A 42,477-nucleotide genomic window follows, 5' to 3' on the forward strand; every position below is an offset into this window, starting at 1 on the left:
TAGCCGATGGCGAACGGTACACGCCACCCGAGCAAAAACGCCAACGTAATGAAATAAGTCACACCTGCAAAAATAAGCGTAATCGGTACACCTGTCCACCAGGAGCGGATCAGTAAGCCAATTGGTGCGGCTACTGTCCAAGTAATCAGTGACGATAGTAATTGTCGGCCCGCAGATTCATACGTTCGCTGTCCGTAGCTCTTGAAAAGCAGAATCGCGATGATCCATCCCACCAGGAAAGGGGCTAATGTTTCGATAATTCCCATGACTGTGACAGGGTAGTTATGAATGATTTTTCCGTAATAAACAAAAAGCACAAAGGCGATCAGATCCCCGAGCAACAATAAATAGCCCGGTGTCGACAAACGCAGTCTCATGTATACCCTCTTTTCCGGGTCTTGTCAGAGTAAACCCTCTTGGTTCACCCCTATTGTACAACTGCTCTGAACGCCCTTCAATCAATCCAAGCCTTTATTCACCAAACAGCAACAATTGTAGCTTTTGCTTGGCTTCTGCCCATTCACGGTCAAGTATGCTGAAGTATACCGAGTCGCGAATGTATCCATCTGGCATCACCATATGGTTGCGCAGGACTCCTTCTCGAATGCCACCGATTCGGGCAATGGCACGTTGCGAATTCAAATTGCGCGAATCTGTCTTGAGCTGTACGCGTATACAACCCAGTTGTTCGAAGCAGTGGCGCAGAAGAAGCCATTTACATTCTGTATTGACGCCTGTTTTCCAGACGGATGGGGTCAGCCATGTAAACCCGATTTCCAATCCGCGATCCTTTTTCGCTATCCCTAAAAATCTCGTGCTCCCGATGATCTGCTCATCTGCTAGGCGAATGATGACGAATGGCAATTCTGTCTGGGCTTGTTCATTTTGTAAAGCCTGCAGGATAAAAGTCTGAGCATCTTCTCTCGTTCGAATGGTAACGGACATATGCGGCCAAATCTCTTCGTATGCGCCTGCTTCCCAGATTCCATCCACATGGGCCATTCTGAGCGGCTCCAATCGGACCAACTTACCTTCCAAGATAACAGGTTCAATGGTTAACATTTCTGTCTCTCCTCTACTGTTCTGCTACGACCATCAAGCAGAACAGTTTCCCGAAATTTTTCCAATGATACGGGCTCGCGAGGACACTGTCAAGAAAAATAGGGTGTTACGCTTCTTCACTGATAATGACTTGCTTCCCTCTGCGCTTTAAGAAGATAGGGATCAGTAACCACAGAAGCGCACAAACCAGAAAAGCAGCGGAAAGCGGCTTCGTGAAGAAGATCGAGAAGTCGCCATTGGAGGTGGTCAATGCTCTTCTCATGTTATTTTCAATCATCGGTCCCAACACAAGGCCGAGGACGAGCGGTGCCAGCGGAAAGTCGTTTTTCGTCAGGTAATAGCCAGCTACCCCACAAATCACGAGCAAGATCAAGTCAAACGTGCTGATTTGCACAGCGTACACGCCGAAAACGGAAATCGCGATAATGAGTGGAATCAGGAAATGAGACGGTGTTTCAATAATTTTGGCAAACACTTTCACCAATGGCATGTTCAAAATCAGCAGCATGACATTTCCGATAAACATACTCGCAATCAAGCCCCAGGCAATCTGCGGGTGATCAGTGAACAATAGTGGTCCCGGTTGTACGTTATACATCAATAATGCACCCATCAAAATCGCAGTGGTACCGGACCCTGGAATCCCCAACGTTAATAGTGGAATCATCGCACCGCCAGAAGCAGCATTGTTTGCAGACTCTGGTGCTGCTACACCTGCAATCGCTCCTTTTCCAAAGCGGCTAGGATCTTTGCTCAGCTTTTTCTCAAAAATATACGAGAAGAAGGATGCGAGAGTCGCACCAGCGCCTGGCAAAACACCAATGAAAAAACCGAGCAACGAGCCGCGTGTAATCGGACCGGCACTTTCTTTTAAGTCTTGCTTAGAAGGAAGTACCCGCCCCACTTTAATAATTTCCTTTGTGGATTCATCGTCCTCGATGATCGTCTTGAACACTTCTCCAAGGGCAAACAAACCAACTGCTATCGTGAGGAACTCCAAGCCTTGGTACAAATCGGGAATATCGTAGGTAAACCGCGCCACACCCGAAACGGTATCCATCCCAATTGTCGCAAGCAAGAGTCCCATGACTGTCATAATAAGCGCTTTGGTCATTGACTTCCCCCCTAGTCCGCTCACCGCACACAAGCCGAGAAGCATGAGGGAGAAATATTCAGCAGGTCCGAATTTCAAAGCGAGATCGGATAATGGCTCAGCCAAAAACACAAGAGCAATCAACGCCACGAGCCCCGCGACAAAAGATCCAATCGCTGCAATCGACAACGCTGCGCCAGCACGTCCCTGTTTAGCCATCTGATAGCCATCCAATGTCGTAACGACAGAGGAGGATTCACCCGGCGTATTTAACAAAATGGATGTTGTGGAACCACCGTACATCGCGCCATAGTAAACGCCTGCCAACAAAATCAGTGCGCTAGCCGCCGCACTTTCAGGAGGTAAGCCAGAGGTCGAGGAAGCCGTAACGGGCATCAATAACGCGACTCCACTCATTGGACCAATGCCGGGAAGAACCCCTACCGCAGTACCGATCAGGACGCCAATAAAGGCAAAGACAAGATTATGCCACTGTAAGGCAACGAGAAAACCATCCGCCAAAAATTGCAATGCACTCATGCTAATCTATCCCCTCCCTAGACGCCTAGCCAGGCAGGTAGTCCTGGAAGCGTACCTTTTAGCAAATGCACATAGATGACATACACTCCTACTGAAAACAGTAAGGAAACGATTCCCGATTTAAGAACGCTTTTACTTCCCATCATGGTGAAGGCGTACATAAGGAAAGCGAAGCTCGAGATAACATAACCGAGATTCTCTAACAACAAAACATACAAGACTGTCGCAGCCAAAATGAATAAAAACCGCTTGTATCGCAGTGGACTCTGTGACTCGGATGAGGAAGCACCCACGCCTTTCTTGTAGGTCTCCCATAACAGTCGCAAGCTCAACAAGATCAGGATAACGCCAAGCCCGAATGGAAACATATTCGGCCCGACCTGACTTCCGTAAGCACTAGACGAAATATTTTGACTTTCAGCGATAAAGAGTGCACCTACTAGCGCAAAAAACAGGCTGCCGATACGATCAAACATCAGGTTCATGTATACCTCCTAAGGTGTGGAAAAAGGAGGGGATGCCCCTCCTCTCCCTACTTCGACATACCAAGTGATGTCAACAGTTCTTTGACCTGCTTATCTTGTTCGTCCAGGAATGCGGAGAAAGCAGCAGCGTCCTTGTACTCGCTTTCCCAACCGTTTGCAGCCAATTCCTTTGTCCATGTCTCATGGGTGGAAAGTTCTTTCAGCTTTGCATCCCAGTAAGCTTTTGCGTCTGCTGGCATATCAGCCGGACCGAAGACACCGCGCCAAATCGTGAATGTCGCATCAATGCCTTGCTCTTTTAACGTCGGGATATCTTTCAAGGCCCCGCCGAGACGTTCATCAGAAGTAACGCCCAGTACGCGGATTTTACCTGCTTTCAGATATTCACCCACGCTGGAAGCATCCGTTGCAATAATATCCGCATTGCCTCCCAACAAAGCAGCCATTGCTTCTCCGCCGCCATCATAAGAGACGTATTTTACGCTTTTCGGATCAATTCCATATTTAGCTGCTGGCAATACACCGATCAGATGATCCATCGATCCGGGAGCAGAGCCCCCTGCCAGTGTAATTTTGCCAGGATCTGCCTTGATCGCGTCCAGCACGCTCTTGATGTCCTTGTGAGGTGAATCCGCTTTCACAACGAGGGTACCGAAATCTTTCGTCATTTGCGCCAATGGTGTGACATCTTTGTAACCAAATGGGCTGTTCCCCTCTTTTTTGTTATTGTTAATCAAGATAGGAGGAGAGCTCACGAATAATTTATAAGGATTGCCTTTGTCTTTGCTTACATACTCAGCCAAGAACACGGTTCCCCCACCACCCGGCTTGTTTTCTACCGTGATGGTTTCTGTCACCAGCTTGCTTTCTGCCAACACCTTTGCTACCGAGCGAGCTGTCTTATCCCAGCCCCCACCTGCACCGGATGGAGCTACATACACGATCGGCTTTTCTGGGTATTTGGATGCCTCTGCGGCAGGCTGCGGCGCTTGCGCTGGTTGCGTTCCTGGACTTGCTGTTCCCGTATTACCAGTACCTCCACCACAAGCAGCCAATGCTAGTGTAAGAAAAGTGGACACTGTGATTAGCACTTTTTTTCTTTTCATCAAGCAAATATCCCCCTTAACCCGCTTTTTTGTAAGCGCTGTCACGCTTGAACATAATGTACCATCGCGGAAGCTAGGGGAATAGTTTTCGTGCATAAGGTCTATTTTGAAAATTAATCACTTTTTGTTCATATTGTTCATGGAACATTATGGAAGATAGCGATATTTTCTTTCTGGTCTGCCCACTGTGCCATAAATCAAGTCAGCACGCGCCTTTTTTTCCAGGACCAAGTATTCTAAATACCGTCGTGCCGTTGTTCGACTGGTTCCAATCTCGCGACCAATTTCCTCCGCCGAGACCCCCTTATCTCCCGTCTGTCTGATCGCTTCGATCACTTTTTCCAAAGTTAAGTGGTCAATTCCTTTAGGTACGAGCACATCTCGATTTTTCGGGGCGACCAGCCTTCTAGTCAGCATTTGGTCAATGACTTCCTGGTCCACCTCGACAGCTTCTCTCGTCCGAATAACATGCTCCCGATAGCTTTCCAACCGTTCACGAAATCGCTCAAAAACCAGCGGCTTGACGATGTAATCGAATACTCCCCCACGTAGCGCTTCCTGTACCATTTCCATTTCCTTGGCTGCGGTGATCATGATCACGTCTACTTCGCGGTAATGCTGCCGAATAAACCAGACCAGCTCCGTTCCCAGCATGTCAGGCAGGTATACGTCCAACAAAACGAGCTGTGGGCGCATACATGACAGCAATTCTTTTGCATCCGCCCCATTCGTTGCTGTAGCAATTACTTCAAAACCTTCAATCTTGCTGACAAATCGCTTGTTGATATCGATAATCCGCATATCGTCCTCTACGATGAGAACCTCCAGCTTTCTCAAGACGCCACCTCCATTCTTTTGCGTAGGGATACTGTGAAAAGCGCACCTCCTAGTTCGCTTTTACCAACGAGAATATAGCCGTCTAATTCGTTAATGATTCCATGGGCCTTGGCCAGACCAATACCACGATCTTCGCCTTTTTTCGTTGAGAAGCCGTGCTCGAATATTTTTTCTCGCAACTCTTCCACAACTCCCGGACCCGAGTCCTCGATTTCGAACATGATTTCATCGCCCGTGTCAGACAAATAACACTCCACTCGTTTGTGCTCGACATTTGGCTCATTAACAGCTTCCATCGCATTTTGGATCAGTGTCCCCAATAAAACCACGATCTGCTGTCGGTTGATCGTCAGTGGGAGCTCCTTCAAGTGACTGTCGTGATGGATGACGAATTGAATTTTCAGCTCCTTGGCTCGATTGTGCATTCCTAACAGCAAAGCCCCAATTAACGGATCTGGAATTTGCTTCGCTAAAAACAATATCATCTCTTGCTGTGCAGACGTTTCACTCGTAATCAGCTCAACTGCTTCCTGAATCGAGCCAAGCTGCAACAAACCAGAAATGGTATACAACAAATTGTGAAATTCATGTGTTTGGGCACGAAGTACATCTGCATAACGCCTCGCTTGGGACAACTCAGAAGCTAGCTGATCAATTTCCGATTTGGGACGAAAGCTGCTAACTACTCCTACGACCTTCCCTCCGAACTTGATCGGAAGTCGATTCACAATAATTTCTTTTCCGCTCATGATGGACTCACGATCTAATTGATGCTCGCCTGATTCCAGAACTTCTGGCATACGACTGTCTGGTAGCACTTCAACTATTTCTTTGCGATGAAACTCTTCTTCCGGTAAGTTCAAAATACGAATAGCAGCCTTGTTCATCATCGTGATTCGATTATTGCGGTCAATCGCCACGATTCCTTCGCGGACGGACTCCAGTACAGCATTTCTCTCTACGTACAAGGATGCGATCTCTTCCGGCTCCAATCCCAAAATTAAGCGCTTTAAATAGCGACTGAGCGCAATGGCACCAGCAACACCACACAACAAGGCGAGAAGAGTCAGAGTCAATATGCGGTCTTGGTAGAGGTCAATGGCCTCCTCAATATCTTCCAGCAAGAACCCAACGGAAACGATTCCGATGATGTCCCCTTTATCATTTTTGATCGGCACCTTTCCTCGCAATGATGGTCCCATGCTGCCGACCGCCTTCGATATGTAAGATTGACCATGCGAGAGTCCCGGCTCGTTATCTCCTCCCACCATTTCCTTTCCAATCCGATCCTGAATCGGATGCGCATACCGAATTCCCTCATGGTTTCCCACGACCACAAACTCTGCTCCGGTTTGCACACGTACGTTTTCAGCGATGGGTTGAATGAGCGCAGGAGGGTAATCGCTTGAAAAAGCACTACGCAGCTCAGGATCGCTGGCAACAATTTTCGCCACGCTCAATGCTTTTTTGCCAACCTGCTCTTCAATCGAAGACGCAACAATGGAAGAAAACACCGCCCCAACTGACGAAACAATCAGAATAATGACAATAGTAATCAATAAGATCATTCTGGTTTGCAAAGACATCTGGATTTTTCTTGTCGTCACAGCTCGCTCCCCCCTTGCTTCATCTTACCATCCCAATTAGGTAAAAAGGTAGAATCATTCCCATTGTCAATGGCGAAGCTGGTCGTTGCAGGCTGTCTTTTTACGACGAAAAATCAGGTATTAGGCCTTCTTTCCCCCAATATAATGTTACAACTTGTATTCAAGACAAACTAGGGCGCTTGTCCGAATACGAGACATCTTGATAAGCAAAGGAGGGAAAGAAATGAAGACGCAAACGGTATCAGATGGAATTGTTACCCTGACAAAAGAAGGCGAAGAGGCAATCAAGAACAGTCCGCTTTATAATGAAGGTCTTCGGCCAACGAGGACAGCAGAGCACAGCTGGACATCCTACAACTTCGCCAGCTTGTGGATCGGTATGTCGATCTGTTTGCCGACGTATGCAATGGCGGCAGGGTTAATTTCCTTGGGTATGAACTGGTGGCAGGCCATTTTGACGATCATTCTCGGTAACTGTATTGTCCTTATTCCCATTCTTCTCAACTCTCATGCCGGGACGAAATTTGGCATTCCGTATCCAGTTTTTGCGCGCCTCTGGTTCGGCTCCAAAGGTGCGCACATCCCCGCTGTCGCACGCGGTTTGATTGGTGCTGGCTGGTTTGGCATCAACTGTTGGTTCGGAGGTGCTGCCATCGATACACTCCTCATGTCGATGACAGGCTGGGCAAATGTTCCCGGACATCTCTGGATATCCTTTTTTGGTTTTTGGCTGTTAAACGTATGGGTCGCTTATCGCGGTCCCGAAGCGATCAAAAAAATGGAGGCTTGGGCTGCTCCCATTCTGATCATCATGAGTTTGGCTCTCCTCGTCTGGGCGCTTACGAAAGCAGGCGGATGGGGACCGATGCTCTCGGCACCTTCGAAATTCACTACCAATGCAGAATTCTTGAAGGTGTTCTTCCCAGCATTGACGGGAGCGATTGCTTTTTGGGCAACGATGGCCCTTAACATTCCGGATTTCTGTCGGTATGCCAAAAGTCAAAAAGCACAAATCATCGGACAATCCTCTTCGTTACCGACCACGATGGGATTCTTCTCGTTCATCGGAGTTGCTGTCGCTTCTGCTACCGTCGTTATATACGGAGAAGCGTTGTGGGACCCTGCTGCCGTGTTGGCTAAATTCTCGCCTTTCGCCATTTTCCTCGGAACGATTGGAATTATTCTTGCCACTTTAACGACCAACGTAGCGGCCAATATCGTTGCTCCCGCCCGGGCAGTGGAGAATCTGGCCCCTCGCCGTCTCTCGTATGAAGCCGGTGCCATCATCGCCGGGGTCGTGTCGCTCTTGATGCAGCCTTGGTACATTTTGGAGAACTTCGGCAACTATATCTTTTTATGGCTCGGAACGTATGGAGCTTTGTTAGGCCCGATCGACGGTATAGCCATTGCCGACTATTGGCTCGTGCGCAAGCGGCGCATTCATGTAACAGAGTTGTACAAAACAAATGGGATCTACAACTACAAAACGGGCTTTAATGGTAGAGCCATCTGGGCGATGCTCATCGGGATTGCGATTCCTTTTATAAGTAAATACATTCCGGGCTTAACCATTATTTGGGACAATGCTTGGACTATCGGACTCCTTATTTCACTCGTGATTTACACGTGGATGATGAAAAATGATGCTTCGATCTTGAGTGCCAGCGATTACGAAAAAATCACAGCAAACAACAAACAAACGATAGCTTCCTAATAGCAAGTAACAAAAAAAGACTGGCTGCCCCATTGGGTTTGCCAGTCTTTCGTATGCCCACTTACTCTACCATTTTGAATTGGCTGATGGACCCTTGCAGCTCTTGAGAGAGCTCATTCAGATTCGCGCTGGAACGGGCGATTTCTTGCATGCTGGCAAGCTGTTCTCCTGCCCCCGCCGATACGCCTTGGGTATGTACGGCTGCTTCCTGTGCGAGACGATTCATTTCATCCATAGCAGATGCGACCTGCTGTATGCTTGCAGACATTTGCTGTGTAGCTGCGGATACGTCCTGAATTTGACCCGCAACCTCCTGAGAAGACGCTACGATACGCTGGAAGGTGACACCCGCTTCTTGAACGACTTCTGCACCCTTTTTAGCCTCTTGGGTTCCATCCATCATGACATGCACGACCTGCGTGGTTTCTTGCTGGATTTCCCCAATCAGTCTCGCAATCTCGCGCGCAGATTCCTCTGACTGTTCTGCGAGTTTTCGAACCTCATCGGCCACGACAGCAAATCCCCTGCCGTGTTCTCCTGCACGGGCCGCCTCAATCGCCGCGTTGAGCGCCAGTAGATTCGTTTGAGAAGCAATCCCAGTAATCACATCAACTATTTGGCCAATAGCTTCTGACCGCTCCCCGAGCAATTGCACGAGATCCGCTGCGTGAATCACCGAGTTGGAGATCGTATTCATCTGATCAACGGCTTGCTGAATATGAATGCTTCCTTGCTCCGCATCCTCTGCTGCCTGTGCCGATGATTCAGAAACGGCTCCAGACGTATCGGCAATCCGCTGGATGGCAATCGACATTTCTTCCATGACACGAACACTTTCTTGCGTGCGTTGCGTCTGTACTTCAGAGGCAGAGGCAATTTGCTGCACACTGCTGATCGATTGTTCTGTTGCATAGGCAGACTGTTCCGCACTCGCTGACAATTCCTCAGAGGAAGCAGCGACTTGCTCACCCGCTACTTTTACTTGTTCAATCAATGAACGGAAATTCGTTACCAATTCATTGAACGCAGTTCCAAGTGTACCTACCTCGTCTCGAGTCACATAGGTAACAGGGGCAACTGCCATGTTTCCGTTCGCTAATTGCTGCATACGGCTCGAAACGATACGGAGTGGGTCCGCGATCATCCGGGAGATAATGAACCCCAGTACACTGCCTAGTACGATCGACAGTATGCCAACCACAATCAGGAATGTAATGGCTTCCTGTGTTTCGGCTTGGTTTTCCTTCTGCATGGCGACTGCCTGCTCTGACTTGTAATTCGCCCATTCAAGTTGTTCCTGATTAATCCAATTCAGCGTCTTATCCGTTGCACGATAAAACGAATAGGCTTGATCCGCTTTCCCCTCGTGGATCATTTTAATAACCTCGCCCTGGTCTTTGCGATACTGCTCGATGAGTTCCTTTAGCATTGTCACTCTTTCTTGTTCTTGCGCATCGAGCTTAGAATTCTGAAGGTATTGGAACGTTTGATTTGCTGTTTCCATTCGTAAATCCAATTCAGTCTTGTATTCGGCAAAGACTGCAGGAGATGGATCGAGAATCATTTTATAGACCAATCCGTCAATCGCGCGGATTTCTTGTCTCCAGTCGTTAATCCACTTAACGGGAAGAAGCTGTTCTTCATACATGGCCTGAATGCGTTCACCTTGGACCTGCACATGAAAATATCCGGTGAATCCGACAGCACATAAAAAGACGGCCATCATCACAATCAAGCTAAACAGTTTGGCTCGGGTGCTGAGGTTACGTAATAGACTCATCGTTGCGGCAATCCTTCCTGTGTCAAATAGGCAAGCTAGAAAAAGCGCGAATATTGTCTAATCTTACCAAAGTTTGTCGAATAAGTCGATAGTCGTAGTCGCTTACTCACACATCGAGCACAGATAGAATCGCAATCTCTTCAATTTGAACGTCAGGCTCATAGCAGATATAATACGTTAGATCTGGGCTGATCCGATATCGAATCCCCCGGTATCCACAGGCAATCAAATACGCACGCACCTTATCCCCTGTCCATTCCAGCCACTCTTCATAGCCCATTTCGTTCTGTCTCTGTTCGAGTTCCTCTTCTGAATAAGCAGCACGTAATGCATCGATGCGCAGTTCATTTTCCCCATAGCGCTCGTCCAAACAAACGAGACCCTGCAAATGTAGCTGCTGGCTCAACACAACTGCCTTCTCCCCATTGGTCTCTGCATGACAAATCGCATACTGTGCGGCGATTTCCGGATTGCTCACCAAGTAAACACCAGCGCCAAACACTGCCTTTGCACTAGCACCGTTTGTAAAATGACGCCGTTCTGCCCTCTCATACTTTTGCGTTTTCACGACGCGAAGTCCCTCACCGTATTCGACTCCTCGATATACAATCTGCCTCATCCCTGAACGCTCCTTTTGACTCTGATGGAATCCTTCCAATGATGTGAAAAGGAGGAAGGCGCGTATCCGGCACCTCCCTCACTCTTGTATTAAGGTAATAGCTTTACCATGTCTTCGTAGGTCTCCGGTCTGCGATCCCGGTAAAATTGCCACGTATCCCGCACCTCATGAATTTTGTTACGGTCCATTTCAGCGAGAATGATCTCGTCCTGATCCCGACTCCCGATGGCAACAAATTGCCCACGCGGATCGACCAAGTACGATTGTCCGTAAAACTCTCCCATGTTCCACGGTGCTTCTGTCCCTACCCGATTGATCGCTGCCACATAATAACCGTTGGCAACGGCATGAGCAGGCTGCTCGAGCTTCCACAAGTATTCAGATAAGCCGGCGACCGTCGCAGAAGGATTGAATACAATCTCCGCCCCATTCAAGCCCAGCAGTCGTGCGCCTTCTGGAAAATGGCGGTCATAGCATATATAGACCCCGACCTTGGCAAAAGCGGTTTCAAAAACGGGATACCCAAGATTGCCGGGCTTAAAGTAATATTTCTCCCAGAATCCGCACCCGCTGCTGCCCACTCCGACATGCGGAATATGCTGCTTGCGATATTTGCCCAAATACGTGCCATCCGCATCAATCACAGCGGCCGTATTGTAATACGTACCGATCCCTACGCGCTCGTACACAGGTAAAATGAGTACGGTTCCTAATTCGCGGGCAATGGAAGAGAAAAGCTGCACGGTTGGTCCGTTTGGGACTTCTTCCGCTGATTCATACCATTTCGGTTGCTGCTCGGCACAAAAATACGGGCCATAGAAGATTTCTTGCAGACAGATGATTTGTGCCCCCTTGGCTGCCGCCTCCCGCACCATCCTCTCATGCTTCTCTATGGCTTTTTCTTTGTGCAAATGAACCGGTTCGTCTCCATGGACATCGTTTTTCGCCTGAATCAAGCCGATTCGAATGATATCTGCCATAATCGCCCTCCTCGCCTTTTTACGCTGTACCTTATTACGGTCTTGCAAAGGTCGATCGTTTTACAAAGCGTCCAGCACCGGCTTGACCGACGAATTGCTGATCGCGAATGACAAATGAGCCGCGCGAAAGCACCGAGATGATATCGCCGTTCACCACCATTCCTTCAAACGGATTGTAGTCGACATTCATATGGTGAGTTTCAACGGAGATCGTGCGCTTCACCGTTGGATCAAACAATACGATATCCGCGTCCGAGCCTACCACAATCGTTCCTTTTTGCGGGAACATCCCGAACAGTTTGGCTACTTTTGTAGAGGTCATATCAACGAACTGATTGAGGCTGATCTTGTCCTTTGCTACCCCTTCCGAGAAGAGGAGGCGCATCCGGTCCTCAATGATTGGCCCACCATTCGGGATTTTCGTGAAATCCCCTAGCCCCAGCTCTTTTTGACCGGAAAAATTAAAGGAACAGTGATCGGAGCCAACCGTTTGCAAAATGCCATTTTTCAATGCGCTCCACAGGACGTCCTGATTCCACTTTTCCCGAAGTGGAGGCGACCAGACATACTTCGCTCCTTCAAAGCCCGGCTTCTGTAGATACGTAATATCGAGCACCAAATATTGCGGGCATGTCTCCCCGTACACATTCCATCCTTTTTCGCGAGCCTCTGCGATCCGGCGCACTGCCTCTGCACACGATACATGCACGACATACAGCTGGGCATCTGCCAGTGCAGTCAATGCGATTGCGCGTCCCGTCGCTTCTCCTTCTGCTTCAGGTGGGCGGGTGTATGCATGGTACACGGGGTCTGTCTGCCCTTTTGCAATCGCCTGCTTGATCAAATAATCCAGAACGTCTCCATTCTCTGCATGGACCTGTACAAGGGCACCTAGTTCCTTCGCCCGAACCAACGTTTTAAATAGCGTCTCATCATCGGCCATCAGCACATTTTTGTAGGCCATGAATACTTTGAGCGAAGTAATCCCTTCATTTCGTACGACTGCTCCTAATTCCTCGAGCACTTGATCGTTCGCATCTGAAACCATCAGGTGGAAGCCGTAGTCGATGACCGCTTTGCCCCTTGCTTTTTCGTGCCAGGTCGAAATGGATGAATGCAATGGCTCCCCTTTATTCGTCAGGCAAAAATCAATGATGCTCGTCGTCCCGCCAAATGCTGCTGCCTTCGTGCCTGTATAAAAGTTATCGGAAGTAACCGTTCCGCCAAAAGGCATATCGAGATGGGTATGTGGGTCAATCCCGCCTGGGAAAACATAGTATCCGGTAGCATCGATGACTTCGGCATCTTTCCCATCCAGATTAGAGCCGATTGCGACTACCTTATCCCCTTCGATCAAGATGTCCGCTTGATACGTGTCTGACGCTGTCACGATTGTGCCATTTCGAATCCATTTTTTCATCCGATGATCATCTCCCCTTCAACCCGTCACTGAGTAGACATGCCTTCCCTTGTACACGCTATGCACCCCACGCCGAAAACATGACTGCTTTACAGCTCGCAGGTGCCACCCGTAGCCAAGGCAGCCTGCCGCTGATTCCAGCTGAGAGGGGCTTTGTCACTCAGGATCTCGACCATCTCAATCGTTCCTTCCACTGGACAAACGATGGAGCACAAATTACAGCCTACACAATCTTCTTCTCGTACAACCAATCGCTCTTTGCCTGTCGCTGCATCAGGAACAATGTCAATGCATTGATGCGAGGTGTCCTCACAAGCGATATGACACTTGTTGCAGTTAATACAGGTCTCTTCATGGATGCGCGCCACGACCTTGTAATTCAGATTTAGATGGCCCCAATCCGAGTACGTATGCACGGCTTTTCCGACAATATCCATTACGGACGCAATACCGCGCTGATCCAGGTAATTGTTAAGTCCATCAATCATGTCTTCCACAATTCGGAATCCATGATGCATGGCGGCTGTACATACTTGAACACCGGTTGCTCCCATCAGCAAAAATTCAACGGTATCGCGCCAATCAGAAATTCCCCCAATGCCAGAGATCGGGATACCAACCTTGGGATCTCGTGCACATTCTGCGACCATGTTCAGGGCGATTGGTTTGACAGCTGGTCCACAATAGCCGCCGTGCGCCCCTTTTCCATCTACGTGTGGGATCGGCAGCCATTTCTCCAGATCAACCCCCATCAAGCTGTTAATGGTGTTGATCATGCTGATGGCATCGGCTCCACCCTGGCTCGCGGCCCGTGCAGTAAAGCGAATGTCCGTAATGTTTGGGGTGAGCTTGACGATGACAGGGGTTTGGGCGACTTCTTTTACCCATTCGACCTGTTGGCGGATTAAATCTGGATGCTGACCGACCGCAGAGCCCATCCCGCGTTCCGCCATGCCATGCGGACAGCCAAAATTCAGTTCCAGACCGTCTACACCGATTGCCTCCACCTTTTTGACAATCTCATGCCATGCTTCCTGTTTATGTTCAACCATTAACGACGCAATCAATGTGTGCTTCGGAAAACGGCGCTTCGTTTCATCCATTTCCTTCAAATTGACCTCAAGCGGTTTGTCCGTAATCAGTTCAATGTTGTTGAAACCAAAGACGCGCTGACCCCCGAAATTCAGACCGGCAAAGCGCGAGGTGACGTTGATGATGGGCTCTCCGAGTGTCTTCCAGACTGCACCACCCCAGCCCGCTTCAAAGGCACGCTGTACTTGGTAGCCTGAATTGGTCGGCGGCGCAGAGGCCAACCAGAATGGATTCGGGGATTGGATTCCCGCCAGATTAATGCTGAGATCTGCCATGATAGGTCTCCTCCTTTATACTGGCTGTTTTTGATCACGGAGCGATTGGTGGATGGCATAGGCCGCTCGTTTCCCGTGATTGGCTGCATCGACTACCATCGCATCTGTCTTGCCTCCACCAAAAATGACATCACCCGCCGCGTAAACTTTGCCATGGGAGGTTCGATAGGTGCCTTCCTCGACCTCGACAATCCCATTACGGTGTTGAAGCCCAAATGATTGAATCAATGGCAGATGTCTGTTTTGTCCGATCGCTTTGACGACATAATCTACTTCAATGACAAAATGACTGCCTGGAATTTCTATTGGCCGCCTTCTACCTTTCTCATCCGGCTCACCTAGCTCCATACGCACCAGTTCCAAGCCCTTCACGCGGCCGCTTTCCTCCAATACACGCGTTGGAGCAACGAGCCAGCGGAATTCTACGCCATCCTGCTTGGCGAATTCGTACTCAAACTGATAACAGGACATCTCCTGAACTGTCCGTCGATACAAAATCTGGACATTGTCTGCACCCAGCCGTTTCGAACAGGTGGCAGCGTCAATCGCCGTATTCCCCGCACCGATGATCACGACTTTTTTGCCGAGCATTTCGTCTGATAGTGGCTTGGTCTTGGTCTCCTCCACGAGTGCAATGGCATCGAGGACACCTTCCAATTCTTCTCCCGGGATATGCAACTGAGGGACATTGCCCATACCAGCTGCCAACAGGATGGAATCATACTGGTCCAATAGCTCTTCTGGCGCTACATCCACGCCGATTCGCGTATTGGTACGTATCTCTACCCCCAATGCCTCTACTTGCTCTACTTCCCATAGCGAAATTTCCTGTGGAAGACGGAACGACACGATACCGTACGTGTTCAATCCTCCTGCCTTTTCTTTTGCTTCAAATACCGTAACCGCGTAGCCGAGACGCGCAAGCTCCCGCGCTGCTGATAATCCCGCTGGGCCCGCTCCGACGACGGCTACCCGTTTTCCATTTGCTTCGCCTTTTGAAAAAAGCGTTGCTTGATTTTGGATTGCCCAGTCTGTCGCGTGACGCTGGAGAAGGCCGATCATGATGGGCTTGGAAGATGAATGGAGTACACAGGCACCCTCACACAGCTCCTCGGTTGGACATACGCGCGCACAGCTCGCCCCGACTGGATTCGATTCCATGATAGTCCGGGCTGATCCGAACAAATTCCCGGTCGCAATTTTTTTGATGAAGGAAGGGATATCAATCGACGTGGGACAAGCCTTAATACAGGGTGCGTCGTAGCAATACAAGCAGCGATTCGCCTCATTGATGGCTTCCATCGGTTTTAGGGCAGGCACGACTTCCGCGAAATTTTTCGCGAGCTCATTCGGTATGCTCATCTGTCCACAACCTCCTCACCAGATCTAAACATGCTTGCTATTAATCAATGTGCGAAATCGCTTTTTTATGATTGTTACATTTCGTATTTGCCTAGCAACGAAACGAAATCAATCTGCTTGGATTGACATGAATGATTTCATGATCGAATAGGATAAAACAAACAAGGAAGAAAGGGCCGTCCCGTATGAAGGATTACGACCAGGAGATCAAGGTAGTGAAACAAAAAATCGCGGATGCATATGCGCTTCTCAGCCAATTGGAAACCGAGCGAAAAAACTACCTGACACAACTCGAAAGACGCAAAGCGTTTCTCTCTTCACGCGAAATACTCGACATCCTGGAGACAAAAGTTGGACGTGTCGGCAGTATGGCAACCGTCAAACGCTGGGCAGATCAAGGCTATTTAGGGGATTGTATAGACGAACGGGAGACCTTCCCCCTTTTGGTCAGTAAACAAGGAAACAAACGATTTCTTTTTCCTCGAGAATCCGTGCTCACTTATCTATATAGAAGAGGGTATCTTCGCCCGAGTTACGAGGTTTTGGACCGTGTCCAGCTCACAAGAGAGAACATATGCTGCTGGGGAATTATCACCTCCGTCGAGCGAAGCGATCAGCACTTCACCTACCAAGTCCAATTGGAAAAAACGGGAGAAGTATTGTTGTCGGTAGCAGAAGAAGAACTGCTTATCCCGTAAGGAGGCGCTATGGAACTGGCCGTAATCACGCTGGAAAATACAGTTGCCAATCAAGAAAGATCACGACAAATCCGCGACTTGCATAAAAAAAAGGGTCAGACCCTCGCCATCCGATTTAGCGAAGAGCTGACCCATATTATTTTAGAAGCACCATGCTTGTATATCCCCGACCAGGAATGGTTGGACGAAGCTGTTGTCATCGAAGGAATCGTAAAAAAATCAGCGGAGTACTACGAGCTGCACCCCCGAACCAAAGGGAAGACTGTCAACCTTCACCTTGATTCAGAATTGGTTGCTGAGCTGGAGCTCATTCGCTCTCTCGTCAGCAGCAAAACGCAGCAGGAAGTCCTTCGTGAGTTGTTCGTTCGAGGCATGCGCTCGTACTTGGCCGAGAAGGAAGCAGCCAGCTCGCCCATCAGCGCCAAAAAAGAACGATAATCCCTGCTCACTACCAGGTAAACGTGATTTTGTCGCCCGTGATTTGATAGCGAACCGTGTAAGTCTGATTCTTCTCTTTCATGCCGACTTCAAACACAATTGCTTTTTTCGTCAGATCAGGCTTGACTGTATTGACATCCAACATATCAAACGGCTCGTTTGCCTTTTTCTCTGTCCCTACAATTTCTATCTTTTCATGGGTAGTCACGTGATAAACACCCACACCCATCATTGTCTGATAGAAAATCCAGTTGTTATCCAGCCATGTTACTTCATCGATAAAATAACCTGGGAACAGTTGAGCCTGCGGTGTGTAGTCTGGCTGATAGAAGCGAACATTCGCGGTATTGTACAAATTGTCTGAATCAATCACCGCAATTTTTTTCTTGTCTGGTGATGGGATTCCAGCTTTTTTCGCCAATTCGATTTTTTCTTTTTCGGTTTCGATTCTCAGTTTTTCGATCAAGAACAGGGAATCTTCATTGGAAAAGACAATGTTTTTTACGTTTTTCAAATCAGCGAGCTTGTCTTTGCTCGCAAAATTACTGTAGATGGTTAGCGTTGCATCATCTGGCATACCATCGTAGGCGATGCCTCTGGATGGATACTCCCACGCATATGTACCGATTCCTCTGAGGTGGTACGAAAAATCCGGCTTACCCCATGCTCCAAAGATAGAAAAATCAGCATATTCAGCGGGTGCCCCTAATTTTTCACCATAGTCTTGCAAATTTTTAGCCATATCAACAAGTGCTTTTGTATCGGCGATCTGATCACGACGATAAATGGAAATGGCTTTTACTTTATCCTGAGCAAACGTGAAAAACAAGTGATAGCCCTGTTCCGCATAGCCAATCAACTCAAGCTTTTCATCGGAAAAATGTGGTTTACCCAAGACTCGGACGATCTCGTCTTTTCTTTTAGAGGTCGTAATACCTTTTACAACTTCGCCTTTATAGGAAGGTTCAACGAGAACGGCAAACGCTTGCTTGTTTTCGTCCCACTTCATGCTGATTCCTTGTGGGTAATACACATAATCATCAAACTCTTTTCCGGATTTCCCCAGTAGCTTCGTAAGCGAATCTTGTTTCCACTGATGGGAAGTGAAGGTATTCACGAGCAGCCCTTTTGACAAATCTGCTGGTGCCTGCACGGAAGTTCCTGTACCGCTTTGCGGCGTCGTTGGCATTGTCGTTGATGCGCTTGCTGCGAATGCTGTCGAAGCGAACAAACAGCAGGACAACAGTAGCATTATCGCTTTCTTTTCCACTTCATTCCCTCCCAAACTATCAGCATAACTGTACAACCATCGCCATAAAACAACGGTTATCCCTAAATTATACCAGAAATAGACAAAATCCGCTAAACGGATTTTTTCATCCATGATCCATGTAACAGAATAAAGCGTCCACTCCCCCATGTTGTGAAGGAAAGGACGCTTTTCGATGCACGGTATTTACTTCGATTCACCGTTGAGATAATTGAAGAACGGTTGATCGACCCAAAATTTGTATGTCTCTACCTTTACTTTGTCATTCAGCTTCTGGAAGCCTTCCACGACTTTTGGTGATTCTTCATTCAGGGAGAAAGACTGCACGACATAACGGCCATCTTTTAACACGTTGTTCGTGATGACAGCATAATCTGCCAGCTCCGTACGGGAATGATAAAGCGGCTGCCACCAAGAAGCCTTGAGCAATCCGGTCATGTCTTCTTGATCCCGTTTAGCATATTTCAAAACAAGTGGCTGAAACTTCTCTTTCTCTTCTGCACTGTCGAATTCCAAGCTGAGATCGTACTCCTTAGCATACGCAATGTAGTTGCCGTTTTCAATCTGAACGACCTGATAATCGGCTGTTTGAACAGGCTCTCCCCATTCCTTCAAGTAAATGAAGGCAGATGTTTTCGGCTCAAATTGAACCTTGGCATTGACACCTTCACTTTTTAACAAGCCGATTAATTGAATGGCGTGAGCAATATCACTATGCCCATACGTAATCGTGCGTTGTGGATCAAAATGGGGATCGAATGCAGCATCCTTCAGATTGTAGCCAGTAATCAGGTTTTGCTTCAAGCCTTTGTCTACGAGCGCTTGCAATTCACCGGCTTTGATGATTTGCGATTCGTTCCACGCCTGTGCGAGCTTGCCAAAAATCTCTGCATCGGCGATTGTGCCCAGATAGTTTTTGGCAGAGCCATGGAACTCTGCTACTTTTGCTAACAATTGACTCGCAAGCTCTGCGGATACAACTCCTTCTACAGTCACTGACTTCAAAGCATTGGCGGACACAAGCCCCGTGTCAATGGCTACAGCCAGCTCTTGTGCAGCCTGTAAGGAAAGCGTGCCGCCTTTTTTATACGAAATCCCTGCTTTTTTCAAGGCAGCCGCTACTTTTTCTTCGCTATATGTATACCCGAGCTCTTTTAACTCAGCAGCTTTTGCGGCAGCGCTGACTGCTTCCCATACAACCAGCTTGGAGGCATCTTTGGATGCAGGCAAGAAAGTTTTGGCTGACAAGTCTTTTTCCGATATACTTGTGGTAGTAGATACGATCTTGAGCAACGCTTTGTCAAATTGCTCGCGAGTTACCGTCTTGTCAAAAGTCACACCGTATTGCTGCTGCAAAAAGCTGTTCCACTCTACGTGTGCTTCTACTGTTGTTTTCGTTGTAGCACCGACTGCAGTTGGAAAAACGAGTGCCGCTGAGAGTACGGCAGCTGAGGTGGAGAGTTGTAGCCATTTCGCTGATCTGTTCATGAAGAATCCTCCTGACGTATGAAGACGAATCATATTAATATTATTCTTATGTGTTTACTAGGGATATAATCAACTACATTAACACTCCTGCATTCATCTTGTCAATAACTAGAATAACCCGAATTCCTCGCACAAATGGAGGACTTCGGGTTATTTTTTCGCTCGTTCTTATTTATCCAGTTCCGACCATTTGTTTACTTTCACTGGCGGTGTGTAATCTCGCATCCGATCTAGCAAAATAGCGGGATCACTCTCACACAGAATCAATTCGCCCTGCATAGCAGGAATAAATCCGGCTTCAGTCGCATGCTCCACCATTTGCATCAATGGCGTATAGTAGCCATCCACGTTCAACAGTCCGATTGGCTTTTGGTGAATGCCAATTTGACCCCAGCTCACCACTTCAAAAATTTCTTCAAAGGTACCCAACCCGCCTGGCAAAGCAATGAAGCCATCAGACAAATCGATCATTTTCGCTTTGCGCTCGTGCATCGTCAGGACCTCATGCAATTCTGTCAGCCCTTTATGTACGATTTCTCCGCGGAACAGTCCTGTAGGCATGACGCCGATCGCTTTGCCGTCGCCTTCCAGTACTGCATTTGCAACGCGCCCCATCAGTCCCATGCTAGAGCCACCATAGACCAATTCAAGACCACGACCGACCAGTTCTTTTCCCAACTCCAGTGCGTACCGCTCAAAAAGTGGATTCACACCTGGATTGGAACCTGCATAAACACAAATACGTTTCATGTCATCCTCCCAAAACTTGTTGAAGTAGAATGGATTTTCCTGAATTTCTTTGCGTGTAATATAATTATACTAAAATCAGGAAGGGACAGATATATATGAATATAACTGAGTTTCAAAAATGGGTTGGAGATTTTTATCAAGAACGCGGATGGACAGGGTACGGTCCGTTTATTCGTGTAGGTTTTCTAATGGAAGAAGCTGGCGAACTGGCAAGAGCTGTTCGCGCCATTGAAATTGGTCGCGATCGTCCGGACGAAGGGGAAAAGCCCGCTGTGGAAGCTCGGCAGGAGCTGGTGGAAGAGCTAGGCGATGTACTTGGGAATTTAATCTTGCTGGCAAATCAATACGAGGTTCCTTTTGAAGAAATTTTGGAAGCCCATCGAACAAAGCTGCAAAAGCGCTATCAGCTCCATCGTTGAAGACATACAGCGGCAGCCTAGGATTTTCGCATCTCCTAGTCTACCGCTGCTTTCATCTATTCGTCTTTTCGTCCAAGCTGCTCCTACTCCAATGTATCAAAGGCTTCCTTCATAACCTGCGCAATAAAATCGATATCATCGCTCGTCGTGGTAAACGGTGGCGAGAGTGTCAGTACATTGTTGAAGCTCGGAATGGTGTCGCCATTGCGCCCGATGATTAACCCCCGCTTCTTGCACTCGACAATCACCTGTGTCAATTTCGCTGGCGCCGCAGGTTCCTTTGTTTTGCGGTCCTCAACCATTTCGATCCCCATCAAGAAACCGAAGCTGCGAATGTCTCCCACGTATGGATGTTCTGCGAGAAATGCCAGCTTGGCACGCAATTCTGCACCAAGTTCCTCCGCTCTCTCCACCAGTTTTTCCTCTTCTAAAATTTCGAGATTTTTCAGGGCAAGCGCGCATGCCGCCGGATTGCCGCCGAACGTATTGACATGGCGGAAATGCAGATTATTCCCCTGCTCATTGAATTTATCCGCGATTTCGGCCCGCACAGCCGTTGCAGAAAGTGGCAGGTAGGCGCTCGTAATACCTTTGGCCATGGTCACGATGTCTGGCTTGATTCCGAAGTTTTGGTGGCCGAACTTTTGACCGGAGCGACCAAATCCGCAGATGACCTCATCCACGATCATCAATACGCCGTACTTATCGCAGATTTCCCGTACTTTTGGCATGTATTCCGGCGAAGGAACAAGGACGCCTCCGCCAGTAATGGTCGGCTCCATGATGACCGCTGCCACTGTCTTTTCACCTTCCCAATTGATCACTTGATCGTAATATTGGGCGCACTCCAGATTGCATTTGCCGTACGATTTTCCAGCCGGACAGCGATAGCAGTAAGGCGGTGGTACATGAAGGAAGCCAGGCGCCAATGGTTCGTATTTTTCCTTGCGTATGGATTGACCAGTTGCAGCGAGAGCCCCCATCGTATTCCCGTGGTAAGCCCGATGTCGCGAAATGAATTTGTAACGGCCCGGCTCCCCGTTCTGATGATGAAATTGACGGGCAATCTTGAATGCGACCTCGTTCGCTTCCGAGCCGCTATTGGAAAAGAAAACACGATACTCCTCCCCAAGCCATTCACTGATCTTCTCGGATAGACGAATTGCAGGGACGTGGCTCTGTGTGAGTGGAAAATAAGCCAATTGCTTCAACTGCTCGTAAGCGGCGTCTGCGAGCTCATGTCGGCCATAGCCAACATTGACGCACCACAAGCCAGACATTCCATCCAGATATCGGTTCCCGTCGATATCGGTGATCCACGATCCGCTCGCTTCTGTTACGATCATCGGATTGGGATTGTAGGGGGACATATGGTGCCACATATGTGAACGGTCGGCATCCAGCAAGCTCTCTTTATCAAAATCTTTCGTCACTTGTCCTTGCTCCATCGCGCAATCCTCCTTATTTTTCGTTAGAGGTTACTTTACAAAAACTTTTTGCGAACCAATGCTTGTATCGCCATCTTCGAACCATCTGGATGTGACCGTTTTTTTCTTCGTGAAAAAGAGGACGCCGTCTTTTCCATTTGCATGCAAATCACCGTAAAAGGACTGCTTCCAGCCTGAGAAAGCAAAGAAGCCCATCGGAGCAGGCACCCCTACATTGACACCGACCATACCCGCTTCCACCTGCTGAACGAATTCTCTTCCCCATTTTCCGTTGTTTGTATAGATGGTCGCCCCATTGCCAAAACGCGAGCGACTGATCGTCTCCAAGCCCTCTTCGAAGTCTTTCACACGCATGACACTCAGGACAGGCGCGAAAATCTCGTCGCGGACAATGACCATCTCGGCATCTGCCTTGTCAAAAATCGTTGGCCCGAGGAAGTAACCATCCGGCAGCTTTTTCGCGTCCTCGCGACCATCGCGAACCAGCGCAGCGCCAGACGCGACACCTTTTTCGATATAGTCATGTACTTTGGACAAGTGCGAATCACGGATGACTGGCCCGAGATCGATGCCCTCCTCCAATCCATTTCCCATCGCGAGAGCACTGGCTTCCTCGATTAGATGCGCGATCAACTCATCGGCAATCTCCTCAACAGCTACTACAGCGCTAGCTGCCATACACCGCTCTCCTGCACAGCCGAATGCTGAGCTTGTAATTGTTTTTGCCGCGCGCTTCAAATCCGTGTCAGGCATGACCAAATGGTGATTTTTCGCCCCAGCCAGGGCTTGCACACGCTTCCCGTTCGCCGCTGCTGTCTTGTACACGTATTCCGCAACTGGCTGCGAGCCGACGAAGGAGATCGCTTTAACATCCGGATGCTCCAACAGACCATTGACGACATCATGCGCTCCGTTTACGACATTGAATACACCGTCTGGCAGCCCTGCTTCCTTGAGAAGTTCAGCAATCCGAATCGAAGACAGCGGCGTACGCTCGGAGGGCTTCAGGACAAACGTATTTCCTGCGGTAATCGCAATCGGGTACATCCACATCGGAACCATCACCGGGAAGTTAAATGGGGTAATCCCGCCCACTACCCCCAACGGAAAACGGATCACCTGACTGTCGATGCTGTTTGCGATATTGGGCAATGTTTCTCCCATCATCAATGTCGGCATCCCACAAGCGAACTCTACCATTTCCAGCCCACGCAAGAGCTCTGCCTGTGCCTCAGGCAGATTTTTCCCGTTCTCCATGGTGATCATCCGGGCGAGTTCATCCTCATACTTGACGAGAAGACTGTGAAAACGAAACATAATGCGCGCACGATCCACGACAGGGGTAGCACTCCAGCTCACAAACGCTTCCTTTGCAGCAGCAACAGCCTTGTCCACATCTTCTCTCGTCGACAATGGTACGCGTGACAACAATTCTCCTGTTGCTGGATTAGGTACATCCTCAAAACGTGTCGTCAGTGAATCTACCCACTGCCCTCCGATGTAGTTTTTCAACGGATTTCCAACGATAGCTGTGTTCATCCCTTCAACTCCTCACGTTCAATTAATTGACAATTCCATTTTATCCAAAAATAATGCCTGTCAGCACTAGACAAAACGTAACGCATTACGTAGGGTTAATCATACAGAGTGTAAACGGAAGAGGTGATCTTGATGAGCAACGATTTGCGCCTGACCATTGCAGAAATCATCAAACGACCATTGTTTCAACATGCCCAAGTGGTGGCAGGGCATCGCGGCCTGTCCCGCCCTGTTCGCTGGGTTCACGTCTTGGAGACTGCCGATACGGGACAGTTTTTAAATGGCGGCGAGCTGATCCTATCAACCGGGCTAGGATTTGGCGAAGAAAAGGAGAAGCGTCTTGCGTATTTAACAGAACTCATTCGCCGAAAAGCAGTTGGGTTGTGCATAGAACTGGGACGTTACATCCCCTCCATCCCTGAGGATATGCTAGAGTTGGCGAACCACCACCAGTTTTCGTTGCTCGTCTTTCATCAGCCCGTCCGCTTTGTCGACATCACGCAAGATTTGCACGAGCATTTGATCCATGCGCAGATGCAAGCACTTCGCAATCTCGAAGCATACTCTCGCAGTTTGCAACAGCTCAGCTTGCAGGCCGCGGGCACGCCTAAGCTATTGCAGCATTTTCAGGTGGCGGTTCAGATGCAGGTCTTCTATTACGTACCAGATGGCTCCACACAATTTGCCCCAGTGGTACCGCATGATGTTGCTGTAGAGATGAGCGATTTGATGCGGTCTCATTTTTCCGAACTGGAAAGTAGTGAAGCTGGCGTCCGCTTCCTTTCTCTATCTGCGACCAGGCAACTAGCCTATCAACCAGTGATGGCGATGGGTCACGTGCTCGCCTATGTCGGCATTGTCTTGTATGAACGCAGTCCGGATGAGTATTTGCTCCTGACCTTAGACAATACGGTCAACGCGATGGCCCAAATTTTAATGCGAAAAATGTTTGTCGAGGAACAGGCGCTTGCTACTGAAAACCGGCTGTTTGATGATTTGATTGCCAACCGCTCCATACCGGAGGAACAAATGCGTTCCTTGCTTGGTATCACGGGCAGCGGTAAAGCCTCGGCCTATCACATGATTATTTTATCGTTTGAGAAGCCGAAGAACCTGGCCGAGGATTCCCTTCCGCCGCACGATCTGACGGCTATCTTCCGTTCACTATTGACTCGTCATCACTTTCGTCCTTTCATACGTTGCAAGGGCCATCGCTTTTACTTTTTATTGATCGAGCAGCGGCCGCTTGCAGATTCCCGTCGTACCCTGGAAAAAGCCTTTCGCGATGTCAAAAGAATCATGACACAAATGCTAGGTGCGGAAGTTCAAATCTGGATGGGCGTCAGTCGAGCCGGGAAACGGTTGTCTGACGCTGGACGACACCTCGCAGAGGCGGAACAGGCACTGGCTTTTTGTCAGGAATCATCCAGTCCATTTTTCGCTGATCTCGGATTGTTCCGACTGCTGTTCCACGTACCTAGTGAGCCTGTGTTAAAGACCTTCATAAGCGATTACCTCGGCCCGTTGTTAGCCCATGACCAAGCACACGGCTCCTCGCTCGTTCATACACTGCGTGTCTATTTGGATGTTAACCTATGCAAGCAGGAGGCTGCGGAAAAACTGTTCATTCATCGTCAAACGCTCTATCATCGCTTGGAAAAAATCGAAGAAATTCTCGGTGAGGATTACACGGCAACACAAAACAGAATTTGCCTGGAAATCGCCATGCGTGCACGGGAGTGGTTAAGCAAAGAAGAACAGCACTAAAAAAAGACACAACCTTTCATCTGTTCAGAAGACGAAGGTTGTGTCTTTGATTTATTTTCCTGGCTTATTCATATACAAGCGATACTTCGCTTCTTTGCCTTCCGTTAACGCGACACGAATTTTGTACAAACCGGTTTGTTCGATATTCACCGTTAGTCGTTCAGGACTGTCGGAGGTTGTGGCAGAAGCAAGCTCTTTTGAACGACTGTTATACACGTACAAATCGACATCTGCATCCTCATTCCAGTCTACGGACAAATCCAAATCCCCAGGCTCATTGACGCGAATTAAATAGTCCATGTATTTCTGCTTTTTCGTCAGCTTTCCTGTTCGGAAAGGCTCTTGTTCAACCGGTGGCTTTTCCTCTTCCTCATCATCGGCCTTTTGCCATTTTCCCGTTGTCGCTAGCGCATACGGCTGAGGTCCTTTCGGGATGTTATAGCCTTCGACCGTCACCGTGTAGGTCCCCTCTTCCGGCTCAGTAATCCATACCTGTTCGACATTGTTCAGGTTGTCCACTTCGTCGTTGTACGGGGCCTCAAAAAAGTCGTTGCCGTTCAGTTTTTCTCCACTTGGTGTTGTCACCTTCAGATTCAAATCGTTGACGAGTGCACGCTTTGCGACAATGGCAGCGGGATAATCCGTCCACGCAAGCGTAATTGCCAAAGGCTTGGAATCATCCGAGACCTTGACCTTATATGTGACTTTTTCACGCGTGCGAATGCCATCCTTCTCGTCCTTGAAGTTCGTTTCAATCGCCTGCTCCAGATTGGCTCGGCCGAAGCCTTGCTCTCGCATGTCTTCATCCAAGTTGTCTGCACTAGTTAACAGCATGGCTTTTACTAATGCACCGCTCGGATTTTTTTCCCCTTCTTCCTGCAAAAATTCCCGGATTTGTGCCACACCGCCCGCTAAAATCGGCGTAGACATGCTCGTGCCGTTCATATATGCGTAATGTTCATTAAAACGCTTGTAGAAATTTTTGCTCGGTGCCAGTGAAGATCGCGTAGACAAGATCGCTGAACCAGGCGCGACAATATCGGGCTTCAAACGCCCGTCGTCCGTTAAGCCGCGACTGCTCGATACCCACACGTCGTCCGCAATATCGGAGTTCTTCCCCAAGCTGGGTCGAACATTTTCCGTAGCGCCAACGGCGATGACGTTTTTAGCAGTGGCTGGGCTCCCAATCGTTTTATAGCCTTTCTCGCCTTCGTTTCCAGCCGCAACAAGCACAGTCATATCTGGATGCTCCCATAAAAAGCGATCAAACAAAAGCGACGATAGACTGTACGCTCCCTTATCATTCGCCCCCCATGAATTGGAGTGAATGCGGGCTCCCTCTTCGTATGCTTCCTGCAAAATGGTCTCGACATCCGTGTTGAGCTTCCCTTTTGCGGTCTCTATGGAATGAAAAACGAGCTTTGCACCCGGTGCCGTTCCTTTATACTGCCCATCTGATGCTTCTCCTGTGCCCACAATAGAACCGGCTACATGTGTACCATGACCGTGGACATCACTTGCATCATTCGGCCGGCCAAGAGAAATGAGCTTCTCAATCTGGCCTTTAAAATCTGGATGCATCGTTTGAAGCTTCCCTGTATCAAGTCCAGTATCGGCGACTCCAACAATTTGTCCCTTGCCTGTGTACCCTGTCGAGGCCAGCTTGTCCGAATGAATGATGGTAGCTGCCACATCATTGCGCAGCTTGTTTTCTGGCACGGGTACAACAGCAATAACATCATCTGATTCGATCACTTGTTCAATCGTTTCCTGATCCATCTTAGCGATTGATATATGCGGAGCATCCTCTGGCGATTGAATGTCTCGTATATCTTGATCCTCCGTCAATTCCGTCATCGCTCGATACATGTCCACCCGTTGATTGAAACCGATGACGGCAACCTCGACGCGCTCTCTGTTGCCTCCTTGAAAGCGAACCTCGGACGATACCTTGGACTTCGGTGTAAACGCCAAAACATCTTCGACAAAGGACAGCTCCTCGACTTCCCTTCTTACCTGTTCATCCTCAATTTTCGCGATGAATGCATAATCCGGTATGTAATCACCAAGCGTGACGCCGATATCTTCCAGTTCTTCTTTCCACTCCTCACGAACAGGACCAGATAACTGAATAACGACGAGCTCAGACTCTCTCTTTTTCGACGTAAGCTTGTCCAGTGCAAGACCCTCATCCGCTTCGATCTGGATATTGCCCCGACGCTCTCCTTCTTGCTTGGCATCCGCTGGAATGCCCTCCAGCGAAAGTGTCAGAACAAGTGTCGTGCATAAAGCTGCCTGCCATTTTTTTCGCAAAGCAAACACCCTTCCCCCATGGCATAATGTAACCATTTCTATCCATTATAAGAGAAAGGGTGAATTGTCAAAAGAGTAAGAAGGCATAGACATGGGACAAAAGCTAATTTTTTGTCCCATCTTCTTCTACCGTCCACTGTAATAGCGGTTGAAAATCGGCCCATGCCAACTGCATCAGCATTTCCTGATTCCATTCCTGCTTCGGAAGATCCATCAGTCGCACGGCCTGGTTTTGAATCGCCTCTTGCAACAGGTTATGGCTAAAACGACCGTTACCATTCAATCGATGATCACTAACTACTTTATCCAAAGACTGCGCGATCATTTCCAGCACGTTCTTCTCAATGGCATATTCAACGTCACATGCAGCCTGTTCAAGAATGTGCACAAGTTCCTTCACGCTGTAGTCGGGGAATGCAATATATTTTTTAAACCGTGACAAGAGTCCGGGATTGCTCATTAATAACGAATTCATTTCGAGTGGGTAGCCTGCGAGGACCACGACCAGATTCTCTTCGTGTTTGGTCATCTCTTCTACGAGTGTGTCAACCGCTTCCTGCCCAAAATCCCGCTCTCCCCCGCCGAGCAGCGAATACGCTTCATCGATAAACAAGACGCCACCCAAAGCTTCTCGAACTTTTCTGCGAGTAAGCGCTGCGGTCTGACCGACATATCCCGCGACCAAGTCAGCTCTACTCGCCGTAACAAGATGACCTCGTTTCAAATAGCCGATTTCTTGCAAAATCTGCGCATATAGCTGGGCAACCGTCGTCTTGCCTGTACCTGGATTTCCTGTAAAGACGGCATGCAGCTCAATCGGACTTTTCGGCAGGCCTCTTGCTGCGCGTTCTTGCTGAACGGACACATACGCCGCGATTTTTTTCAACTCCGTTTTCACTTGAGCAAGACCAATCAACGCTTGCAGTCGAGCTTCCGCATTCCTTTCTTTTTGCGGTGAATCGAAGCCACGGACATCCTCGGGTTTCAGAATCGTAAAGTCATCCCATTTCAGTTCCTTACCGTCTGTCTCGCGTCCTTTGGCAAAGATCGCATCGAGCACGATATTTGTAACTGCCCGTGCATTGCCAAACGTCTCGTCCACTTGCGCTTTTTCAATGCGCTGGCGCAGCGTAACTTTTGCCGGCTCTGTCAGAGTAAAATCGTTCCGTACGGCTACTTCTTCTGCGATATGCACCAGTTCGTCCGCCTGATAGTCTGGCAGTAAAAAGTGGCCCGTCTCTGGAAAACGGCTATTCAGCCCAGGGTTGGCGTACAAAAAATGACGCATTTCTTCGGGATAGCCCGCCAGCATCACCACGAAGCGTCCTGCATACTCACCGCTCGTCATAGCGGATACAAGCGTGTCAATCGCCACTTGCCCGTAATCACTACCGGAGCTATCTGGGCGCTTCAAGCTGTATGCTTCATCGATAAATAGGACTCCACCGTCTGCCTGCTTGATCGCTTCCATGACGCGCTGCTCTGTCTGTCCCACGTAAGCGCCGACCAACTGAGAACGATCCACCTCGATGAGCTGTCCTTTTGCCAACAACCCGAGCTCCTGATACAGCTTGGCGATCAAGCGAGCCAATGTCGTCTTCCCCGTTCCTGGGTTCCCCATCAGCACGAGATGAAGAGGGAGCTGGTCTTTCATATGCCAGCCCTTTTCTTCGCGCAGCTGGCGATACTGCAGAAATTGCGCCAACTGCCGAACCCGATGTTTGATCTCGTCCAAGCCGATCAACCGCTCCAATTGCTCTAAGGCGGTCAGTTCCTGCTGTGGTAATTGATTACTATCTTCTACGACTTCACTTCTTTGTGGCAGGAGCTTTTCTTTCTGTTCTTGCTGGTTAGTTAAAGCGCGAATCGTCTCTTGCAATTGGACAAGCATTTCACTGGAGTAAAAGACCCCGGATAAAGACGCTCCATACGCTTGAACACGTTCTTGCAATTGTACTAATAAATTTTGTCGTTCCGTGTATAACAGCACGAGGCCAGCAGCCGTAGCTTCCGCCTCCGAATCGTTCCACTTTTGCGCTGCTTGTAGCGTCTCTTCAGCAAGAGAGCGCCACTTCGTAATTTCAGCCAACTCATTGGTTGCCTGCTCTTCCAGCACCTCAACTGTTCTCCTGCGCATGACGACGTTATCCGTTTCACGCACGGACTTGAATTCAGTGAGAAAGGCATGGGATCGCAATTGTGAAAAGTACAGCTCGATCTTAACTTCTCCAGCGTAGCGATAATTAGGGGCTAGTTGAAGCGCACGATCTATCCATTCAGCTGCAAGCGTATGGCCTCCTGTTTTGTGCATCCGCAAAGCAGACATCCGCGTCAACACCATCGCTTCCATCAAATCAAGCTCTTCGCCTGGATGTTCTTGACGGTACTGTTCAAGCATTTGCAGGAATGTTAGGCATTCGCCTTCGGATAGTGACAGGATGCTGGACGGATTTTCGCTAAAACCAGCAATCAGTACCCTCGGGTCCCGTTCTTCTTGATGCTGCATCTTTTGATTGCTCCTCCCGCTCCATTGTTTCATCCCTGTTGTAGCATATTTAGCCGAACATGAAAAGTCTGTCCGAACATTAGAACTCCCCTTGAATGTTCGCTACGGTTCTTTTCACCTTTTGAATTGCGAATAAGGTCGCCAAAGCAATAAGGATGCCAGCCATACCAAATTCAAGCCAGACCCCTCCCCATTCCAACAGCATCGCACCTAGAATTGGACCTGCAGCCATCCCCGTATAGCGGATGAAATTGTACACACCAATGGACGTTGCACGCTCTGCTTCAAATACTTCGGATAGCAAAATCGTGTGTGCAGGCATACCTACACCTAAGGTTAAGGCAAACAGCGTACTTGTTACCACAAGCAGAAGAAAAGAAACATCAGCCGCAGTCATAAAAAGAAACATCGCCAAAGCATTTGAGCCGGTCGTCACCAGTAATGTTTTACGTGCCCCCCATCGATTTTGCAATACAGCAGACAGCTTGCTACTGATAATAAAGACGACTGACACGAGCAAGAAAACCAATCCAATTATTTCAACGGAGACTGCGTAATGGTTCGTCAATTGGACAGGGAGAAACAGCAGGAAGCAATAATAGGCATACATTTGGCTAAAACCGATCAAAATGACAGATGCACCGACCGGGTGGAGCAAAATATTACGGAAAGACCCTAGTGTAAAACCGCCTGATGATGTAGCTTGAGCCTTTTTCGTTTCGGGTAACAATATAGCATTGATGCCGACGAGAAAGACTGCACAGATCGCCAAAAACAAAAAGACCGCAGAATGTCCGCCGATACCGCCAATCCAGCCACCTAACAGTGGACCAAGTGCCGGACTGAGCGCAAGCAGCATCTGATAAGTACCCATCGCAGATGCACGTTGGATTCCTGTAAATATGTCTCCAATGATCGTTGCGGCTACGATCGGAATGGCAGCAAACCCCGCCCCTTGTAAAGCCCGGAAAAATAGTAGCCCATAAATAGAATCGACCAGATAGCATCCGATTGACGCGATCGTAAATAGGATCAGAGCAGGTATCATGACACGTTTTCGGCCGAACCGATCGATAAATGGTCCGTAGATGATTTGCATAATCGCGAGCATGACGGTAAAGATTGAAACGGTCCAGTTAATCATGGTTGCACTCGTCTGAAACTCTTTTTGCATGGCTGGTAAAATAGGCATGAACAAATTTTGCGCGAACATACCTAGCATTAAGGTTATCCCAAGTAGGTACAGTACTTTTTTTGGATTCATGGTTGCTCTCCTCTTATCTCGTTAACATTGTGTCCTTGGAAACAATTTTTATAAAAAAAATTAATGAACACCAAATTGTATGTTTCCCCTAATCTTCTGTTGCTTCTCTTATAACCTCATCCAAAAATGCCAATTCAGCGGGAGTATACCTGTCCAAGAATCGGTACATGTCGTTCGCAAGGCGTTGATGGTAGTGTTCGTGAATCTCGTTTACCATTTCTCCTACTGATGTCAGTCGAAAAAAAACTTCCTTCTGATTGTCTTCGAGCTGATAGCGCTCGAGTAATCCTTTCTTCAAAAGTTTGACTGTTATTTTGGATATCGCACTCTTTGTTACCCCAATATGCTGTGCAATTGTCGTAACATTGACTCGATCTTTTCCCCCCACCTCTTGAAGGACGTGGAGCTCTGTTACGGATAACCTTCCAACTTTATCGTAATCAGGTACGCTGATTCTGATCTGGCGCAATAGCATTTCTTCACGTAGCTTGCTGCGCTCCTCCTGTTTATGTAGAAAGGTGATCCATCGATTCCAAATCTTCTTTTTAGGGTCCAATGCAGCATCAGCTCCTCATCTATTTCAACTTTTGTTTCCGCGGAAACAAAACAACCTTATCATGAGATTTCCTTTTGCGCAAGAAAAAAACCGCAGCCCTGCATTCGCAAGCTGCGTTCCGAGACCATTCTCTATCCATTTAGATTGCCCAATTCCTTATCCGCACTGAAATGAGCATGGGCTGCCTCAAACACTTCACTTTCCGATCCAGCTGAGATTTTGAAACTCGATACCACTTTCTTGCCGCATCGTACTTGTACATTATACTGTGAATCCCCATCATACGTTGACTCGAAATGATACTCCTCACCATTGACCTGAATGGTTCGTTCCATGGTTACACCTCCCACCTTAGTGTGACCAAGCAACAAGGCAATCATCCAATATTTTGTTGCAAAGAAATCGTTGTGTATCATCACCCTTGGTCGACTCACCTGTTGTCATGCTATTCGGCTCTATGAAATGGTTAGAGGGCACAACGCTGTTCGACAGCGCCGTGCCCCGTTTCCCTTTTTACAAATCAGCAATTCGATGCGCTTTTTTTCGCGCTAATCTCTTTTCACGAAGTCCCTCAAAGATCGAATAAAGTACGGGAACCAATACAAGCGTTACGAGCGTGTGAAAAATCAATCCGGCAATTACCCCGGTAGCAAGCGGCGCTTCTAGTTCCGCACCTTCCGCAACAGCGAGCCCCATCGGCAGCATACCGAGTATCGCCGTCAACTTGGTCATAATCACCGGACGAACACGATCGTGCGTACCCTGTACAATCGCTTCTTCCAACCCCATCCCTCGTGAGCGGAGCAGATTGATTCTGTCAATTAACAGAATCGCATTGGAAACAACAATTCCTACGAGCATGACGAGCCCAATCATCGCCATCTCACCAAAGGTGCGCTGCGTGACTACGAATCCGAGAATGACTCCCACCAAGGCCATAGGCAACGACAGCATAATAATAAACGGCTGGGATAACCTCCCAAACTGCGCCACCATAATCACATAGATGAGGGAGACGACCGCTACCAAGACGATGATTCCTTGCGTAAAGGTGTTATTCTGTTCCTTCAAATCGCCAGCGATCTCGATCTTGTAACCAGCGGGCAATTCCACTGTACCCAGCTTCTCATTTATTTGTCTGCCCACCGTACCCATATCCGTACCCAACAGTTCTGCTGATACCGTGATGATTTGTTCTCCTTTTTCATGTTTGATCGTAATCGGAGATTTGCTGAAATGGAAATCGACCAGCTCGTGTAACGGCACCTGTGAGCCTGTTCCTGTTCGTATCATAATCTGCTGGAGTTGGTCAGGATGTGTCACCCATGTCTCTGGAAATCTAGCAACAATCGAGGTTTCGATACCATTTTGACTGATTGTGGAAAGGGGCTGCTCCCCAAGCAGCACGCTGATTTGGCTGTCCAATGAATCTGAATCAACCTGCAATTGAGACATTGCCTCCTGATTCGGAGTCAGCGTTACTTTTTCCTTCCCTCTTTCAAAGTCATTCCGAATATTGACTACACCAGGGATGCTCCCCAGCATTTCTTCTACCTTTGTGGAAATCGACCGGGAAACCTCCAAATCTTCGCCCGCGATCTGCAACTCAATGGGTGCCGATTTACCTGAAAATCCAAATGTCATACTCGTTTGTTCCACACCGTCAATCGCATTCAAGCGACCGTTTACTTCTTGCATAAATTCTTCTTTCTCTTGCGTTCGTTGCGACTTGGTAACTAACGTAATATTTAACTCGACTGTCTCTTTCTTTGCTGTAAAGAAGACTTGATTCACATCGGACAACTCTCTCAAAGCTTTTTCCGCTTCAACTGCCGCTGTTTTCGCCTGATCCAAGCTAGTGCCATCAGGCATCGTTAGCGTGGCAAAAATTTGATTCTCATTGGCATTCAAACCATTTCCTATCTTAATCAATGGGAAGAGACTCAAGGCCCCTACAAACACCGCAAGAGCCACCAGTAATGTGAGAATTCGATGACGAAGGGTTAACAACAGTAATCGCTGAAAGAGAGAAGCAACCCGATTTTTCCCTTTTTCACTACGGGTCTGCAACTGTTTATCATGTTGAAGAAAACGCTCGGAAAAAATCGGAACAAACAGAAAAGCTGCAATCGTAGACGCAAGAATAGTAGACGTAACGGTAAACGCAATGGTATGCAGAATAGGCTTCAGCCACTGTTCAAAATCCGCGACCACAAGCGGTAAAAACACAATAATCAAGGTTAATTGGGAAGCAAAAACAGGTGCTATGACTTCTTTTGAGCCCTGAACGATGGCCTGTTTCAGCTGCATTCCCTTTTCTCTCAAATGATAAATACTCTCCAGAACAACGATCGCGGCATCAACAATCAATCCGATTGACAAACTCAGTGATATCAATACCACCATGTCAATGTTGTATCCGGCAGCTTTCAAAGCGATGAAAGTCATCAGGATGGAGAGAGGCAGCGTCGTTGCAATGACCATCGTCACACGCCAATTTCGCAGGAATACCCAGAGTACGAGGATTGCCAATATTCCCCCGATGACAACATCTCGACTCAAATTGGTGATCGCTTTTTTAATGAAGGAGACGGATTCAAACATGACTCTCAGCTCGTAGTTTCCGCCCCCCTCATCATTGATTTGCCTTACAACTTCTTCGACTTTCTTCTGTGTAGTGATCAGGTCACTCCCCGCAGCCCGCTTTACACTGATTTGCACAAAGAGGTTTCCTTCTGTCATGGAAATAGCGTCCTTCACGCTTCCGCGCAAGTCACTCACCGTTGCCAATTGTTCGAGTGCAACCTTGCCCTTGGGTGTCTTGATCAAAATGGCTTTGAACTCTTCTACATTTTTTAAGCTGTTGTCAATCATCACAACGGTGTCAAACCCGGGATTTTCCAATATCCCCACGGCTTTTTTCCAATTGGCACCCTGTAGCTGACCAACCACATCTGCTGCTGTCGTTCGATAGGCAGTAAGCCGTTCAGGACGAAATGTTATCGCAACCTTATTTTCAAAACCGTCCTCAGATACGACCACTTCCTTCACACCCGGGACGGATTCTATTCGATCCTTAATAGTCGTCTTCAGCAAGGTGAGCATGGTCTGTGTATCGGCACCCACCATTGCGTAGTCGATTAAGTCCTCATCACCCAAATTCGTTTGAGTGACTGTTACGGTATCTACTACTTTGGGAAACTCGTTGCGCAGCCGATTCACAATATTTTGTGTCTCTTGCTTGACCTTTTCACCTTCCCCATCTTCTGCAAGGATCGAGATGCCAGAAAACCCCGTCCCTGTTTTCGATGAGAAACTTTTAATCCCAGCCACAGATTTCAATTCCTGCTCTATTTTTTTCGTGACCTTTTCCACCATCTCTTCAGGCGGCAGCGCTCCTCCTGAAATATTCACTTCAATCCAAGGCAAATTCGTTTTCGGTACAAGCTCCACGTTGAAGGAAAAGAGAGCACCGATTCCGGTAAGCACGATGAGAAATGTGCACAAATAGAGGATCACTTTTCGTTTCAGCAAAAAGAGAATGACCTTGTCCATCGGTTACTCCCCTTTCACCGTAACGACTTCTCCTTCGGCGTAGTACGTTATGCCGGAGATTAGGATTTGATTACCTGACTGAAGGCCCGATAGAATCTCGACGTTATTTCCAAAAATTTGTCCCACTTCCACGTCGCGTCTCTTGATTACACCATTCTCGACAACCATGACGAAGCGCTGTGTTTCCTTAATGCCGACGCTTTGGACGGGAACGAGCATTCCGTTCACTTTGCGTGCCATCTCTACAGTCGCGACCATCCCCTCGATCAACACGTTGTCTTTATTGGAAACAGCTATCTCTACAAGATACTTTCCCGTTTCCTGGTTAAGTACAGGCGAGATAAATGTAATGGTTCCTTTACTTTTGCCCCTTCCCTCCACTACCACAGGCACCGTGTCCCCTTGCTTGTAGTTTTCCATCACATCCAATGGGACATCGACCTTCAGCTTCACTTCCGAGCTATCAACCAGGTGAATGATACTTTCACCTGGCTGGGCAAGACTACCTGCCTTTTGGGTCACATCGATGACCGTACCGCTAAATGGCGCGACAAGTTGCGTTTCTTGAAGGGTTTTCTTTGCGAGCTCTACTTCACTGGCCGCTTGTTTCAAATCGGCATCTGCACTGGCAATCTCGTTGACTTCCGCACCCTTTAGCAACTTATCCAACGTAATTCGCGCCTCTTGTAGCGAAATCTCGTTTTGCTCTTTTTCCAACTGTGCACTGTCCAGCTCACTCTGCGAAATCGCGCCGCCCTTAAACAGCTCCTGGGCTGTCTCCCATTTCCGTTGCGCATCCTTCATGCGCTTTTCCTGGCTGTTTACTGCCAAGCGTTGTTTGCTGATGAGATCGGCGCTTGCTCCTTGCAACGTTTTTGAACGCAACGCAGATGCGCTTTGAACTTGGCTTTGTGCCGCTTCCAGCCCCTTTTGATAATAGTTCGTATTTAATGAGCTTAATACCTGGCCCTGTGTCACCTTTGCCCCTTTTGTTACGTTCATTCGTTCAATCGTACCAGAAGCTCCAAAGGCTAAATGGCTCTCCTGTTTGTATTCAACGAAAGCAGTAAGTGGTATCGGCAAGGAATCCGTCTGTTTTACGGTGTGCACCTGCACGATCTTTTGTTTGGTTTGCTCCGTTTCCTCTTTCGTTTCCACTCCACACCCCGTGATGAACATCAGTACAACGGTCAAAACGACGTAGTGCATACTCTTCACGTAGAGTCCTCCAAGCAGTTTTGTCATTGTCTTTTTGAATGAAGCTGACATCATATTCTCTCTCTCGTTACCGTGACCTTGCTCAAGCAGACTTGTCTGTCGCAACCACCTGTTCTTCTTTTTTCTTAAAGTATTGACTCACTTGCTTGTTCAGATGAGCGATCAAGGCGATCACGAAAATGATGGCACCCGATGCAAACACGAGATACGTCCAGTGCACGGCCTCCAGTAAAATACCGTACAACCAGATCCCAAACGGTACGGCTACACCGGTAAAAGTCCCGACCACACCAAACATGCTGGCACGCAAATGCTCAGGCGTGTTCAATTGAACAAACGTAAAGATTGGGATGTTCCCCATGGAGTTGAAGATGGCGGAGACCAATAAAATCCCGACAAACACGCCCGTAATGATCCACGAGGCGTTACTCGTTTCCGGAACAAAAATCGGAAAGATCCACGTCATCAAGAGAATCCCTTGCACTTGAATCAAAAGGAAGATTTTATTCTCAACGTATTTGCTCACCTTTTTCATAGAGACAATAGCCGCTCCGATAATGATCCCGATAAACCAGGAGGACTGAATAAACGAGAATTGCTCCATCGATACTTTTTCGACTCGATAGGCAATATGCAGCAGCCCCACATACATGAGCGGAGGGAAAATAAAGTTGAGCAGAAGGAAAATCAGGAACAAGTACTTGATGACGACCTGTTCACGGATATATTGGAAGACTTCCTTGATTGTTTCTGTATAGCTTTGCGTTGTCTCCTGTACAACCTCGGTCTTGCGGAAACGGAGGAACATCTGCATGATCCCTGCTCCGATAAAAGAAAGGCCATCAATCAGCAAAATCATTTCCATCCCGACTAACCCATAGGCAACCGCCCCTACCAAAGGACCCGCTACATTGAGAATGGCACTGATCGCTTGATAAATAGAGTTCATACTTCCTACTCTTTCTTCGTCTACCAGCTCAGGAATGGATGCTTGCAAAGCGAGATACGTAAAGGCCTGAATGGTACTGATCACGAAGGCGTATCCGACAAACAGCCATAGATTCGTGGGAAACTGAAGGAAAAACAGTAAAAACAAGAGAACGAGCGCACCGCTTAGCAGCTCGGTGACAACCATGATTGTTTTCTTGTTGTGTCTATCAATATAGGCGCCTGCAAAAATATTAATCAGCACCCCTGGCAAGTACGAAAAGCCCAAAACAGTTGCAAATGCAGCGGAAGAACCCGTCACATCCGCAATGTACAGGGCAAGAGCAAATTTGTAGACACCGCTACCTAATTCTGTAATGAAACGAGTAAAAGAAAAGAGAAAAATATTTAATCCGTATGATTGGTTGCCCATCTTAACCTCCCTGAATTGTAATCCCTCTAGGTGACGTTTTATTTCGGCAAGATGATCCCGCTACACCCCACGGACAATGACCCAAGAATAGAGCGGAATCCATCTGCCGATTTCCAATACGATGCCTAGGCGACTCTTAGCGGATGACTAGAGGCATCCCTATCAATTTTTTCGCTTCCTCTTCCAAGATCACTCGCAGCTTCCTTTCATCCTCGCGATATGGCAACGCCATAAAAATAGTCATTTTGCCCATGGATGTATAGGAAGCCTCAAAGAGAATACGCTTCTTGCCTTTTATAAACAGGTGATCGTATTCACTTGGTTGACTCTTGTTCTGCTCACCCAGAAAGTTGCAAATAATAGGTGTCATCTGCATGGATCGGATGAGTGAGTGATGGGAAAGAGGATAGTTTTCCGTTACGTCAGGATTTTGCACGAGATAGGTGAAATGGATGTTCCTCTCCTTTGCGAGATCCAACCGAACCTTCACATGCGTTTCCAATTCATCCAGACTCCACGTCGGATCAATATGAAGCGGAATATGATCGATGCACTCACCAAGCACATCGAAGTAATGGTTCCCCATAAAGGATCTGCCAAAGTTCATGAGGAAGACGGGAGCCTTGTGGACTCCATAACTTCTTTCGCAAAATCTGGCTAAAAGAGCAATCGGAATCCGCGCATTTTCTGTCTCCTGCGGGTTGTCCATATCCACTTCGCAGGTAACAATCGTGTAGCCGTCCAAAGCGGATGAGGATTCGAGTTGTCTTTCTATAGACTGAAGACTATTTTCAAATGCGTGAAGATCGAATTCCTCCATGAGTAGCTGATCTTCGATTCCGACTGGACCTCTAGTAATTTGCCGGACAAAGTCCCAATACGTATTCCGATCATGTTCCGAGAGGTCTGTCCCATTTTCCAACGCTTCGTAATACAGGTTCATATCGTTTTGCAGAACTTCACTGCTGATCAAATCAAAAATGAGATGCGATGCCGGGAATATGAACGAGTACTCTTTCTCGCTCTCTTTCAGCAAGATCACTTTGTATGACAAAGATCCGATCGAATCATGCTGCTTGTAAAAATATTCGCTCAGCAAAAGATGGCGCACCGCTTCTTTTCTGTCATCCGAATCACCCGATACATCAACAACAGGGAGCGCAATCTCACGAGGGCAAGGATATTCTTTCCAATACGGCTCTTCTTCCTCAAAAGCCAACGTGCATCGCAGTAAATGATGCCGCTCTAGGACGTCAAGAAAGGCCTTTTCCAGCGTCTTAGGATCGATCATCCGCTCAAAGCGAATCACTGTTCCAGAAATGTCCTTTTCCTGTACATGATAGCGCTGTGAAGGTGACAGCGGCTGTCTGATAAAAGTCTGCTGATTGACGATTGCCTTCGAATAACGAAGGAGCTTCTGATCGAGGTCGTTGACGAGCCGCTCCTGCCATGACAGGGTTTCCTTCTCATCAAATGTAGCCTCTTGGAAATGCTTCCTCTCTTTTTCCCATGCTTTTTGCGAGAGATCCAGATATTGAATGGCGTGCGGCTGAATCACAGGATCACAAGACCTACGCAATAAGGACAGTATTTCTTGGTGCTTGTCCCGCGCATTTTCCTCCACGTAAAGAACAGCTCGTTGCTTGCTGCCAAACGGCACCTCTACATAGTTGCTTCGCACTTGAAAATGAGCGTAGATCAAGGTTTCCAGCTCTTTTTTATCTTGCGCTTTTGTGGTGCGAATCCGGTTTACTGTATCTAAATATCCTGCTAGCCCTCTGACTGTATCGTATTGGAAGATCGTTTGAATCTTCACTTCAATGCCTTCTTTATGAAGTCGCGCTACCAGTTGGATCGCTTTGATAGAATGCCCGCCCAGATCATAAAAATGGTCATCCACACTGATTTCCTGTAGATCGAGCACTTCTTTCCAGATTTCCGCCAGCCTAATCTCCTGCTCTGTAACAGGTGGATTCAGTTGCTTACTCGCCTCCCGGATCATGACAGGCTCAGGTAATGCTTTTCGATCTATTTTTCCATTCGGTGTTACAGGCATTCTCTCAAGGACGTGGATATACGTTGGTACCATATAGGCCGGAAGTGTGGCCAAAAGCTCCTGACGCAAATCTCTGTTCCACTCAGGCTGCTCCCAGACCAGATAAGCGATCAGGCAGGCATCTCCTCCCTGGTCTTTTTTGGCCAACACGACCGCTTCCTTCACTCCTGTCTGGGATAGGATCACGTTTTCAACCTCATCAAGCTCGATACGAAAACCACGTATCTTGACCTGGTTGTCCATTCGCCCCAAATATTCCAGACTTCCATCCGCAAGCCATTTCACCATATCTCCCGTCTTGTAGAGCCTCGAACCGGCAATAAATGGATCTGCCACAAATTTCTCGTTCGTCAATTCCTCGCGATTGATGTAGCCATCAGCGACACTAATACCCGCGATTGCCAACTCACCAGGAATTCCCTGAGGCTGCAAATGACCATGCGCATCCAGCACGTATACTTTTGTATTGGCAATTGGCTTTCCGATTGGCACTTGCTGCGGCAGCCTCTCTTGCCCTTCATACGTCCAAGTCGTTGCACAAATGGTTGTTTCGGTTGGACCGTATGCATTGATGTATCGGCAATGCGCGCTCCATTTATGGACGAGCTCCCAGTTTGCTGCGGAACCTGCGGTGATTAACGTTTTCAATTTCGGGAAATTTTCCGGATCCAAATACGTTACAAAGGTAGGCGGAAGTGTCGCAACTGTTACTTCATGCCGCAGCATATACTCACTAAAAGCTTGCGGATCGAGTACGACATCCTTTGAAACAATAACCAATCTCGCCCCCGTCAAAACCCCCATCGTAAACTCCCAGACAGAGGCATCAAAGGAGATGCTGGCAAACTGCAACACCTTGTCCTTTTGGGTGATACCGAGATCGTTGATGAAAAACTGTTGGAGGTTGGCGATTCCGACGTGGTGCAGTCTTACCCCCTTGGGCTTCCCTGTTGACCCGGATGTATAAATGACGTAGGCCAGGTCACTGGAGAGATGAAGGGTCTGTACATCAGATGTAACGCCGTTGTATACGCTCCTATCATCAAGATTGATCAACGTTGCTGCTGGGAGAATACGCTCTGCATACGCTACAGTCGGATCATGGACCAAAACAACGCTGGCCCCGCTATCTTCGATCATATAGCTGATCCGTTCACTCGGATGGTCGGTACTGATTGGGAGAAAGGCACCGCCCGCTTTTAAAACGGCCAAGATGGCGAGGCTGTAAGCAGTAGAGCGCTCCACCATTACAGCAACAATGCTCCCTGGTTGTACCCCTTTCTCACGCAGCACGTGGGCCAGCGCATCGGATTTGTCATCTAATTCCTGATACGTGTAGGTGCCTTCCTGATCGACCACGGCAATGTGATGCGGTCCCTTTTTGACCTGTTCCTTAAATAGCTGGTCAATGGTTAGCGTTTGATCAACCAGCAGCTCCGTGTCATTCCATTGTTGCAGAATGAGAGCCTGCTCCTCGTCCGTGACCATTTGCATTTTTGCAAGCGGCTGGTCGGGATTGCGGACGACACTTTGAATCAACTGATTCAAGTGCGCTTGCACTCTTTGCAGGTAGGCATCGCTGTAAGCAAGTGCATTGTAGATAAAGTGAATTTCTAATTCCTTTCCAGGAATAATGCATAAGTTGAAGTCGTAGCTGGTTTGCTCATATCCTTGGACATCCGTGATTCCGAATAAACCGCCTTTTCCATCTTCGTCGAATGCCTCCTCCGTCAATGGATAGTTTTCAAAGACCATGAGATGCTGAATCAGGTTTTGTTTTAATGCGGTTTCGGACTGAATATCGGCCAGAGACAAGTATTGGTAGCTGCTTGTGGCTGTGGAGAACTGTTGCACCTGCCG

32 protein-coding genes are annotated in these 42,477 nt (G+C 48.1%); 5 read left to right on the top strand and 27 right to left on the bottom strand.

The window, feature by feature from the left end:
- From PMI05_RS24975 to PMI05_RS25005, 7 genes are all read right to left on the bottom strand, one after another.
- On the bottom strand, nt 1-377 hold a 377-nt coding region (locus tag PMI05_RS24975), incomplete at its 3' end, for a DUF3054 domain-containing protein (protein WP_007727966.1).
- Nucleotides 378-471: 94 nt separating this feature from the next.
- Nucleotides 472-1,062 carry a GNAT family N-acetyltransferase gene (locus PMI05_RS24980; RefSeq protein WP_007727967.1) on the bottom strand — a complete coding sequence of 197 codons (591 nt, stop codon included), beginning with the start codon at nt 1,060-1,062 and terminating at the stop codon, nt 472-474.
- Nucleotides 1,063-1,168: 106 nt separating this feature from the next.
- Nucleotides 1,169-2,695, bottom strand: a complete 1,527-nt coding sequence (locus tag PMI05_RS24985) for a tripartite tricarboxylate transporter permease (protein ID WP_007727968.1) — start codon at nt 2,693-2,695, stop codon at nt 1,169-1,171.
- 17 nt (nt 2,696-2,712) lie between these two features.
- A complete protein-coding gene (locus PMI05_RS24990) occupies nt 2,713-3,180 on the bottom strand; it encodes a tripartite tricarboxylate transporter TctB family protein (protein ID WP_007727969.1) in 468 nt (155 codons plus the stop codon).
- Nucleotides 3,181-3,227: 47 nt separating this feature from the next.
- A complete protein-coding gene (locus tag PMI05_RS24995; protein WP_007727970.1) occupies nt 3,228-4,286 on the bottom strand; it encodes a tripartite tricarboxylate transporter substrate binding protein in 1,059 nt (352 codons plus the stop codon).
- A gap of 147 nt (nt 4,287-4,433) precedes the next feature.
- Entirely contained in the window at nt 4,434-5,087 is a 654-nt protein-coding gene (locus PMI05_RS25000; RefSeq protein WP_052006455.1) for a response regulator, read from the bottom strand.
- Between the two features lie 32 nt (nt 5,088-5,119).
- A complete protein-coding gene (locus PMI05_RS25005; protein ID WP_007727972.1) occupies nt 5,120-6,730 on the bottom strand; it encodes a sensor histidine kinase in 1,611 nt (536 codons plus the stop codon).
- 223 nt (nt 6,731-6,953) lie between these two features.
- Between PMI05_RS25005 and PMI05_RS25010 the strand changes: the two genes are divergently transcribed.
- On the top strand, nt 6,954-8,444 hold the full coding sequence (locus tag PMI05_RS25010) for an NCS1 family nucleobase:cation symporter-1 (RefSeq protein WP_007727973.1): 1,491 nt from the start codon (nt 6,954-6,956) through the stop codon (nt 8,442-8,444).
- A gap of 61 nt (nt 8,445-8,505) precedes the next feature.
- On the opposite strand, the gene PMI05_RS25015 is transcribed toward PMI05_RS25010, so the two are convergent.
- The 6 genes from PMI05_RS25015 to PMI05_RS25040 all read right to left on the bottom strand — a co-directional run bounded on the left by PMI05_RS25015 (nt 8,506) and on the right by PMI05_RS25040 (nt 15,972).
- Nucleotides 8,506-10,224, bottom strand: coding sequence for a methyl-accepting chemotaxis protein (locus tag PMI05_RS25015; RefSeq protein ID WP_007727974.1), 1,719 nt, complete (start codon nt 10,222-10,224; stop codon nt 8,506-8,508).
- A 106-nt stretch (nt 10,225-10,330) separates the two neighbouring features.
- On the bottom strand, nt 10,331-10,843 hold the full coding sequence (locus tag PMI05_RS25020) for a hypothetical protein (RefSeq protein ID WP_007727975.1): 513 nt from the start codon (nt 10,841-10,843) through the stop codon (nt 10,331-10,333).
- An 89-nt stretch (nt 10,844-10,932) separates the two neighbouring features.
- On the bottom strand, nt 10,933-11,823 hold the full coding sequence (locus PMI05_RS25025; RefSeq protein ID WP_007727976.1) for a nitrilase-related carbon-nitrogen hydrolase: 891 nt from the start codon (nt 11,821-11,823) through the stop codon (nt 10,933-10,935).
- A gap of 34 nt (nt 11,824-11,857) precedes the next feature.
- A complete protein-coding gene (gene hydA / locus PMI05_RS25030) occupies nt 11,858-13,243 on the bottom strand; it encodes a dihydropyrimidinase (RefSeq protein ID WP_007727977.1) in 1,386 nt (461 codons plus the stop codon).
- A gap of 89 nt (nt 13,244-13,332) precedes the next feature.
- Nucleotides 13,333-14,610 carry an NAD-dependent dihydropyrimidine dehydrogenase subunit PreA gene (gene preA, locus PMI05_RS25035; RefSeq protein ID WP_007727978.1) on the bottom strand — a complete coding sequence of 426 codons (1,278 nt, stop codon included), beginning with the start codon at nt 14,608-14,610 and terminating at the stop codon, nt 13,333-13,335.
- 15 nt (nt 14,611-14,625) lie between these two features.
- Nucleotides 14,626-15,972 carry an NAD(P)-dependent oxidoreductase gene (locus PMI05_RS25040; protein WP_007727979.1) on the bottom strand — a complete coding sequence of 449 codons (1,347 nt, stop codon included), beginning with the start codon at nt 15,970-15,972 and terminating at the stop codon, nt 14,626-14,628.
- A 215-nt stretch (nt 15,973-16,187) separates the two neighbouring features.
- On the opposite strand from PMI05_RS25040, the gene PMI05_RS25045 reads away from it, so the two are divergent.
- Both PMI05_RS25045 and PMI05_RS25050 read left to right on the top strand, forming a co-directional pair.
- The gene (locus tag PMI05_RS25045; RefSeq protein WP_238543356.1) at nt 16,188-16,670 is read left to right on the top strand and encodes a hypothetical protein; all 483 of its coding nucleotides are present in this window, start codon (nt 16,188-16,190) and stop codon (nt 16,668-16,670) included.
- Nucleotides 16,671-16,679: 9 nt separating this feature from the next.
- The gene (locus tag PMI05_RS25050) at nt 16,680-17,108 is read left to right on the top strand and encodes a hypothetical protein (RefSeq protein ID WP_007727983.1); all 429 of its coding nucleotides are present in this window, start codon (nt 16,680-16,682) and stop codon (nt 17,106-17,108) included.
- Between the two features lie 10 nt (nt 17,109-17,118).
- On the opposite strand, the gene PMI05_RS25055 is transcribed toward PMI05_RS25050, so the two are convergent.
- The 3 genes from PMI05_RS25055 to PMI05_RS25065 form a co-directional block, all read right to left on the bottom strand.
- A complete protein-coding gene (locus PMI05_RS25055) occupies nt 17,119-18,378 on the bottom strand; it encodes a hypothetical protein (protein WP_081496874.1) in 1,260 nt (419 codons plus the stop codon).
- Between the two features lie 186 nt (nt 18,379-18,564).
- Nucleotides 18,565-19,866 (bottom strand): hypothetical protein, encoded by a 1,302-nt coding sequence (locus tag PMI05_RS25060; protein WP_007727985.1) that lies wholly within the window; start codon nt 19,864-19,866, stop codon nt 18,565-18,567.
- 168 nt (nt 19,867-20,034) lie between these two features.
- Nucleotides 20,035-20,616 (bottom strand): TIGR00730 family Rossman fold protein, encoded by a 582-nt coding sequence (locus tag PMI05_RS25065; RefSeq protein ID WP_007727986.1) that lies wholly within the window; start codon nt 20,614-20,616, stop codon nt 20,035-20,037.
- A gap of 95 nt (nt 20,617-20,711) precedes the next feature.
- Between PMI05_RS25065 and PMI05_RS25070 the strand changes: the two genes are divergently transcribed.
- Nucleotides 20,712-21,035, top strand: coding sequence for a MazG nucleotide pyrophosphohydrolase domain-containing protein (locus PMI05_RS25070; protein ID WP_007727988.1), 324 nt, complete (start codon nt 20,712-20,714; stop codon nt 21,033-21,035).
- Nucleotides 21,036-21,118: 83 nt separating this feature from the next.
- Here the strand turns inward: PMI05_RS25070 and PMI05_RS25075 are convergent, their stop codons facing one another.
- Together PMI05_RS25075 and PMI05_RS25080 are read right to left on the bottom strand one after the other, a co-directional pair.
- On the bottom strand, nt 21,119-22,483 hold the full coding sequence (locus PMI05_RS25075; RefSeq protein ID WP_007727990.1) for an aspartate aminotransferase family protein: 1,365 nt from the start codon (nt 22,481-22,483) through the stop codon (nt 21,119-21,121).
- Between the two features lie 30 nt (nt 22,484-22,513).
- Nucleotides 22,514-24,022 (bottom strand): CoA-acylating methylmalonate-semialdehyde dehydrogenase, encoded by a 1,509-nt coding sequence (locus PMI05_RS25080; protein ID WP_007727994.1) that lies wholly within the window; start codon nt 24,020-24,022, stop codon nt 22,514-22,516.
- Between the two features lie 132 nt (nt 24,023-24,154).
- Between PMI05_RS25080 and PMI05_RS25085 the strand changes: the two genes are divergently transcribed.
- Complete coding sequence (locus PMI05_RS25085; RefSeq protein ID WP_007727995.1) at nt 24,155-25,789, top strand: PucR family transcriptional regulator; 1,635 nt, start codon at nt 24,155-24,157, stop codon at nt 25,787-25,789.
- A 51-nt stretch (nt 25,790-25,840) separates the two neighbouring features.
- Here PMI05_RS25085 and PMI05_RS25090 read toward each other — a convergent pair whose 3' ends face one another.
- The 9 genes from PMI05_RS25090 to PMI05_RS25130 form a co-directional block, all read right to left on the bottom strand.
- Nucleotides 25,841-28,111 carry a S8 family serine peptidase gene (locus PMI05_RS25090; RefSeq protein WP_039961336.1) on the bottom strand — a complete coding sequence of 757 codons (2,271 nt, stop codon included), beginning with the start codon at nt 28,109-28,111 and terminating at the stop codon, nt 25,841-25,843.
- Between the two features lie 94 nt (nt 28,112-28,205).
- The gene (locus tag PMI05_RS25095) at nt 28,206-30,608 is read right to left on the bottom strand and encodes an AAA family ATPase (RefSeq protein WP_007727998.1); all 2,403 of its coding nucleotides are present in this window, start codon (nt 30,606-30,608) and stop codon (nt 28,206-28,208) included.
- 79 nt (nt 30,609-30,687) lie between these two features.
- On the bottom strand, nt 30,688-31,872 hold the full coding sequence (locus tag PMI05_RS25100; RefSeq protein ID WP_007728000.1) for an MFS transporter: 1,185 nt from the start codon (nt 31,870-31,872) through the stop codon (nt 30,688-30,690).
- 88 nt (nt 31,873-31,960) lie between these two features.
- Nucleotides 31,961-32,428 carry a MarR family transcriptional regulator gene (locus tag PMI05_RS25105; protein ID WP_007728001.1) on the bottom strand — a complete coding sequence of 156 codons (468 nt, stop codon included), beginning with the start codon at nt 32,426-32,428 and terminating at the stop codon, nt 31,961-31,963.
- A gap of 131 nt (nt 32,429-32,559) precedes the next feature.
- Entirely contained in the window at nt 32,560-32,763 is a 204-nt protein-coding gene (locus tag PMI05_RS25110; protein ID WP_007728002.1) for a hypothetical protein, read from the bottom strand.
- A gap of 178 nt (nt 32,764-32,941) precedes the next feature.
- Nucleotides 32,942-35,983: an efflux RND transporter permease subunit gene (locus tag PMI05_RS25115; protein ID WP_007728003.1), complete on the bottom strand. Its 3,042-nt coding sequence runs from the start codon at nt 35,981-35,983 to the stop codon at nt 32,942-32,944.
- 3 nt (nt 35,984-35,986) lie between these two features.
- Nucleotides 35,987-37,192, bottom strand: a complete 1,206-nt coding sequence (locus tag PMI05_RS25120) for an efflux RND transporter periplasmic adaptor subunit (RefSeq protein WP_238543357.1) — start codon at nt 37,190-37,192, stop codon at nt 35,987-35,989.
- Between the two features lie 91 nt (nt 37,193-37,283).
- A complete protein-coding gene (locus PMI05_RS25125; protein WP_007728006.1) occupies nt 37,284-38,561 on the bottom strand; it encodes an MFS transporter in 1,278 nt (425 codons plus the stop codon).
- A 136-nt stretch (nt 38,562-38,697) separates the two neighbouring features.
- A partial coding sequence (locus tag PMI05_RS25130) for a non-ribosomal peptide synthetase (protein WP_007728007.1) occupies nt 38,698-42,477 on the bottom strand: 3,780 nt, incomplete at its 5' end.

This window comes from Brevibacillus sp. BC25, from assembly GCF_000282075.1.
GTDB lineage: Bacteria > Bacillota > Bacilli > Brevibacillales > Brevibacillaceae > Brevibacillus.

Excerpts from the sequence above, each read along its gene's own strand:
- PMI05_RS24980 (WP_007727967.1), bottom strand. The coding sequence starts at position 1,062 with ATGTTAACCATTGAACCTGTTATCTTGGAAGGTAAGTTGGTCCGATTG.
- PMI05_RS24985 (WP_007727968.1), bottom strand. The coding sequence starts at position 2,695 with ATGAGTGCATTGCAATTTTTGGCGGATGGTTTTCTCGTTGCCTTACAG.
- PMI05_RS24990 (WP_007727969.1), bottom strand. The coding sequence starts at position 3,180 with ATGAACCTGATGTTTGATCGTATCGGCAGCCTGTTTTTTGCGCTAGTA.
- PMI05_RS24995 (WP_007727970.1), bottom strand. The coding sequence starts at position 4,286 with ATGAAAAGAAAAAAAGTGCTAATCACAGTGTCCACTTTTCTTACACTA.
- PMI05_RS25000 (WP_052006455.1), bottom strand. The coding sequence starts at position 5,087 with ATGCGGATTATCGATATCAACAAGCGATTTGTCAGCAAGATTGAAGGT.
- PMI05_RS25010 (WP_007727973.1), top strand. The coding sequence starts at position 6,954 with ATGAAGACGCAAACGGTATCAGATGGAATTGTTACCCTGACAAAAGAA.
- PMI05_RS25015 (WP_007727974.1), bottom strand. The coding sequence starts at position 10,224 with ATGAGTCTATTACGTAACCTCAGCACCCGAGCCAAACTGTTTAGCTTG.
- PMI05_RS25020 (WP_007727975.1), bottom strand. The coding sequence starts at position 10,843 with ATGAGGCAGATTGTATATCGAGGAGTCGAATACGGTGAGGGACTTCGC.
- PMI05_RS25025 (WP_007727976.1), bottom strand. The coding sequence starts at position 11,823 with ATGGCAGATATCATTCGAATCGGCTTGATTCAGGCGAAAAACGATGTC.
- hydA (WP_007727977.1), bottom strand. The coding sequence starts at position 13,243 with ATGAAAAAATGGATTCGAAATGGCACAATCGTGACAGCGTCAGACACG.
- preA (WP_007727978.1), bottom strand. The coding sequence starts at position 14,610 with ATGGCAGATCTCAGCATTAATCTGGCGGGAATCCAATCCCCGAATCCA.
- PMI05_RS25040 (WP_007727979.1), bottom strand. The coding sequence starts at position 15,972 with ATGAGCATACCGAATGAGCTCGCGAAAAATTTCGCGGAAGTCGTGCCT.
- PMI05_RS25050 (WP_007727983.1), top strand. The coding sequence starts at position 16,680 with ATGGAACTGGCCGTAATCACGCTGGAAAATACAGTTGCCAATCAAGAA.
- PMI05_RS25060 (WP_007727985.1), bottom strand. The coding sequence starts at position 19,866 with ATGAACAGATCAGCGAAATGGCTACAACTCTCCACCTCAGCTGCCGTA.
- PMI05_RS25065 (WP_007727986.1), bottom strand. The coding sequence starts at position 20,616 with ATGAAACGTATTTGTGTTTATGCAGGTTCCAATCCAGGTGTGAATCCA.
- PMI05_RS25070 (WP_007727988.1), top strand. The coding sequence starts at position 20,712 with ATGAATATAACTGAGTTTCAAAAATGGGTTGGAGATTTTTATCAAGAA.
- PMI05_RS25075 (WP_007727990.1), bottom strand. The coding sequence starts at position 22,483 with ATGGAGCAAGGACAAGTGACGAAAGATTTTGATAAAGAGAGCTTGCTG.
- PMI05_RS25080 (WP_007727994.1), bottom strand. The coding sequence starts at position 24,022 with ATGAACACAGCTATCGTTGGAAATCCGTTGAAAAACTACATCGGAGGG.
- PMI05_RS25085 (WP_007727995.1), top strand. The coding sequence starts at position 24,155 with ATGAGCAACGATTTGCGCCTGACCATTGCAGAAATCATCAAACGACCA.
- PMI05_RS25095 (WP_007727998.1), bottom strand. The coding sequence starts at position 30,608 with ATGCAGCATCAAGAAGAACGGGACCCGAGGGTACTGATTGCTGGTTTT.
- PMI05_RS25100 (WP_007728000.1), bottom strand. The coding sequence starts at position 31,872 with ATGAATCCAAAAAAAGTACTGTACCTACTTGGGATAACCTTAATGCTA.
- PMI05_RS25110 (WP_007728002.1), bottom strand. The coding sequence starts at position 32,763 with ATGGAACGAACCATTCAGGTCAATGGTGAGGAGTATCATTTCGAGTCA.
- PMI05_RS25115 (WP_007728003.1), bottom strand. The coding sequence starts at position 35,983 with ATGGACAAGGTCATTCTCTTTTTGCTGAAACGAAAAGTGATCCTCTAT.
- PMI05_RS25120 (WP_238543357.1), bottom strand. The coding sequence starts at position 37,192 with ATGCACTACGTCGTTTTGACCGTTGTACTGATGTTCATCACGGGGTGT.
- PMI05_RS25125 (WP_007728006.1), bottom strand. The coding sequence starts at position 38,561 with ATGGGCAACCAATCATACGGATTAAATATTTTTCTCTTTTCTTTTACT.